The 57671-nt window shown below is 45.4% G+C and carries 54 protein-coding genes (2 of these 54 only partly in view); 37 read left to right on the forward strand and 17 right to left on the reverse strand.

What is annotated here, in order from left to right:
• The 6 genes from secA to IX95_RS20125 all read left to right on the forward strand — a co-directional run.
• Positions 1 to 1809 carry the 3' portion of a preprotein translocase subunit SecA gene (gene secA, locus IX95_RS20100; RefSeq protein ID WP_038163490.1) on the forward strand. It extends 921 nt beyond the left edge of the window, so only the last 1809 of its 2730 coding nucleotides appear in the window; its start codon lies off the left edge, out of view; the stop codon is at positions 1807 to 1809.
• A gap of 63 nt (positions 1810 to 1872) precedes the next feature.
• Positions 1873 to 2271, forward strand: a complete 399-nt coding sequence (mutT, locus tag IX95_RS20105) for an 8-oxo-dGTP diphosphatase MutT (RefSeq protein WP_021457958.1) — start codon at positions 1873 to 1875, stop codon at positions 2269 to 2271.
• Positions 2272 to 2400: 129 nt separating this feature from the next.
• Positions 2401 to 3210: a 4-hydroxy-tetrahydrodipicolinate reductase gene (dapB, locus tag IX95_RS20110; protein WP_038163492.1), complete on the forward strand. Its 810-nt coding sequence runs from the start codon at positions 2401 to 2403 to the stop codon at positions 3208 to 3210.
• 535 nt (positions 3211 to 3745) lie between these two features.
• Positions 3746 to 4885: a glutamine-hydrolyzing carbamoyl-phosphate synthase small subunit gene (gene carA, locus IX95_RS20115; RefSeq protein WP_019274504.1), complete on the forward strand. Its 1140-nt coding sequence runs from the start codon at positions 3746 to 3748 to the stop codon at positions 4883 to 4885.
• A gap of 16 nt (positions 4886 to 4901) precedes the next feature.
• The gene (carB, locus tag IX95_RS20120) at positions 4902 to 8132 is read left to right on the forward strand and encodes a carbamoyl-phosphate synthase large subunit (RefSeq protein WP_038163494.1); all 3231 of its coding nucleotides are present in this window, start codon (positions 4902 to 4904) and stop codon (positions 8130 to 8132) included.
• A 188-nt stretch (positions 8133 to 8320) separates the two neighbouring features.
• Positions 8321 to 9100 carry a TSUP family transporter gene (locus IX95_RS20125; protein WP_038163497.1) on the forward strand — a complete coding sequence of 260 codons (780 nt, stop codon included), beginning with the start codon at positions 8321 to 8323 and terminating at the stop codon, positions 9098 to 9100.
• Here IX95_RS20125 and IX95_RS20130 read toward each other — a convergent pair.
• Complete coding sequence (locus tag IX95_RS20130; RefSeq protein WP_019274507.1) at positions 9051 to 9896, reverse strand: LysR family transcriptional regulator; 846 nt, start codon at positions 9894 to 9896, stop codon at positions 9051 to 9053. The two genes, IX95_RS20125 and IX95_RS20130, sit on opposite strands and share 50 nt — an antisense overlap.
• A 134-nt stretch (positions 9897 to 10030) precedes the next feature.
• Positions 10031 to 10408: an autonomous glycyl radical cofactor GrcA gene (gene grcA / locus IX95_RS20135; protein ID WP_006957983.1), complete on the reverse strand. Its 378-nt coding sequence runs from the start codon at positions 10406 to 10408 to the stop codon at positions 10031 to 10033.
• Between the two features lie 318 nt (positions 10409 to 10726).
• Between grcA and nfo the strand changes: the two genes are divergently transcribed.
• The 3 genes from nfo to IX95_RS20150 all read left to right on the forward strand — a co-directional run bounded on the left by nfo (position 10727) and on the right by IX95_RS20150 (position 13193).
• Positions 10727 to 11611 (forward strand): deoxyribonuclease IV, encoded by an 885-nt coding sequence (gene nfo, locus IX95_RS20140; RefSeq protein WP_038163500.1) that lies wholly within the window; start codon positions 10727 to 10729, stop codon positions 11609 to 11611.
• A gap of 244 nt (positions 11612 to 11855) precedes the next feature.
• On the forward strand, positions 11856 to 12542 hold the full coding sequence (ung, locus tag IX95_RS20145; RefSeq protein WP_038163502.1) for a uracil-DNA glycosylase: 687 nt from the start codon (positions 11856 to 11858) through the stop codon (positions 12540 to 12542).
• Between the two features lie 99 nt (positions 12543 to 12641).
• Entirely contained in the window at positions 12642 to 13193 is a 552-nt protein-coding gene (locus IX95_RS20150; RefSeq protein WP_038163504.1) for a hemerythrin domain-containing protein, read from the forward strand.
• Between the two features lie 52 nt (positions 13194 to 13245).
• On the opposite strand, the gene IX95_RS20155 is transcribed toward IX95_RS20150, so the two are convergent.
• Complete coding sequence (locus tag IX95_RS20155) at positions 13246 to 13428, reverse strand: DUF3545 family protein (protein ID WP_006957979.1); 183 nt, start codon at positions 13426 to 13428, stop codon at positions 13246 to 13248.
• A gap of 704 nt (positions 13429 to 14132) precedes the next feature.
• Between IX95_RS20155 and IX95_RS20160 the strand changes: the two genes are divergently transcribed.
• The 10 genes from IX95_RS20160 to deoD all read left to right on the forward strand — a co-directional run bounded on the left by IX95_RS20160 (position 14133) and on the right by deoD (position 23882).
• On the forward strand, positions 14133 to 15563 hold the full coding sequence (locus IX95_RS20160) for an alanine/glycine:cation symporter family protein (RefSeq protein ID WP_006957978.1): 1431 nt from the start codon (positions 14133 to 14135) through the stop codon (positions 15561 to 15563).
• Between the two features lie 100 nt (positions 15564 to 15663).
• Positions 15664 to 16437 carry a peroxide stress protein YaaA gene (gene yaaA, locus IX95_RS20165; RefSeq protein WP_038163506.1) on the forward strand — a complete coding sequence of 258 codons (774 nt, stop codon included), beginning with the start codon at positions 15664 to 15666 and terminating at the stop codon, positions 16435 to 16437.
• 12 nt (positions 16438 to 16449) lie between these two features.
• Positions 16450 to 16599, forward strand: a complete 150-nt coding sequence (locus IX95_RS26565) for a DUF5363 family protein (protein ID WP_158502590.1) — start codon at positions 16450 to 16452, stop codon at positions 16597 to 16599.
• Positions 16599 to 17372, forward strand: coding sequence for a TatD family hydrolase (locus IX95_RS20170; RefSeq protein WP_038163509.1), 774 nt, complete (start codon positions 16599 to 16601; stop codon positions 17370 to 17372). Before IX95_RS26565 ends, IX95_RS20170 begins: the two co-directional genes overlap by 1 nt.
• A 204-nt stretch (positions 17373 to 17576) precedes the next feature.
• On the forward strand, positions 17577 to 18839 hold the full coding sequence (locus IX95_RS20175) for a NupC/NupG family nucleoside CNT transporter (protein ID WP_021457968.1): 1263 nt from the start codon (positions 17577 to 17579) through the stop codon (positions 18837 to 18839).
• Between the two features lie 352 nt (positions 18840 to 19191).
• Complete coding sequence (locus tag IX95_RS20180) at positions 19192 to 19362, forward strand: XapX domain-containing protein (protein WP_006957973.1); 171 nt, start codon at positions 19192 to 19194, stop codon at positions 19360 to 19362.
• A gap of 265 nt (positions 19363 to 19627) precedes the next feature.
• Entirely contained in the window at positions 19628 to 20404 is a 777-nt protein-coding gene (gene deoC, locus IX95_RS20185) for a deoxyribose-phosphate aldolase (protein ID WP_019274514.1), read from the forward strand.
• Positions 20405 to 20486: 82 nt separating this feature from the next.
• Positions 20487 to 21815 carry a thymidine phosphorylase gene (gene deoA, locus IX95_RS20190; protein ID WP_038163512.1) on the forward strand — a complete coding sequence of 443 codons (1329 nt, stop codon included), beginning with the start codon at positions 20487 to 20489 and terminating at the stop codon, positions 21813 to 21815.
• Positions 21816 to 21876: 61 nt separating this feature from the next.
• Positions 21877 to 23097, forward strand: coding sequence for a phosphopentomutase (locus tag IX95_RS20195; RefSeq protein WP_038163514.1), 1221 nt, complete (start codon positions 21877 to 21879; stop codon positions 23095 to 23097).
• A 65-nt stretch (positions 23098 to 23162) separates the two neighbouring features.
• Positions 23163 to 23882 carry a purine-nucleoside phosphorylase gene (gene deoD, locus IX95_RS20200; protein ID WP_006957968.1) on the forward strand — a complete coding sequence of 240 codons (720 nt, stop codon included), beginning with the start codon at positions 23163 to 23165 and terminating at the stop codon, positions 23880 to 23882.
• A gap of 81 nt (positions 23883 to 23963) precedes the next feature.
• Here deoD and IX95_RS20205 read toward each other — a convergent pair whose 3' ends face one another.
• Positions 23964 to 24566: a YtjB family periplasmic protein gene (locus IX95_RS20205; RefSeq protein WP_006957967.1), complete on the reverse strand. Its 603-nt coding sequence runs from the start codon at positions 24564 to 24566 to the stop codon at positions 23964 to 23966.
• A 103-nt stretch (positions 24567 to 24669) separates the two neighbouring features.
• Between IX95_RS20205 and serB the strand changes: the two genes are divergently transcribed.
• Complete coding sequence (gene serB / locus IX95_RS20210; RefSeq protein WP_038163517.1) at positions 24670 to 25650, forward strand: phosphoserine phosphatase; 981 nt, start codon at positions 24670 to 24672, stop codon at positions 25648 to 25650.
• A 34-nt stretch (positions 25651 to 25684) separates the two neighbouring features.
• Here the strand turns inward: serB and IX95_RS20215 are convergent, their stop codons facing one another.
• Positions 25685 to 28030: a PilZ domain-containing protein gene (locus IX95_RS20215; RefSeq protein WP_038163520.1), complete on the reverse strand. Its 2346-nt coding sequence runs from the start codon at positions 28028 to 28030 to the stop codon at positions 25685 to 25687.
• A gap of 134 nt (positions 28031 to 28164) precedes the next feature.
• On the opposite strand from IX95_RS20215, the gene radA reads away from it, so the two are divergent.
• Complete coding sequence (gene radA, locus IX95_RS20220; protein WP_038163566.1) at positions 28165 to 29544, forward strand: DNA repair protein RadA; 1380 nt, start codon at positions 28165 to 28167, stop codon at positions 29542 to 29544.
• 65 nt (positions 29545 to 29609) lie between these two features.
• Here radA and csdA read toward each other — a convergent pair whose 3' ends face one another.
• The 4 genes from csdA to IX95_RS20240 all read right to left on the reverse strand — a co-directional run bounded on the left by csdA (position 29610) and on the right by IX95_RS20240 (position 33234).
• Positions 29610 to 30821: a cysteine desulfurase CsdA gene (gene csdA / locus IX95_RS20225; RefSeq protein ID WP_038163522.1), complete on the reverse strand. Its 1212-nt coding sequence runs from the start codon at positions 30819 to 30821 to the stop codon at positions 29610 to 29612.
• Positions 30815 to 31423: a DJ-1 family glyoxalase III gene (locus tag IX95_RS20230; RefSeq protein WP_038163524.1), complete on the reverse strand. Its 609-nt coding sequence runs from the start codon at positions 31421 to 31423 to the stop codon at positions 30815 to 30817. Before IX95_RS20230 ends, csdA begins: the two co-directional genes overlap by 7 nt.
• On the reverse strand, positions 31420 to 32310 hold the full coding sequence (gene panE, locus IX95_RS20235) for a 2-dehydropantoate 2-reductase (protein ID WP_038163527.1): 891 nt from the start codon (positions 32308 to 32310) through the stop codon (positions 31420 to 31422). Before panE ends, IX95_RS20230 begins: the two co-directional genes overlap by 4 nt.
• Before the next feature lie 114 nt (positions 32311 to 32424).
• A complete protein-coding gene (locus IX95_RS20240; protein ID WP_019274524.1) occupies positions 32425 to 33234 on the reverse strand; it encodes a nucleoside-specific channel-forming Tsx family protein in 810 nt (269 codons plus the stop codon).
• Between the two features lie 344 nt (positions 33235 to 33578).
• On the opposite strand from IX95_RS20240, the gene IX95_RS20245 reads away from it, so the two are divergent.
• The 3 genes from IX95_RS20245 (at position 33579) to IX95_RS20255 (ending at position 35459) form a co-directional block, all read left to right on the forward strand.
• Positions 33579 to 34148, forward strand: a complete 570-nt coding sequence (locus IX95_RS20245) for an LON peptidase substrate-binding domain-containing protein (protein ID WP_038163529.1) — start codon at positions 33579 to 33581, stop codon at positions 34146 to 34148.
• 67 nt (positions 34149 to 34215) lie between these two features.
• Positions 34216 to 34800: an RNA polymerase sigma factor gene (locus IX95_RS20250; RefSeq protein WP_006957958.1), complete on the forward strand. Its 585-nt coding sequence runs from the start codon at positions 34216 to 34218 to the stop codon at positions 34798 to 34800.
• Complete coding sequence (locus IX95_RS20255) at positions 34797 to 35459, forward strand: ChrR family anti-sigma-E factor (protein WP_038163532.1); 663 nt, start codon at positions 34797 to 34799, stop codon at positions 35457 to 35459. The genes IX95_RS20250 and IX95_RS20255 overlap by 4 nt, the downstream gene beginning before the upstream one ends.
• 48 nt (positions 35460 to 35507) lie before the next feature.
• Here the strand turns inward: IX95_RS20255 and IX95_RS20260 are convergent, their stop codons facing one another.
• From IX95_RS20260 to IX95_RS20275, 4 genes are all read right to left on the reverse strand, one after another.
• The gene (locus tag IX95_RS20260) at positions 35508 to 36893 is read right to left on the reverse strand and encodes an AmpG family muropeptide MFS transporter (RefSeq protein WP_038163535.1); all 1386 of its coding nucleotides are present in this window, start codon (positions 36891 to 36893) and stop codon (positions 35508 to 35510) included.
• A 95-nt stretch (positions 36894 to 36988) separates the two neighbouring features.
• Complete coding sequence (locus tag IX95_RS20265; protein WP_006957955.1) at positions 36989 to 37534, reverse strand: peptidylprolyl isomerase; 546 nt, start codon at positions 37532 to 37534, stop codon at positions 36989 to 36991.
• Positions 37534 to 38103 (reverse strand): YajG family lipoprotein, encoded by a 570-nt coding sequence (locus tag IX95_RS20270; protein WP_006957954.1) that lies wholly within the window; start codon positions 38101 to 38103, stop codon positions 37534 to 37536. Before IX95_RS20270 ends, IX95_RS20265 begins: the two co-directional genes overlap by 1 nt.
• A 51-nt stretch (positions 38104 to 38154) precedes the next feature.
• The gene (locus tag IX95_RS20275) at positions 38155 to 39282 is read right to left on the reverse strand and encodes a methyltransferase (protein ID WP_038163537.1); all 1128 of its coding nucleotides are present in this window, start codon (positions 39280 to 39282) and stop codon (positions 38155 to 38157) included.
• Between the two features lie 138 nt (positions 39283 to 39420).
• Between IX95_RS20275 and bolA the strand changes: the two genes are divergently transcribed.
• The 9 genes from bolA (at position 39421) to nqrM (ending at position 47447) form a co-directional block, all read left to right on the forward strand.
• Entirely contained in the window at positions 39421 to 39729 is a 309-nt protein-coding gene (bolA, locus tag IX95_RS20280) for a transcriptional regulator BolA (RefSeq protein WP_019277459.1), read from the forward strand.
• A 434-nt stretch (positions 39730 to 40163) separates the two neighbouring features.
• Positions 40164 to 41504 (forward strand): Na(+)-translocating NADH-quinone reductase subunit A, encoded by a 1341-nt coding sequence (locus tag IX95_RS20285; RefSeq protein ID WP_038163539.1) that lies wholly within the window; start codon positions 40164 to 40166, stop codon positions 41502 to 41504.
• 5 nt (positions 41505 to 41509) lie between these two features.
• Positions 41510 to 42754, forward strand: coding sequence for an NADH:ubiquinone reductase (Na(+)-transporting) subunit B (locus IX95_RS20290; RefSeq protein ID WP_006957947.1), 1245 nt, complete (start codon positions 41510 to 41512; stop codon positions 42752 to 42754).
• Positions 42744 to 43529 (forward strand): Na(+)-translocating NADH-quinone reductase subunit C, encoded by a 786-nt coding sequence (locus tag IX95_RS20295; RefSeq protein ID WP_006957946.1) that lies wholly within the window; start codon positions 42744 to 42746, stop codon positions 43527 to 43529. The genes IX95_RS20290 and IX95_RS20295 overlap by 11 nt, the downstream gene beginning before the upstream one ends.
• Positions 43529 to 44161, forward strand: coding sequence for an NADH:ubiquinone reductase (Na(+)-transporting) subunit D (locus IX95_RS20300; RefSeq protein WP_019277461.1), 633 nt, complete (start codon positions 43529 to 43531; stop codon positions 44159 to 44161). The genes IX95_RS20295 and IX95_RS20300 overlap by 1 nt, the downstream gene beginning before the upstream one ends.
• A gap of 7 nt (positions 44162 to 44168) precedes the next feature.
• Positions 44169 to 44765: an NADH:ubiquinone reductase (Na(+)-transporting) subunit E gene (gene nqrE / locus IX95_RS20305; protein WP_006957944.1), complete on the forward strand. Its 597-nt coding sequence runs from the start codon at positions 44169 to 44171 to the stop codon at positions 44763 to 44765.
• Positions 44766 to 44798: 33 nt separating this feature from the next.
• Positions 44799 to 46022, forward strand: a complete 1224-nt coding sequence (nqrF, locus tag IX95_RS20310) for an NADH:ubiquinone reductase (Na(+)-transporting) subunit F (protein WP_006957943.1) — start codon at positions 44799 to 44801, stop codon at positions 46020 to 46022.
• A gap of 145 nt (positions 46023 to 46167) precedes the next feature.
• A complete protein-coding gene (locus tag IX95_RS20315) occupies positions 46168 to 47172 on the forward strand; it encodes an FAD:protein FMN transferase (RefSeq protein ID WP_038163543.1) in 1005 nt (334 codons plus the stop codon).
• A 20-nt stretch (positions 47173 to 47192) separates the two neighbouring features.
• A complete protein-coding gene (nqrM, locus tag IX95_RS20320) occupies positions 47193 to 47447 on the forward strand; it encodes a (Na+)-NQR maturation NqrM (RefSeq protein WP_006957941.1) in 255 nt (84 codons plus the stop codon).
• Between the two features lie 36 nt (positions 47448 to 47483).
• Here the strand turns inward: nqrM and IX95_RS20325 are convergent, their stop codons facing one another.
• A complete protein-coding gene (locus IX95_RS20325) occupies positions 47484 to 48701 on the reverse strand; it encodes a GGDEF domain-containing response regulator (protein WP_021458325.1) in 1218 nt (405 codons plus the stop codon).
• A gap of 157 nt (positions 48702 to 48858) precedes the next feature.
• On the opposite strand from IX95_RS20325, the gene dinB reads away from it, so the two are divergent.
• Positions 48859 to 49926: a DNA polymerase IV gene (gene dinB, locus IX95_RS20330; protein ID WP_019277465.1), complete on the forward strand. Its 1068-nt coding sequence runs from the start codon at positions 48859 to 48861 to the stop codon at positions 49924 to 49926.
• 6 nt (positions 49927 to 49932) lie between these two features.
• On the opposite strand, the gene IX95_RS20335 is transcribed toward dinB, so the two are convergent.
• Positions 49933 to 51864, reverse strand: coding sequence for a RecQ family ATP-dependent DNA helicase (locus IX95_RS20335; protein ID WP_038163545.1), 1932 nt, complete (start codon positions 51862 to 51864; stop codon positions 49933 to 49935).
• Between the two features lie 77 nt (positions 51865 to 51941).
• On the opposite strand from IX95_RS20335, the gene IX95_RS20340 reads away from it, so the two are divergent.
• Together IX95_RS20340 and IX95_RS20345 are read left to right on the forward strand one after the other, a co-directional pair.
• The gene (locus tag IX95_RS20340; protein ID WP_021458328.1) at positions 51942 to 52418 is read left to right on the forward strand and encodes a GreA/GreB family elongation factor; all 477 of its coding nucleotides are present in this window, start codon (positions 51942 to 51944) and stop codon (positions 52416 to 52418) included.
• A gap of 56 nt (positions 52419 to 52474) precedes the next feature.
• Positions 52475 to 53218: a YggN family protein gene (locus tag IX95_RS20345; protein ID WP_038163547.1), complete on the forward strand. Its 744-nt coding sequence runs from the start codon at positions 52475 to 52477 to the stop codon at positions 53216 to 53218.
• Positions 53219 to 53257: 39 nt separating this feature from the next.
• On the opposite strand, the gene IX95_RS20350 is transcribed toward IX95_RS20345, so the two are convergent.
• Entirely contained in the window at positions 53258 to 55801 is a 2544-nt protein-coding gene (locus IX95_RS20350) for an Ig-like domain-containing protein (protein ID WP_038163549.1), read from the reverse strand.
• 332 nt (positions 55802 to 56133) lie between these two features.
• Here IX95_RS20350 and IX95_RS20355 point away from each other — a divergent pair, with 332 nt between their 5' ends.
• Positions 56134 to 57498, forward strand: coding sequence for a sodium-dependent transporter (locus IX95_RS20355; RefSeq protein ID WP_038163550.1), 1365 nt, complete (start codon positions 56134 to 56136; stop codon positions 57496 to 57498).
• A 68-nt stretch (positions 57499 to 57566) separates the two neighbouring features.
• On the opposite strand, the gene IX95_RS20360 is transcribed toward IX95_RS20355, so the two are convergent.
• Positions 57567 to 57671, reverse strand: the final stretch of a protein-coding gene (locus tag IX95_RS20360; RefSeq protein WP_038163552.1) for a succinylglutamate desuccinylase/aspartoacylase family protein. Its footprint extends 987 nt past the window's final position; 105 of the gene's 1092 nt are visible here — the last part of the coding sequence; its start codon lies beyond the right edge, outside the window — the gene reads right to left on this strand; the stop codon is at positions 57567 to 57569.

Raw genomic sequence — 57671 nt, forward strand, 5'->3', positions numbered from 1 at the left:
CATCACGTAAATGCAGCTCTACGTGCGCATGTTCTGTTTGAAAAGAACGTTGACTATATCGTCAATGAAGATGGCGAAGTGGTGATCGTTGACGAACATACTGGTCGTACTATGCCTGGTCGTCGTTGGTCAGAAGGTCTTCATCAAGCTGTTGAAGCTAAAGAAGGCGTGAAGATTCAGAACGAAAACCAAACGCTCGCATCTATTACCTTCCAGAATTTCTTCCGTTTGTATGAAAAATTATCTGGTATGACGGGTACTGCAGATACGGAAGCGTTTGAATTCCAATCTATTTATGGTCTTGAAACGGTTGTTATCCCAACCAACAAACCAATGATTCGTAACGATATGCCAGATGTGGTTTATCGTACTGAAGCAGATAAATTCAATGCGATCATTGAAGATATCAAAGAGCGTGTAGCCAAAGGTCAACCTTCTCTAGTGGGTACGGTTTCGATCGAAAAGTCTGAATTGCTATCCAACGCACTGAAAAAAGCGAAGATCAAACACAACGTCTTGAACGCGAAATTCCACGAACGTGAAGCGGAAATTGTTGCTGAAGCGGGTACACCGGGTGCGGTGACAATCGCTACGAACATGGCAGGTCGTGGTACTGATATTGTGCTAGGCGGAAGCTGGCAGGCGAAAGTGGATTCAATGCAGAATCCAACGCAAGAGCAGATCGAAGCTATCAAAGCAGATTGGAAAGAAGTACACGACAAAGTTCTTGAGGCCGGTGGTCTGCACATCATAGGTACTGAACGTCACGAATCTCGCCGTATTGATAACCAGTTACGAGGCCGTTCTGGTCGTCAGGGTGATGCAGGTTCTTCGCGTTTCTATCTATCAATGGAAGATTCACTATTGCGCATCTTTACGTCTGATCGCATGGCTAGCCTTATCCAGAGTGGTATGGAAGAAGGGGAAGCGATTGAATCTAAGATGCTATCTCGCTCCATCGAAAAAGCACAACGTAAGGTGGAAGGCCGTAACTTCGATATCCGTAAACAACTGCTTGAATACGATGATGTAGCGAACGATCAACGTAAAGTCGTGTATGAGCTTCGCGATGAGCTGATGAATGTAGAAGACATCAGCGAAATGATTGAGCAAAACCGTGCTGATGTAATCAGCGCTGTGATTGATGAGTACATTCCGCCACAATCTCTGGAAGATATGTGGGATGTAGAAGGCCTTCAAGAGCGTCTGAAAAACGACTTCGATTTGGATGCGCCAGTTAAACAGTGGCTCGAAGAAGACGACAAGCTGTACGAAGAAGCACTGCGTGAGAAGATCCTTGATACGTCTGTTGCTGTTTACAAAGAGAAAGAAGCAGTGGTGGGTGAGCAGGTACTGCGTAACTTTGAAAAATCCGTCATGCTACAAACGCTGGATACGCTTTGGAAAGAGCACTTGGCAGCAATGGACCATTTACGTCAAGGCATCCACCTACGCGGCTACGCGCAGAAGAACCCGAAACAAGAGTACAAGCGTGAGTCGTTTGAGTTGTTTGAAGGTCTTCTAGATGCGCTTAAATCAGACGTCATTACTGTTCTGTCGAAAGTGCGAGTTCAGCAACAAGAAGAAGTTGAACGTATGGAAGCACAGCGCCGTGCCCAAGCGGAAGAAGCGGCTCGTCGTGCTCAAGCTCAACATGCATCAGCTGAGAATCAACTTTCTGATGAAGAGGGCAATGAAAGTACACATCAGCCAATGGTTCGTGAAGAACGCAAAGTTGGCCGAAACGAGCCATGCCCTTGTGGTAGCGGTAAGAAATACAAACAGTGTCACGGTCAAATTAATAGCTAATTTGAAATCGTCAATGAAAAGTAAAGAGTCGCTTAGGCGGCTCTTTTTTTAAGGAAAATTACTATGAAACGTATTCATATTGTTGCTGCCATCATTTTTAATTCCGACCAATCGGAAGTGTTCATTACCAAGAGACCAGACGACAAGCATAAAGGAGGCTTTTGGGAGTTTCCTGGTGGCAAAGTGGAGTCGGGCGAAACCATAGAGCAAGCGATTGTTCGTGAGCTGGATGAAGAAGTCGGAATTCAGGTGAGAGAGCAGAGTTTGTTTGAGCACCTTGAGTATGACTACCCGGAAAAATCACTCAAGTTTGATTTCATCAGCGTGACCAGATTTGACAACACTCCTTATGGTAAAGAAGGGCAACAAGGGGTTTGGGTTCCAGTCTGTGAGCTTGCTGACTATGCATTCCCAGAAGCTAACATGCCTATTTTACGTCGCGTGATGAACGAGTTTGCTTAGAGATAGCTAAGGGTTGATCGTTTTGAGAAAAATTTAGTCATGAAAGATCATCCGACCCTAGCCAGCAGTGCTTAATGTTGGTAGTTTTAATCCACTAAGCACAAGTAATGATAATAATGGAGAGATGCAATGGTACGTATTGCAATTGCAGGAGCTGCGGGCCGTATGGGCCGAAACTTAGTTAAAGCCACTTATTTGAACCAGCAGGCTCAGGTAGGTGCAGGCTCCGAGAGACCAGAGTCATCTTTAGTCGGTGTGGATATTGGTGAACTGTGTGGTGAAGGGAAGTTTGACATCGTACTTACTGATGATCTAACAAAAGACATCGATAACTTTGATGTGATCGTCGACTTTACTGCACCTTCAAGCACGCTTGCCAACCTTGAGCTCTGCAAGCAACACTCAAAGGGCATCATTATTGGTACGACGGGGTTTACCGAGCAAGAACGTGAACAAATTGACGCGTATGCTCAGTACGTGCCTGTGGTTATGGCACCAAACTACTCTGTGGGTGTAAACCTGGTCTTTAAGCTCCTCGAAAAAGCCGCCAAGGTGATGGGCGATTATTGCGATATTGAAATTGTTGAAGCACACCATCGTCATAAAGTAGATGCACCATCAGGCACTGCAATTGGTATGGGAGAAGCGATTGCTGATGCTATGGGCAACAAGCTAAGTGATGTGGCAGTCTACGCACGTGAAGGCATCACAGGTGAGCGTACTAAAGATGAAATTGGCTTCGCGACCATCCGCGCCGGTGACATCATTGGTGAGCATACAGCAATGTTCGCTGATATTGGCGAACGTGTAGAAGTGACCCATAAAGCCACAGATCGTATGACTTTTGCTAATGGTGCAATTAAGGCAGCGGTTTGGCTTAATGAGAAGCCAGCGGGCTTTTACACTATGACAGATGTATTGGGTCTAAACGAGCTTTAGTTTGTAGGGATTTGTCCGGCTTCTTAGTATTAAAATGAAGCTAGAAACTAAAAATAAATAATTATGCGCTGGGCTTGCCCGGCGCTTTTTGTATCTGGCTTAAATTGGCAATCCAATAAACTAGTTGAAGTACGATATTTGCATCTAAGTTTATTGCTTATTTTGGTTGCTTGTGTGTTAATTTTTGTTTAGTTGCTTAAAAGTGGTGGTAACTATGTGTTGTTCAACGTTTGCGCGAAAATGATAATAAAAACCGTGATCTCGGATATGTTGAAAATACTCCATTTCATAATTTGTTCACCTTATCTCCTTGTTAGCGGGACTAAACTGTATATTTTAGCCATCTAAAAACATTTTTGGTTTTAACTGCTCTAAATATTAAATTTATTTTTGCGTCTCTGTTGACACTTCTTTATCGCCTCATTAGAATACCGCCAATTTGTCTAAATAACCTGAAAGCGCTTTTTTATTGCGTGAAGGAAGGCAAGTTTGCAGTTTAATTTATTATTTTTGCATTTTTATTCTGGAGGTTGTCTTGAGTAAATCAGCACTGTTAGTCCTAGAAGATGGGACAGTGTTCCGCGGAGTTTCCATTGGAGCAGATGGGTCGTCCGTTGGTGAAGTTGTTTTTAATACCTCGATGACGGGGTACCAAGAAATCCTCACTGATCCTTCCTATTCCCAACAAATCGTAACACTTACTTATCCTCACATAGGCAATACCGGAACCAATTCCGAAGACGAAGAATCCTCTTCCATTCATGCACAAGGCCTTGTGATTCGCGATCTCCCTCTAATCGCTTCTAACTTCCGTAACGAACAATCCCTTTCTGATTACCTCAAATCGCAAAACATCGTTGGTATCGCTGATATTGATACGCGCAAGCTGACTCGCATTCTGCGTGAAAAAGGTGCACAAAACGGTTGTATCGTTGCGGGTAACAACTTAGACGAGGCTCTAGCTCTGGCTAAAGCAAAAGAATTCCCTGGCCTAAAAGGTATGGACCTTGCGAAAGAAGTTACAACAAAAGAAGCGTATCAATGGAAACAAGGTTCGTGGACGCTCGAGGGTGGACTTCCTGAGGCGCAAGACGACAGCGAATTGCCATATCACGTTGTTGCCTATGACTTCGGTGCAAAACGAAACATTCTGCGTATGCTCGTTGACCGAGGTTGCCGCTTAACAGTAGTTCCTGCTGAAACCAGTGCAGAAGAAGTTTTGGCGCTTAACCCTGACGGCGTGTTCTTGTCAAACGGCCCTGGTGACCCTGAACCATGTACTTACGCTATCGAAGCGACCAAAGTGTTCTTGGATAAAGGTTTGCCAATCTTTGGTATCTGTTTAGGTCACCAAATCCTTGCGTTAGCGTCTGGTGCGCAAACCGTTAAGATGAAATTTGGCCACCACGGTGCTAACCACCCAGTTAAAGACCTAGATCGTAATGTTGTGATGATTACTTCTCAGAACCACGGTTTTGCTGCTGATGAAGCAACATTGCCTGAGAACCTACGTGCAACTCACGTGTCACTATTTGATGGCTCTCTACAAGGTATCCACCGTACAGATAAGCCAGCATTTAGCTTCCAAGGTCACCCTGAAGCAAGTCCTGGTCCACATGACGCAGCACCACTATTTGACCACTTTATCGAACTAATCAAACAACACAGCGCTTAATTCGGAGTAGTAGAGAATGCCAAAACGTACTGACTTAAAAAGTATTCTAATTCTAGGTGCAGGCCCGATTGTTATTGGTCAGGCATGTGAGTTTGACTACTCTGGTGCTCAAGCATGTAAAGCACTGCGCGAAGAGGGTTATCGAGTTATCCTTGTAAACTCTAACCCTGCAACCATCATGACTGACCCAGACATGGCGGATGCGACTTACATCGAACCAATCCAGTGGGAAGTGGTTCGCAAGATCATTGAGAAAGAACGTCCAGATGCAGTACTGCCTACTATGGGTGGCCAGACGGCTCTTAACTGTGCTCTAGACCTTGAGAAGCACGGCGTACTTGAAGAGTTCGGCGTAGAGATGATCGGTGCAACTGCTGATGCTATCGACAAAGCAGAAGACCGTTCTCGTTTTGATAAAGCGATGAAGTCCATCGGTCTAGAGTGTCCACGTGCGGATACGGCTAAGACGATGGAAGAAGCTTACAAAGTTCTCGATATGGTTGGCTTCCCATGTATCATTCGTCCTTCATTCACTATGGGTGGTACTGGTGGTGGCATCGCTTACAACAAAGAAGAGTTCGAAGAGATCTGTCGTCGTGGTTTGGACCTTTCTCCAACCAACGAGCTTCTAATCGATGAATCACTAATCGGTTGGAAAGAGTATGAGATGGAAGTGGTTCGTGACAAAGCGGACAACTGTATCATCGTATGTTCTATCGAAAACTTCGACCCAATGGGTATTCACACTGGTGACTCAATTACAGTGGCACCAGCCCAAACGTTGACTGACAAAGAGTACCAGTTGATGCGTAATGCATCTCTAGCAGTACTACGCGAAATCGGTGTTGAGACAGGTGGTTCAAACGTACAGTTTGGCATTAATCCGAAAGATGGCCGCATGGTTATCATCGAGATGAACCCACGTGTATCTCGCTCTTCTGCTCTTGCTTCTAAAGCAACAGGTTTCCCAATCGCTAAGATTGCAGCGAAACTGGCTGTTGGATTCACTCTTGATGAGCTACAGAACGACATCACGGGTGGCGCGACTCCTGCGTCATTCGAACCAACAATCGATTACGTAGTAACTAAGATTCCTCGTTTTAACTTCGAGAAATTTGCAGGTGCTAACGACCGCCTGACAACTCAGATGAAGTCCGTTGGTGAGGTTATGGCTATCGGCCGTAACCAACAAGAATCTCTACAAAAAGCGCTTCGTGGCCTTGAAGTTGGTGCCAACGGTTTTGACGAAATGGTTGATCTGGATGCGCCTGATGCACTAACAACCATTCGTCATGAACTAAAAGAAGCTGGCGCTGAGCGTATCTGGTACATCGCAGACGCATTCCGTGCTGGTATGTCAGTAGATGGCGTATTCAATCTAACGGCAATTGACCGTTGGTTCCTAGTTCAGATTGAAGAACTGGTTAACCTGGAAAACCAAGTTAAGGCAGGCGGTTTTGCTGGCTTGACTGAAGATGTGCTACGTAAGATGAAGCGTAAAGGTTTCTCTGATGCTCGTCTCTCTTCAATTCTTGGTGTCTCTGAGAACGAAATTCGTCGCCTGCGTGACCAGTACGATATCCACCCAGTATACAAGCGCGTTGATACTTGTGCGGCTGAGTTCTCTTCTGACACCGCTTACATGTACTCATCTTACGATGAAGAGTGTGAAGCGCAGCCGACAGACAAAGACAAGATCATGGTTCTTGGTGGTGGTCCAAACCGTATCGGCCAAGGTATCGAATTTGATTACTGTTGTGTACACGCTTCACTAGCTCTGCGTGAAGATGGTTATGAAACTATCATGGTTAACTGTAACCCAGAGACAGTTTCTACTGACTACGACACGTCAGACCGTCTGTACTTCGAACCAGTTACGCTTGAAGATGTGCTTTCAATCGTACGTGTAGAGCAGCCAAAAGGGGTTATCGTTCAGTACGGTGGTCAAACTCCACTTAAGCTGGCTCGTGCTCTAGAAGCAGCAGGTGTACCAATCATCGGTACTAGCCCTGATGCCATAGACCGCGCTGAAGACCGTGAGCGTTTCCAAGCTGCCGTTGACCGTCTGGGTCTTCTACAGCCAGAAAACGCAACAGTAACGACAATTGAGCAAGCGGTAGAGAAATCGAAAGAAATTGGCTTCCCACTGGTTGTACGTCCTTCATACGTACTAGGTGGTCGCGCAATGGAAATCGTCTACGACGAGCAAGACTTACGCCGCTACTTCAACGAAGCGGTGAGCGTATCGAACGAGTCACCAGTGCTTCTGGACCGTTTCCTAGACGACGCAACTGAAGTAGATATCGATGCTATCTGTGACGGCGAGCGCGTAGTTATCGGCGGTATCATGGAGCACATCGAGCAAGCGGGGGTTCACTCTGGTGACTCGGCATGTTCACTACCTGCTTACACGCTAAGTCAGGAAATCCAGGATAAGATGCGTGAGCAAGTAGAGAAGCTAGCTTTCGAACTTGGTGTACGCGGTCTGATGAACACTCAGTTTGCTGTTAAAGATAATGAAGTTTACCTAATCGAAGTAAACCCTCGTGCTGCTCGTACAGTACCATTCGTATCTAAAGCAACGGGTGCTCCACTAGCGAAAATCGCTGCACGTGTTATGGCGGGTCAATCTCTAGAGTCTCAGGGCTTTACTAAAGAAATTATCCCACCTTACTACTCAGTGAAAGAAGTGGTACTTCCGTTCAACAAGTTCCCTGGTGTTGACCCACTGTTAGGTCCAGAGATGCGCTCTACTGGTGAGGTAATGGGTGTAGGTGCAACGTTCGCAGAAGCTTACGCGAAAGCAGAACTTGGTTGTGGCGCAGTTTACCCAGAAGGTGGTCGTGCACTGCTGTCAGTTCGTGAAGGCGATAAGCAGCGTGTGGTAGACCTGGCGTCTAAGCTAACTAAGCTTGGTTACCAACTGGATGCAACGCACGGAACAGCAGTTATCCTAGGCGAAGCAGGTATCAACCCACGTCTGGTGAACAAGGTACACGAAGGTCGTCCACATATTCTTGACCGTATCAAGAACAACGAGTACACCTACATCGTCAACACCGCGGCAGGTCGTCAAGCGATTGAGGATTCAAAAGTACTACGTCGTGGCGCATTGGCTGAGAAAGTGAATTACACAACGACACTGAATGCAGCGTTTGCAGTGTGTATGGCACATACGGCTGACGCTAAAACGTCAGTGACTTCAGTTCAAGAGCTGCACGCTAAAGTGGCACAGAACGAAGCGTAATAAAAACCAGTAGGCTCGCAACAGAGCCTATATGACAACCTCATTGCCCGCTCTTTTGAGCGGGCTTTTTTATGCGGTGTATTAGAATGATGAAAAAATGGAATAGGTCAATTTCGATGCTTTCCTTATCCGACTGGAAAGCTCAGTGTTATGGTTATGGCCATTGTTTCGCTGTTTAGACATACGTCATGGAAATCTCCCTCGAAATACTGACCGTACTTTTCTTTGTTGCTACCGCTGCAGGCTTTATCGATGCCATGGCTGGTGGCGGTGGTTTATTAACGCTACCTGCGCTACTAGCGGCGGGTGTTCCCCCGACTCAAGCCTTAGCGACAAACAAGTTGCAAAGCTCATTTGGGAGTTTTTCTGCTAGCTGGTATTTCGTGCGTAACGGTATTGTCAGCATTAAAGAAATGCGCTTAGCCATCCTGTGTACTTTCATCGGCTCGGCGATTGGCGCAGAAGCAGTGCAGTATATTGACGCAAGTACCCTGACCAGTCTTATTCCCATTCTTCTTGTCGCTATCTCGCTTTACTTTTTGCTGATGCCAAAAACGAAACAACACTCGGGGCAAGCCAAGCTGTCAGAAGCGATGTTTGCTTTGTCCGTAGGCGGTGGGGTTGGGTTTTATGATGGTTTCTTCGGCCCGGGAACAGGCTCCATTTTTACTGTGTGTTTTGTTGCCATTGGGCATTTTTCGTTGGTCGATGCGACCGCTCGTACCAAGGTGTTGAACTTTACTTCTAACATCGCTGCATTATTGTTTTTTGTGTTGGCAGGGCTGCCTATTTGGGAGTTAGGATTGGTGATGGCAGTCGGTGGGTTCTTTGGGGCTCGTATGGGAGCGAAAGTGGTCGTGACCAAAGGACAAAAATGGATCCGTCCCCTAGTGATCGTGATGTCGATGGCGATGGCATTTAAACTGCTTTGGGAACAGCATCAACAATGGTTGCTATCAGCTTTTTAACTCGAGGCGACTGATACACACTCTGTCTGACGCAAATATGGATAGGTCGGATTAGGTGTTGTAATTGTTTGAAATGAAAGCAATGTTTATCGGGAATATTGAGCGCTTTAATTATTGAGTGAGGGATCAACGCTGGCGCTGTTCCGCCTAATGCCAGCTGAGCTGCAGCGGTGTAAGCATCCATTTCCATGATTGGCTTGATACCGAGCTTTTCTAGTGTGATGAGTTGGTAGCTGTTGGCGGGATTGGTCAAATCGTTGGTGATGATTTTGTCGGGTAATTGCTTTAAAGGTGCATCGTTTACGACAGCGAAAGGCTCATCAAATAAGTGAAAGGTCATCAAGCCATGGTGGGCTGGCAGTAAACCCGCGCAGAGGCCCAGCGTTGCTTTACCTGATTGAACATGTTCTACAATACGAGGTGTGTGGTTGGTCGTGATAGTAATGTACTGATCGCTTTTAATGTAGTTGCCAATGGTCTTGCCTAGGTACCCTGCAATTAAAGACTTTGAGCTATCGAGTTTGATGAGGGAGGTATCTTCCAACTCTTGTTGTTCATAGATCAGACCTCGCAGCTCGTTAAAAGAAGGACCTATGTTGTCAATCAGAGCCTGCCCATCGGGTGTTAGTTTGATTGAACGGCCAGAAGGTTCGATCAATTTCTTACCGAGTTTTTTTTCCAGGTTGGCGATTCGTTTACTGACTGCTGATTGACTGATATACAGTAAGCTGCCAGTTCGGCTCATGGTTTTCGCTTTACTAAGAACTAATAAAGTTTCGATGCCTTCAAGTAACATAGCTACTGATGAAAACTAGGAATGGGTCAATCAATGTAACGGAAAAAAAGCTCGCTTGCACTGCTTCTTTCTAAAGTCATAAAAAACGACGCCATTAAGGCGCCGTCGTCATGTTCAATGTACCACTCACTGAATTATAGAGACTCAGTAAATGTACGCGCAATTACGTCTCGTTGTTGTTCAGTCGTTAGTGAGTTGAAACGAACAGCGTAGCCAGAAACGCGGATAGTTAGCTGAGGGTATTTCTCAGGGTTTGCAACTGCATCTTCTAGAGTTTCACGCTTAAGAACGTTAACGTTCAGGTGTTGACCACCTTCGATGCGAGGTGCTTTCTCGATCGCAACTTCGCGGCTTTCGTATTCGCCAAGTTCGTTGATTGCTACAACTTGGTCAGTTTCAAAACCTGAGTTTGCAGCCACGCAGCGTGCTTCATTTTTTTCACTATCAAGTAACCAAATAGAGTTCAGTAGTGCATCGTTTGCCGCTTTAGTAATTTGAATGCCTTGAATCATCACAGTCTCCTATCCACATTAGTGGTTTTATTGGTGTTAATTTCCGAATTTCGTCGAGCTGCGTATTATATAACCCGAAATTACTTTGATGGTTTTGATTTAAGTCAAATAACTACCAATGTCATTATTAATTTGGTGGTTAATATGTTGATTTGAATCAATAATATCATATATAGCAATGGGTTGTGGTCTTGGTGATAGATTCGGATTTTTATTTTTGTTGTAATTTTACTATAAAAGCAATGTGGTTGTTGAGGTGAGCCCAATAACTTGCTGTAATTCGTGCCATATATTGAAAGTAAAAAGTGATAAAGCAACATGTTAGAAAAGTCGTACGGTAACAAGTTTATCGGTGCTCATGTTTCCGCAGCAGGTGGTGTTGATCAGGCACCACTGAGGGCAAAAGAGATAGGAGCAAATGCGTTTGCCCTATTTACTAAAAATCAGCGCCAGTGGAGTGCCAAACCGCTTGATGAAACAACCATCGCCGCATTTAAGTCTAATTGTATAAAGCTCGGCTTCACCGCTGATAAGATACTCCCACACGATTCTTATTTGATTAATCTTGGCGCTCCGGAAGAAGAAAAGCTTGAGAAATCTCGCGCTGCATTTATCGATGAAATGCATCGTTGCCATCAACTTGGACTAACCTTGCTCAATTTTCATCCTGGGAGTCATTTAAAGAAAATTTCTGAGAAGGAGTGCTTAGCTCGAATCGCGGAATCGATCAATATTGCCCACCAAGCGGTACCAAACGTGATAGCGGTGATCGAAAATACCGCGGGTCAGGGTACCAACCTAGGTTGGCGATTTGAACATTTAGCTGAAATCATTCAACAAGTTAATGATAAATCCCGAGTTGGTGTGTGCATTGATACCTGCCATACCTTCGCAGCAGGGTATGACTTGAGCAGCTTTGATGCTTGTGAGGCTACTTTTGCTGAATTTGAGCGTGTTGTTGGTATGCCTTACTTAAGGGCAATGCACATTAATGATTCAAAGATCACCCTAGGTGGGAAGGTCGATCGTCACCACGCATTAGGCAAAGGAGAAATTGGTTGGTCATGTTTTGAGTATATCGCCAAAGATCCTCGATTTGACCATATCCCATTGATTCTAGAAACAATAGAACCGGAAAGTTGGCCTGACGAAATTGAGTTTATACGTCAGCATCATGTTACTCAGCTCAAGGAAATGGCCTAACTATTTAAAAGTGGCATTAATTTTTCATAGTGAGTGTAGGTACTCAGACAAATAAGGATGCCATTATGCCTTACACTTCTTTTTATACTACTGCACGTTCGACACGCCTTCCTGTTCCTAATCGTCATGTGACGGGGCAGGGGCATTATCGGATCCCACAAAAAAGCTAGTTCACTTTATCGCTTTGTTCCTTCATGACTTTTTGCGACAATTGCTTGAGCGTAAATAGCAGAAGGAACAAAACATGAACCCGTCACTGACATGGCAAGACGTCATTGGGGCTGAAAAGCAGCAGGACTATTTTCAGCAGACGTTGAATTTTGTTGAATCGGAAAGGGCAGCAGGTAAAGCGATCTTTCCTCCGGCAAAAGATGTGTTTAATGCCTTTCGGGCGACTGAGTTCAATGATGTGAAAGTCGTCATTCTGGGACAGGATCCTTATCACGGCCCTCGACAGGCTCATGGTCTGTGTTTCTCTGTATTACCAGGTATCAAGACTCCTCCCTCTTTAGTCAATATGTATAAAGAGTTAGCACAGGACATTGATGGTTTTCAGATTCCGGCGCATGGTTACCTTCAAAGCTGGGCTGAGCAAGGTGTTCTGTTACTTAACGCTGTTCTTACGGTCGAACAAGGAAAAGCCCATTCGCATTCTAAAACCGGTTGGGAAACCTTTACAGACAAAGTCATTGAAGCGGTTAATCAGCATCAGTCTGGCGTGGTGTTTTTGCTTTGGGGCTCTCATGCGCAAAAGAAGGGGCGTTTCATCGACCGCAATAAGCACCATGTATTAGCTGCGCCACACCCTTCTCCGTTGTCAGCGCATCGTGGATTTTTCGGGTGCCGACACTTTTCACAAGCAAATCAAATTCTTAACGCCCAAGGTAAAGCAACGATCGATTGGCATCTGCCAACTCAGGTTAGTGTTTAGCTCTTGCCAAGGCTAATTGCCCAATTTTCGAGCAACATCAAGACTTGAATGGCACTTCTTTTATACACTTACTAAAAGTAGGTGTTAAGGAGAAGCGCTATGATGATTGAAAGGATAAGGCGAGAGCATGGTTACATGGTTCGTTTGCTGGCAGTATTGAGGCAAAAGATTGTCCTACTAAAGGAAGAACAGACCATCAATTACAGTTTGGTGAGAGAAATCGTGGACTATCTGGCTCACCACTCTGAGCGTGTCCATCACCCTAAAGAGGATATTCTCTACCACTATTACCTAGAGCATTATGGCCATCACACGGATATCGAGAATCTTGAACTAGAGCATGAGACATTATCACAAAGGACTCATGCTTTTCTCGATACTGTTGATATGATCCTCCAAGATGCTGTGGTTCCTCAAGACCTGTTTGTGCAGCAACTCGAAGATTTTATCCTGACGCAAAAACGCCACTTGGATCTTGAAGAGCAGTCTATATTGCCTCTCATTAATAAGAGATTTACCTTGCAAGATTGGCAAGCCGTCGAAAAACGTTGGAGCGTCACTGAAGACGACCCTGTTTTTGGTGACACCATTGCAGAGCAGTATCAGCAATTAGCGCAACGCGTTAGGCAAGTCGATCAAGAGTGTGTCTGACAACCTAGATATCAGTAAACAAAAAGAGGCGCATAAGCGCCTCTTTTTAATGTCAGTAATCTAGGTTGTCGATATCGTCGAATCCGATGTCCATATCTTTTAATTCGCGTTGAAGTCTCTGCCTGTCCTTTATTGCTTCGATTTCACGCCATTTACGCTTTGCAGGTTTTGAGCGTGTTGCCCGAGTTTTTGGAAAATCCATTTCCATGATTTCTTCAAAGTTTAAGCCTTCCATAAGCTACCTCTTTTAATTATTACTCTTTGAAGGGGTACTGTTTAAATACCATTCCGTTTGGAGAGTAACTTTGATTCGTTTCTCATTTGTTACGATTTAATGAAGTTTTCACGCTGTTTTAGACTTTGCTTCACAGAAAAATGGGCGTTGATTGATGTTTTTTTGTTCGAACGACTTACCGAAAACGATTAAATTCTTAAGAAATGAATGTTAACGCAGTGTGTGAAAAAACAGCGGTTCGTTTTGCTATGCAATTAGATTTATTTAGAGCAGTTGAGTAACAGATTTTGTGAATTGATTGTCTGGGCAAACTCTTCTCTCAGTCCTTGGTGATAAAGGAGTGTCAAATATTTGAGGCTATGTGATTTCATATGGAGTTGCCTGTTCTGTATTGTTGTTAAATTTTGATGTTAATGTTCTGTATTTGTGGTTTTTATGTTCTTTTTTGTGTTAACTAATGGTGATTTTATAGTGAAAAATAACAATGTTATTTGTTTGGTTGCATATTGATTTTTGATATTCTTGATTGCATTATCCGCCCGTCAAAAAATACGCTGGTACGTAAAATGGAAGCATGAGGCGCGTTTTACATATCTGAGTTGCACAATAATTACACAATAATACTGAGCAGAATTGACACTTGGTTTGCAACTGGATGGAAGGCTGGGAAGCAGAGATCAGCGAAAACTCACTACGAGGATCTTATGACAGATTTAATTAATTTGATGAATGACCTACTTTGGGGCTCTATTCTTGTTTATCTCCTAGTCGGTGTCGGTGTGTACTTCACATTCAGACTGGGCTTTATCCAGTTCCGCCATTTTGGCCACATGTTTTCGGTACTTAAGAACAGCCGTAAAGCGGATAAAGCGGGTATCTCATCATTCCAAGCTTTGTGTACTAGCCTAGCTGCCCGTGTGGGTACAGGTAACATGGCGGGTGTTGCTGTTGCTCTGACGGCTGGTGGCCCAGGTGCAATTTTCTGGATGTGGCTGATTGCCATGCTGGGTATGGCAACGTCGTTTGCTGAGAGTACATTGGCGCAGTTATACAAAACCAAAGATGATGACGGTAACTACCGTGGTGGTCCTGCGTACTACATGGAGAAAGGTTTGGGTATGCGCTGGATGGGCGTATTGTTCTCTATCTTCCTGATCATCGCTTTTGGTTTGGTATTTAACGCGGTTCAAGCTAACTCTATTGCTGGAGCTATGAATACGGCATTTGGTTGGGATGAAACCTATGTTGGTATTGCCGTTGTTCTGTTATCCGCTGTGGTTATCTTTGGTGGTATCAAGCGTATCGCTCGCGTAGCAGAAATGATTGTTCCTGCCATGGCGCTGCTTTACCTATTATTGGCACTGTTCGTTATGTTTATGAACATCGACAAGTTGCCGGCTGTACTGAGCTTGATCTTCAAGAGTGCCTTTGGCCTACAAGAAGCAGCGGCGGGTGGTTTAGGTTACGCAATTGCACAAGCAATGATTAACGGAATCAAACGTGGTCTGTTCTCAAACGAAGCCGGTATGGGTTCTGCGCCAAACGCAGCGGCATCAGCAACACCTTATCCGCCACACCCTGCGTCTCAGGGCTATGTTCAGATGTTAGGTGTGTTTATGGACACTATCGTGATCTGTTCAGCAACGGTGGCAATTATCCTGATGTCCGGTGAGTACGTACCGCATGGTGAGATCACGGGTATTGAACTGACTCAGGCAGCGTTGAGCTCTCAGGTGGGCTCGTGGGGTGGTATCTTTGTAGCCGTAGCGATTTTCTTCTTCGCCTTTACGTCTATTATTGCTAACTACTCATACGCGGAAACAAACCTTATTTTCCTTGAGCATAACCATAAAGCAGGCCTGGGCGTGTTCCGTCTGGTTGTACTAGCGATGGTGATGTTTGGTGCCGTTGCGTCACTACCTATCGTTTGGGCATTAGCAGATGTTTCTATGGGGATGATGGCGATTGTCAACCTGGTGGCGATTCTGCTTCTTTCTGGCATCGTGATTAAGCTGGCGAAAGATTACAACCGCCAGCTAAAAGAAGGTAAAGTGCCAACATTTGATTCGAACGATTTTCCTGAGCTGAAATCTCAGCTTGAGGATGGTATCTGGGATCAGAGCAAAAAAGATTAATAGCCAATCTCTATTAAAACGATTCAAAAAGCCATGCAGACATTGCATGGCTTTTTTTGTAATCTATAGCCAACAAAAACAGAACGGATAGAGTAAAGCCATGCTAATCGTCGTTTCACCAGCGAAAACCTTAGATTACGAATCACCACTGGCTACAGAGAAATTTACTCAGCCAGAACTGATCGAGTACTCAAAACAACTGATTGATGTCTGTCGTAAGCTGACGCCTGCTGATGTCGCGAGCTTGATGAAAGTCAGTGACAAGATCGCTGACCTGAACGTTGGTCGTTTTCAGGAGTGGAGTGAGACGTTTACGGCGGAGAACTCACGTCAAGCGATTCTAGCTTTTAAAGGCGATGTGTACACGGGCTTAGACGCACAAAGTTTGTCAGACGATGACTTTGATTATGCTCAACAGCACTTACGCATGTTGTCTGGTTTATATGGTCTACTTAAACCGCTTGATTTGATGCAGCCTTACCGTCTGGAAATGGGGACGAAACTTGCCAATGAAAAAGGCAGTAACCTGTATCAGTTCTGGGGTAATGTGATTACTGACAAGATTAATCAAGCCATTGCAGAACAGGGTGATAATGTTCTGATTAACCTTGCTTCAAACGAGTACTTTAAAGCTGTAAAACCAAAATCACTGGATGCTCAGGTGATTACGCCAATTTTCAAAGACTGCAAAAATGGTCAGTACAAAGTGATCAGCTTCTATGCGAAGAAAGCGCGTGGCATGATGGCACGATACATCATTGAGAATCGTATCGAGAGCGTTGCGGACCTGACTAAGTTTGACACAGCAGGCTACTATTTTGTTGAGGATGAGTCTTCACCGACCGAATTGGTTTTTAAACGCGAAGAGCAATAAAGGAATCAATAGATGATAGCTTGGTTTAAACAGTGGGTTGCGCGATACGATGCGTGGTGTCAGTCGATGGGGCTGACTCCGGAGAATAAACGCAGTTGTGTTCCTTATCGCACAGATCCCGTTCACCAAGCTTCTCAATCCAATAAAAAGGCGCAGCGATAATGCGCCTTTTTGATACCCACTGTCATTTCGATTTCGCCCCTTTTTCAGATGATTTTTCGGCTCAACTGCAACTGGCAAAGCGAGCAGGCGTTGAGCGGTTCATGATTCCGGCAATTGGCCCTTCCAATTGGCAGCAATTAATCTCATTGTCTTCTTCATATTCATCTCTTTACATTGCGCTGGGGATGCACCCCTATTTTTTAACGAAAGATAGTCAGCAACAGTTACCTGAGTTACGCACTTTGTTTGAAACAAAGTTTGAACGTTGTAAGGCCATTGGTGAGTGTGGCTTAGATGCGATGGTCGATGTTGACGAAGAAATACAACGACAGGTGTTCATTGCTCAGATTGAACTGGCGAAAACACTCAAGTTGCCGCTGATCCTCCACGCGAGGAAAACCCATAATTTGGTTCTTCAGTTGCTGAAGCGCCATAAATTTCCTTACGGTGGAGTTTTACACGGTTTTTCGGGTAGCTATCAGCAGGCAATGCAATTTGTCGAGTTGGGTTTTTATATTGGTATCGGTGGCGTTATCACTTATCCAAGAGCACGGAAAACGCGCCAAGCGGTGATGAACTTACCCATGGAATGTATCGTACTGGAAACGGACGCACCGGACATGCCTCTTTACGGGCACCAAGGCAAACCTAATCATCCAGAAATGTTAGCTCAAACCTTGTCCTGTCTCGCAAAGCTGAAGGATATTAATGAGCAAACGATTGCTGAAAACGTTTGGAAAAATAGCAATTCGGCGTTCGGTCTTTGTGAATAGTTTCTAAAGAAAATGTTCTTTTTATGATTTACAGAATGGAGAAGGGTGATCTTCTTCACGTAAATGAGTGAACGCATGATGAATCTTATTAGAAACTGTGAAGGCAGCATTACTTTATCATTGGACGGATGAGTATAATTGCCTCCGCTTTAGAGCTCCATTTTGTAACACGCCAACAAATAACATATAAGGAAATCATAAACTATGAGCCTGTTTATGAGCCTAGTCGGTATGGCAGTATTGCTAGGAATTGCATTACTACTGTCTGATAACCGCAAAGCTATCAATCTAAGAACTGTGGGTGGCGCATTTGCTATCCAATTCATCATCGGTGGTTTCGTTCTTTACGTACCATGGGGTCGTGACCTTCTAGCTGGCTTCTCTGCTGGCGTACAGAATGTAATCGACTATGGTAAAGACGGTACTGGTTTTCTATTTGGCAGCCTAGTTAACTTCTCAGTTGACGGTATTGGCTTTATTTTCGCGTTCCAGGTACTTCCAACGCTAATCTTCTTCTCTGCACTTATCTCTGTACTTTACTACGTAGGTGTTATGCAGTGGGTAATCAAGATTCTTGGTGGCGGTCTACAAAAAGCGCTTGGCACTTCACGTGCGGAATCTATGTCTGCAGCAGCGAACATTTTCGTAGGTCAAACTGAAGCACCTCTAGTGGTTCGTCCGTTTGTTCCTAAGATGACGCAATCTGAACTATTCGCTGTAATGTGTGGTGGTCTAGCTTCTGTTGCTGGTGGTGTACTAGCTGGTTACGCTTCTATGGGTGTTCCTCTAGAGTACCTAGTTGCTGCATCATTCATGGCTGCACCTGGTGGTCTACTATTCGCTAAGATCATCAAGCCAGAAACTGACGCTCCAGACGAAGAGTTAGGCGCTGATATCGACGGTGGTGACGACAAGCCTGCTAACGTTATCGACGCAGCGGCTGGTGGTGCTTCTGTAGGTCTACAGCTTGCTCTAAACGTTGGTGCAATGCTACTAGCGTTCATCGGTCTAATCGCACTTATCAACGGTATCCTAGGTGGCGTTGGCGGTTGGTTCGGTATGCCTGAGCTAACACTTGAAATTCTACTAGGTTACATCTTCTCGCCTCTAGCATTCCTAATCGGTGTGCCATGGGAAGAAGCAACGCTTGCTGGCTCGTTCATCGGTCAGAAACTGGTTGTTAACGAATTCGTAGCCTACCTAAACTTCGTACCGTACGTTGGTGAAGCAGCACAAGTTGTTCCAGCAACTGGCGAAGTAATGTCTACTAAGACAGCAGCTATCATCTCGTTCGCTCTATGTGGTTTCGCAAACCTTTCTTCTATTGCGATTCTACTAGGTGGTCTAGGTGGTCTAGCACCAAACCGTCGTCACGACATCGCTCGTATGGGTGTTAAAGCGGTTTGTGCTGGTACGCTATCTAACCTAATGGCGGCGACAATCGCTGGCTTCTTCCTATCTTTCTAATTAAGTAAGCGAAAGATTATATAGACGCCGTTTCAAAAAGCCCCGTAGACACACACTGTGTGCTACGGGGCTTTTTTGTTTTTCTTTCCCTGATTATTGCTTCCTAAGCCTGTTAGTAGGCTCTTGTCAGGGAAAGACTCGAATACAAGCTTGATTGAGTGTTTGGCTTGATTTGAGATAAGTCTGGAGTGGATTCAGACAACTGGATTCATAGCGTTTGTCGGTCATGAAGATTGAACAAACGTTGCACGGAATCTTTTTTGAGATACAAACCGTTTGCGCTCTATGAGCCACTACAGTTCTGCGACGAATATCTATAATGTATGTAAATATAGAGAGTAGGGTAAAACTCATGAATGAAGTTTTCCTCGCAGCCCTTGCGGGCTTTGTCGTTGGAGTCCTGTTTTCTGCCATTAAGTTGCCCATTCCTGCACCGCCTGCACTAGCTGGCGTTATGGGAATCGTTGGGGTTTATCTTGGTGGTGTGACTTATCAATGGATTATTGAAAAGTTTTTTAGCTAGCGCCCGTTAATACAAGGAGTATGATTGGTGCTAGTTGTAGCGATGTCAGAACATTGGGCAATCGGCTACAGATACCGTTAGACACCGCAATCGCAGATTGTTGTGCCATAGACCAAACTGGTACTGTGCGGTGACAAGGATAGCAATTGGGGGCAAATTCGCTGTTTGTTCCTAAGTCTTCAGGGAACCAAGTCCGTTCATTAATGACTGTACAACCTACACTGGGTTGAGCAGATACTTTTATGAATATTGATCGGAGATAGAAATGAGCGATTTAAAAGCAGCAGCACTACGTGCACTTAAACTTATGGATCTTACTACGCTAAATGATGATGACACTGATGCAAAAGTGATCTCACTATGTCATGACGCAAAATCAGCTGTCGGAAACACAGCTGCGATCTGTATTTATCCTCGCTTTATTCCTATTGCTAAGAAGACACTTCGCGAGCAAGGTACACCAGACGTTCGTATTGCGACAGTAACGAACTTCCCACACGGTAATGACGATATTGATATCGCTGTTGCTGAAACGAAAGCGGCCGTTGCTTACGGGGCAGATGAAGTGGACGTTGTATTCCCATACCGTGCTCTAATGGCAGGTAACGAGGAAGTAGGCTTCGAGCTAGTTAAGCAATGTAAAGCAGCGTGTGGTGACATTCTTCTGAAAGTCATCATCGAAACCGGTGAGCTGAAAGAAGAAGCACTAATTAAGAAAGCCTCTGAAATTTCAATCAAAGCAGGCGCTGACTTCATTAAGACTTCAACGGGTAAAGTGCCAGTCAATGCAACACCTGAATATGCACGCATGATGCTAGAAGTTATTCGTGATATGGATGTTGCAGAATCTGTTGGTTTCAAACCAGCAGGTGGTGTGCGCACGGCTGAAGATGCAGCAGCGTATCTAGCAATGGCTGATGAGATTTTGGGCGACAACTGGGTAGATGCTCGTCATTACCGTTTTGGTGCGTCAAGCCTGCTAACTAACCTACTAAATACATTAGAAGTAACAGACGAAACTGCAGACCCTGCAGCGTACTAATTAAAAGTCTGAATGTGGTGAGCGAAAGCTCACCACATTACCTTTTACTCTACTAACCACCTTGCTTGTGTGGGAGGAACTAATGTATTTACCTCAAGAAATCATTCGTAAAAAACGCGACGGCGAAGTCCTAACTGCCGACGAAATCAATTTCTTTATCCAAGGTGTGGCTAAAAACACCGTTTCTGAAGGTCAAATCGCAGCCTTTGCGATGGCTATCTTTTTCAATGAAATGACAATGCCAGAGCGTATTGCACTGACGTGTGCGATGCGTGATTCCGGTATGGTTATCGACTGGAGCCATAAAGAATTTGGCGGCCCAATTGTAGATAAGCATTCAACAGGTGGTGTTGGTGACGTGACGTCATTGATGCTTGGCCCAATGGTCGCGGCATGTGGCGGTTTTGTTCCAATGATTTCTGGCCGAGGTCTTGGGCATACTGGCGGTACGCTAGATAAGTTGGAGTCGATTCCTGGCTACAACATCACGCCAACCAATGAAGTGTTTGGTGATGTCACGAAAGACGCAGGTGTTGCCATCATTGGTCAAACAGGCGACTTAGCGCCAGCCGATAAGCGTGTTTACGCAACCCGCGACATTACCGCGACGGTTGACAACATTTCACTGATCACGGCTTCAATCCTGTCTAAGAAACTCGCTGCTGGCCTTGAGTCTTTGGTTATGGATGTGAAAGTGGGTTCAGGCGCATTCATGCCAACCTATGAAGCATCTGAAGAGCTCGCTAAATCTATCGTAGCAGTAGCAAACGGCGCAGGTACCAAGACAACAGCTATCCTAACTGACATGAACCAAGTTCTGGCTTCTTCCGCGGGTAACGCAGTCGAAGTACGTGAAGCAGTTCAGTTTCTGACGGGTGAATACCGCAACCCTCGTTTACTTGAAGTTACGATGGCGTCATGTGCAGAAATGTTGGTGTTGGCTAAACTGGCTGACGACACAGAAGGTGCACGCGCCAAACTGATGGAAGTTTTGGATAACGGTAAAGCTGCTCAGTGCTTTGGCAAGATGGTCGCAGGCCTAGGTGGCCCGGCCGATTTTGTTGAAAACTACGAAAACTATCTGGAAAAAGCAGAAATCATTAAACCAGTCTTCGCTGATGAGGACGGTGTGGTATCGGCAATGGACACTCGTGCAATCGGTATGGCGGTTGTCTCCATGGGTGGCGGTCGCCGTGTTGCAACAGACGAAATTGACTATGCTGTGGGTTTTGACGGGTTTATCCGCCTTGGTGAAAAAGCATCGAGTGACAAACCACTGGCCGTGATTCATGCACGTAGTGAAGAGCAATGGCTTGAAGCGGCTGAAGCGCTGAAGCAGGCTATTACTATCGGCGGTGAGTATACTCCAACGCCTGAGGTTTATCGTCAGATCCGCGCAGAAGACGTTTAATCAAAAATTACACTAAGGCCCGCCATATAAAAATGATTACCGGTGGGCCTGAGGAAGAGCAATGAAAAGAGCATTTATATTAGTACTGGATTCTTTTGGAATCGGTGAGACAGCAGACGCTGAGAAATTTGGTGATGTTGGTTCAGACACTCTGGGCCATATCGCAGACCAATGTGATAAAGGTCTAGCGGACAACGCTGATCGTAAAGGGCCACTGACGTTGCCTAATCTGTCAAAGCTTGGTTTAGCAATGGCCCACAAAGAATCAACGGGTCGCTTTGCGCCAGGTTTGGATACTGAGGCGGAGATCATTGGTGCTTACGGCCATGCTGCCGAGCTATCTTCAGGTAAAGACACACCGTCAGGCCACTGGGAAATTGCCGGTGTTCCGGTTCTGTTTGACTGGGGCTACTTTACCGACAAAGCCAACAGCTTCCCGAAAGAGCTGACAGATCGCATTCTCGAGCGTGCTGGTCTAGACGATTTCCTTGGTAACTGTCATGCGTCGGGCACTCAGGTACTGGATGATCTTGGTGAAGAGCATATGAAGACAGGGCAACCTATCTTCTATACGTCGGCGGATTCGGTATTCCAGATCGCTTGCCATGAAGAAACCTTCGGCTTAGATCGTTTGCTTGAGCTTTGTCAGATCGCACGTGAAGAGCTTGAAGACTACAACATCGGCCGCGTTATCGCTCGCCCATTCATTGGCCCGGGTAAAGGCCAGTTTGAGCGTACTGGTAATCGCCGCGATCTATCTGTTGAGCCACCTTCAGCGACGATTCTACAGAAGCTTGTTGAGGAGAAGGGCGGTGAAGTTCACTCGATCGGTAAGATCTCTGACATTTACGCTGGCTGTGGTATCACCAAGAAGACTAAAGCAACAGGTATTCCAGCGCTCTTTGAAGCTACAAAAGAGGCAATAAAAGAAGCGGGCGACAATACTATCGTCTTCACAAACTTTGTTGATTTTGATTCTGCCTATGGTCACCGCCGTGACGTAGCTGGCTATGCTGCTGCGCTTGAGTACTTCGATGGTCGTATCCATGAAGTGATGGAGCTGATGGAGGAGGACGATGTTCTAATCCTGACGGCCGACCACGGTTGTGACCCAACTTGGCCAGGTACTGACCACACACGTGAACACATCCCTGTGATCGTTTATGGTCAGAAAGTGCCAGCTGGTTCTCTAGGTCTGCGTGAGTCTTTTGCGGATATTGGTCAATCATTGGCGACGTACTTTGGTACTTCACCAATGGATTACGGTAAAAACTTTTTGTAATGAGAGAGTTAGAGAGGTAAACCACCTCTCTGACAACATTTAACTTAGTTAAGGAATTAACAGACATGGCAACTCCACATATTAATGCTGAAACGGGTGCATTCGCAGATGTCGTTCTTATGCCAGGTGACCCGCTACGCGCGAAGTACATTGCAGAAACCTTCCTAGAAGATGTCGTTCAGGTCTGTGATGTACGTAATATGTTCGGTTTCACAGGCACTTACAAAGGTCGTAAAGTGTCTGTGATGGGCCACGGTATGGGTATCCCATCTTGTTCAATCTATGCTACTGAGCTGATTAAAGACTACGGTGTGAAGAAAATCATCCGTGTAGGTAGCTGTGGTGCAGTTAGCGAAGACATCAAAGTACGTGATGTTGTGATTGGTATGGGCGCTTGTACTGACTCTAAAGTAAATCGCATTCGCTTTAAAGGCCATGACTTTGCTGCTATTGCTGACTACAAGATGGTTCGAGCAGCAGAAGAGGCGGCTAAAGCACGTGGTATCGAAGTGAAAGTCGGTAACCTGTTTTCCGCGGAACTGTTCTATACGCCAGATCCAGAAATGTTCGATGTAATGGACAAGTACGGTATTGTTGGTGTTGAAATGGAAGCGGCTGGTATCTACGGCGTTTGTGCTGAGTACGGTGCGAAAGCTCTGACTATCTGTACTGTATCTGATCACATCAAAACGGGCGAGCAGACTACGTCGGACGAGCGTCAGACGACTTTCAATGACATGATGATCGTTGCCCTAGACTCGGTTCTACTTGGTGATGAAGCGTAAGATGCTGTTGGCTATCTGAGCTAGCGCAACCGTACGAACAAGAAAGGGTTGACCTAATGGGTCAACCCTTTCTTTATTGCTCTACATATCTTTTAACAGCAGATTTTCGCCTTTTTTCTTTGGCTTTCGACGAATGACGACCGCAAGCAATAAACCCGCAATAAAACTCATCCCAACCATGGTATACATATAGCGATCACTCTTGCGGTAATAATGATCGGAAAACGCGGTTACTTTACCTGTTTCAAAAGTAATGCGAACAAACCCAAGAACTGAGTTATCGTGCATAATTGGCTCGACAAGTTGCTGTTTACCGATCCGAGCGGTTTCAAGCGGTGTATCTAAACCAAGAATTTCGCGCACACTTTTGCCTTTATCGCTGGATGCTAAACGAATACCTTCCGCATCGTAAATGGTGGCATCAAACACCAAATTATCCTGAGCCAACTGGTTCGTCAGCTTCAATAATCGCTCTTGGTCTTGATTGACGATCATATCGCCTGCAGACAATGAGGCTTGCGATACCAGAACTTTAATCAGCGTTTCCAGCTGATTTTTCTGAATCTGCTCATTACCTTTTGTAATTTTAACGCTGTTGACACCGATAACTGCCACCATGGCAATCAGGGAAAGAATGGCGAGTGCTCTTACGGCCATACGAAATGAAAACAGAGAGGATTCCATACACACCCAAACCGAGGTTAATTTTGCTATAGAGCATATTGATACTTGCGCTGCTAAATTGCAATAGGTTAACGTGTGAGGAGATTTTTTAGGAATGATTTACATGGAAACGTTTAAGACTCTTTCTATTCAAAGGCATACATCACTTTATAACCGACTGCCAGAAACGCGCTTAGCGAACAATTTCAACAAAGCCAAAGCAAATTGGATTGTGTTTGCGAAATATTTGTCGCCAAAGCTGTTTGAAGATATCGACTTTTTTACAGGCTACTATAACGCAGTCGTTGATGTGTGGAAGGTTGGTCAGTATGAAGTAGCTCTGATGCAAGGTGAGTTGACAGCGGAACACGAGAAAATCCTTCAAGGTATTGAGCTTGATTATGCGCCGCTGAACGATCTGCCAGATCTATCGAAACCTGGCTTGATTGTCATGGATATGGACTCGACCGCCATTCAGATTGAATGCATTGACGAAATCGCCAAACTGGCGGGAGTTGGTGAAGAAGTCTCCGAAGTGACCGAACGAGCCATGCAAGGGGAGCTCGATTTTGAACAAAGCCTGCGCCAGCGAGTTGCGGCGCTGACTGGAGCGGATGAAAGCATTTTATCCAGCGTCCGAGATGAGCTTCCTCTGATGCCGGATTTGCCAGAGCTTGTGCATACCTTGCATCAATTTGGCTGGAAGACGGCGATAGCTTCTGGCGGCTTTACTTATTTCTCTGATTACCTCAAGGAAACGTTGAAACTCGACCATGCTCAATCTAATCAGCTGGAAATTACTGACGGCAAGCTGACTGGTAAGGTGTTAGGTGATGTTGTTTCTGCGCAAACCAAAGCGGATATTCTTGAAGAGCTGGCGGAGAAGTATGAGATTGAACCACACAATACCATAGCAGTTGGAGATGGCGCGAACGATCTAGTTATGATGTCAGCTGCTGGTTTGGGCATTGCTTATCACGCTAAACCTAAGGTAGAGCAGCAGGCACAAACCGCGGTGCGATATGCTGGACTGGGTGGCGTCTTGTGTATCCTTTCAGCGGCATTGGTGAAACAGAAGAAGATAAGCTTCAAGCCTGCACCATAACAAACATAAAAAAGCGAGGTTTACCCTCGCTTTTCTATTTTGTCAGCTCGAGGCGAATCAACACTTCTTCTGTAATATCGGTAATTTCGCCGTAGCCCATTATGCCGTTGATCTCTTTTTCCAAACTTCTCGCCTGATGCATACTGATTGGCGCCAGTTCTTTAAGATCTTCTTGCAGTAGGGCACTCATAGGATCGAATACTGGGGCACTGCATACCCGCAGGGCATAAAACTCACCCATAGACTGCGCATTCTTAATAAAGGCCACACGCTCTTTGAGAGAGTCAAACTCACTCACCAATTTAGACTCGTATGACTGAATCCGTGTGCCAAATTGAGAGATCGACAAATAGACTTCCTGAAATTTTGGCTGAGCACCGTCTATGCGACGCATCGGTTGTGCCAGTAATGTATTAGTGTGACCTTTATAAATAGGTTCCAGAGAAAAATTTTCTTCCTGTCCAAGCTTTGCCAATACGACCAAGTGTGGAGCTAGAGGGAAATTGACTCCAATAACTCGAGGCTTGAGGTTTTTGCCGCGTTTTTCGACGAAAATTGGAGAACTGACAATTTTATCCAAAAGTATGTCATGCAGCCCTTCGAGCAAAAGGTTACTTGGCAGTAGCTCTTTCTTAGCAATAAGCTTGTCTTGGTTATGCTCGATAAGTTTGCCGAAAAAGGCGATGGTACGCATTGTGTTGCTGTCTTCTTGCATCACCAACTGAAGACGTTTTCCTCCAGGGGAAATTCTAACTACCGTGTAAGGCACACTATCGAGAGGGAGCTTTTTGTCATAAAGGCTGAGTTCTTTAAAGTTGACCGAACACATTTCCCCTGCTTTTAGTGAACTCGGAGAAGTCAGCGCAACACTAATACCACGCTTAGATATATCGAGTGTCACACCAGCATGGGCAATATTTTGATTGCAAGTCATCTCTATTGGTGAGCGGAATTGAAAGCGAGGTTCTTTGCGGCGAGACTTAGCATCGAAATAGAGGCAAACCGGATTGCTTTCCGGGTTACGTGCATGACGGAAGCGATTTAGCTCGCTGCTCGGTAAGCGAGGCTTTTCCGTTAATAAATAATCTCGATTAGTGGCCTCTGTGGAAAGCTCCTGCAAAATGCCGCAATGAGTCAAGGACTTAGTTTCAAAATCCAACTCAGTAGAATGATTAGCTAATTCACTTCGTTCAATGTTTGATAATTCAAAAACATGCAGACGAAATGCTCGCCAGCTTTCTTTTTTCGCCCCCACATGCCAGAAAAGTTGGCGCACCTGACGGGTAGCTTCTGGCATCATCATCGAGAAGAACAAGGTTTTTCCCTGATGTTCATGAGTGAATGAATAAAACACGTTGTTGCTGCCGCGCATGCCCGGCTTGGTTAGGTGCTCTATTCTTTCCTTGTTAAATAAGGTCGTCAGGGCTTGTTGATTACGTTCATCCTGCCAGTACTGCCAGATAGGTTGGTTGTTTTCAGTCATCAACGCCAACTTGAGTTCACTACCGCTGAAGAATACAGGTAAATTACAGGTGTGTTTCAGGAAGGTATGCTCGTATCCCCTAGAACGTGCTCGGATGACCTTGTCTTGATTGTCGTGACGGGAACGTTGGGTGTCATTTTTTAGTTGGTCTTCGATGACCTCTTCGACCACGGTTGTTTCATCTAGCTTGAGCAGACGTAGGTATTTTACTGCATCGTTTTCATAGGACTCATCGATACCGACAATTCGGTAGTTGATGGGAGTGTTCAATCCTTCTACTTCACTGTTTTTCGCGAGCTCAACAAAGCGAACAGCAATGATTTCTCCCAGTTTGTAGTTGAAGGCAGAAGGTACTTTAAATTTGGCGCCAGAGGGAGATATATCCACGGTTGTGGCGTGGACTAATTGGTCTTTATTGACCTGAAATTCAATTTGGGAGGAAAGTTTTAGACGGTTTTCACGTCGCTTAAGGTCGTAACCCAAGTTAATCGCTTCAACATCGTAGGCTGTGCTTTTTTCTGAAAACTCAATGCCTTGTGGTTTGCCACGTTTTTGCATGACGCGAAAGTTATTATGGGTGTTGCACAGTGCTTCCCAAACGCCTTCGGTATAGCCACCAAACTTACGGGTATTTTTGTGGTAAGCATTAAAAGCTACGTCGTCTAGCCAATGTTTGACACCATCGAGTTCATACTCACGGCATTCGCCCTTTACGCGTCCGCGCAGGTCAACACTTTTAGTACAGGGAGCCATCACACGGTTAAGTTCCATCTTAACCAGAATTTTGACCGATGGAGCCTCTCCTTCGGTCATTTGGGCGAGAAGGTATTCAAAATCATCGGAGTTGTAAGCAGGAATCAGTCGTTCTGCTAAAGATAAAATCTCTGGCTGCTGCATATATTTTTGTTAGCTTGTCCCTTACTCTGAATATCGGCCTTGATATAAAGATCTTTAATGATATGTTACACCGAATCAAGGTGAATAGGTGACGAATGATAACGGCATTGTCACAAATACAGGTCCGAGGTGATATGGCAAAGGCAAAAAGAGCATACGTATGTAATGACTGTGGCGCGGATTTTCCACGTTGGCAGGGACAATGTAATGCTTGTGGCGCATGGAATACGATTAGTGAGGTCAGGTTAGCTGCATCCCCTGCGGCAGCAAGAAACGAGCGACTGACTGGCTACGCAGGAAATTCTGGTGAAACTCAGGTTCAGACGTTATCTGACATCGATCTGCAGGAAGTTCCGCGCTTTACCAGTGGTTTTAAGGAACTTGACCGAGTACTTGGTGGTGGCGTTGTTCCTGGAGCTGCGATTTTGATCGGTGGTAATCCTGGTGCAGGTAAATCGACGCTGTTGTTACAGACCATGTGCTATTTAGCATCTCAGATGCCGACTTTGTATGTCACCGGTGAAGAGTCGCTTCAACAGGTTGCGATGAGAGCTTCCCGTCTGGGGTTGCCTAAAGACAATCTAAAAATGCTTTCAGAAACCAACGTTGATCGTATTTGCCAGATTGCAGAAAAAGAACAACCAAAGATTTTGGTGATTGACTCGATTCAGGTGATGCATGTGGCAGATGTTCAATCTTCGCCGGGCAGTGTGGCGCAAGTAAGGGAGTCAGCGACTGCGTTAACCCGTTATGCTAAACAAAATAATGTCGCAGTGTTCATTGTTGGCCACGTGACTAAAGATGGCACCTTGGCTGGGCCTAAAGTGCTTGAGCACATCATCGACTGTTCTGTGCTGCTTGATGGTGGCACAGATAGCAGGTTCAGAACTCTTCGCAGTCACAAGAACCGTTTTGGTGCAGTGAATGAGTTGGGCGTGTTCGCCATGACAGGGCAGGGGCTGAAAGAAGTCAGTAACCCTTCGGCTATTTTTCTTTCTCGTGGTGAAGAAGAGACCTCAGGCAGCTCCGTTATGGTGGTATGGGAAGGCACTCGTCCACTGCTGGTGGAGATTCAGGCACTGGTGGATTACTCCCAGTTAGCCAACCCACGACGTGTTGCCGTTGGCCTTGAACAAAATAGATTGTCGCTGTTGTTGGCCGTTTTACATAAACATGGTGGTCTGCAGATGGCCGATCAGGATGTGTTTGTGAATGTGGTTGGTGGGGTTAAAGTAACGGAAACCAGTGCTGATTTGGCTTTGGTGATGGCACTTCTTTCTAGCTTCAGAGATAGAGCACTACCAAAAGATGTGGTGATTTTTGGTGAAGTGGGTCTTGCTGGAGAGATTCGTCCGGTGCCTAGTGGGCAGGAAAGGCTGAACGAGGCGTTCAAACATGGTTTTAAAAAGGCCATAGTTCCGGCTGCAAATATGCCTAAAGGTGGTATTCCGGGGATGCAAATTCACGGTGTGAAGAAGTTGTCAGAAGCTATCGAGGCCTTTGACGAACTTTAAGCTCGTACTGCTTTTTCCGCTTTTTAAAGGGTTGTCGTTTTGCGTCAACCCTTTTTTATTTCTTGCTAAAGCATACCTGCGGCTTTCTCTACAGCGGCGACCAGTTTGTCAACATCTTGCTGTGTATTGTAAATAGCAAAGGAAGCTCGCACGGTACCCTTAACACCAAGTGCGTCCATTAGGGGGTGAGCACAGTGATGGCCAGCACGAACGGCGATGCCCTGTTGATCAAGTAATGTTGCGAGGTCTTGGTGGTGCACACCATCAATGACAAACGACAATACAGAAGCATTAGCTTGGTAGCCTAACACCCTAATGTCGTCGATTTGAGATAGCCTTTGATAAGCGTTCTGAACCAGGCTACGAATGTGATTTTCTATATCAGTATGCTCAAAACTCTGATACCAGTTTATCGCTGTGGCTAACGCAATCGCACCTGCCACATTGGGGGTACCAGCTTCGAATTTGCCTGGCAGTTCGCTGAAAGTGGTTCCAGAAAACGACACTTTTTCGACCATTTTCCCCCCGCCGTGCCACGGAGGCATAGCATCAAGCAGCGACAGTTTGCCATACAAGACACCTATACCTGCAGGTGCATAGAGCTTGTGCCCAGAGAAAACATAAAAGTCCGCATCTAACGTTTTTACATCAATAGTTTCATGAACAATACCTTGAGCTCCATCGACAACAACTTTCGCACCCACTTGATGCGCTTGAGTTATCACCGACTCAATCGGTAGACGTGTTCCCGTTACGTTGGTGATATGAGCCAGCGCCACCAGTTTGGTTTTATCGGATAGCAAAGATGAAAACGCCGCCATATCCCATTGGCAATCTTCAGTCATTGGCACCTTGATGACTCTTGCTCCAGTCTGCTCTGCAACGATTTGCCAAGGCACGATATTGGCGTGGTGTTCCATTTCGCTAACCAGAATTTCATCACCGGGCAGTAAGGTGTTACGTGCATAGGTTTGTGCGATTAGGTTAAGCGCCTCTGTCGCGCCGCGTGTCCAGATTATTTCTTTGCTGCTCTCCGCACCGATGAAGGTTGCGATGGTTTGACGAGCTGCTTCGAAGTGGCTAGTAGCTTGTGCAGTCAGGCTGTGGCTACCACGGTGAACATTGGCATTTTGAGAGCGATAGTAGTCTGAAATTGCATTGATAACACAATCAGGTTTTTGTGTCGTCGCTGCACTATCGAGATACACCAGTTGTTCCCCATTAACGTTTTGAGTTAATGCAGGAAATTGTGAACGGATGGCATGAACGTCTAGCATGACTCAAGGCCACCTAGCTTGTGATATTGCAGAGTTGGAATCGTCACCATAGGTTCGGCAACCGTCCAAGCGTGTTCTTTTCCTGAAAGGTTAATGATGATTTCCATCGCAAATTCTAGTGCAGTACCGGGGCCTTGGCTGGTCAACAAGTTGTGATTAATATCGTAAGTGACGCGTTTAACTCGCCAATTTTCCTTACTGATATGAGATTCAAAACTAGGATGGCAGGTCATTAAAGAGTCAGGGTAAAGCTTATGGTGAGCCAGTACTAACGCTGGTGCGGCGCATATTGCGGCGACCAGCTTTCCTTCGTACATTTGTTGGCGAACTATCTCAACTAATACTGTACTGTCGCGAAACGTTTCTGCTCCTTCAACACCACCAGGCAAGATCACCGCATCGAATTCGTCATCGGCGATATCGACGAGTTTACAATCAGCAGTGAGCGTAACGCCTCTGGAAGCTTTCATTGTAAGCTGGCCTGCAAAATCAGCACTGGCCACAGTAACGTCGTAGCCAGCTCGTACCATCATGTCGATGATGGTGACGGCTTCCATTTCTTCTGTGCCCGGTGCAATCGGGACCAGTACTTTTTTATTCATTGTTGTTTCCAGCTTTGTTCGATGTGATGGATCTGAGTGTATAGAGCTTGATTTTCAGGGACTTGAATATTATGAATTTTAGCCTGCTTCAGTAAGTAACCGGTAATAAAATCAATTTCAGATTTGCGTTGATAGTAAATATCTTGCTTCATAGAAGAGAAGTTTTCTGCAGTGGCACGGATCACTTGGTGAACCGTCGATTCCAACATAGACTTCTCGATAGGGATGGAGCAGGCGTTCATTACTTGAAAGACTTCTTCGATGACATTGGTAAGTTGGTTTTTATATTGCTCGGAAGCCAACTCACCGTTCTTAACTTGGAAAATAGCCGTTAACGGGTTGATTGCGCAGTTGACGGCCAGCTTAGACCACAAAGCATGCTCAATATTGTCACACCAAGTGACTTCTGGAAGCGCATGCTGCAAAACTGGTTGGAGAAAGTGGCATTGTTTCCCCGAACGATTGACACCACCTATTTGGGTTAAGCCTAAGCCAGTGTGCATGACTTGGTGTTTGGTGGGCTTATAGGCGCCATGAGTGGTTGTCGCAAGGAGCAAAGGGTTGCCAGGAAAAGTATCGTAAACCCAGTCTGCGGTCCCCATGCCATTGTGCATCAGAGTAATTATAGTTTCTGGAGCAATATGCGCTTTTAATGGCTCAAGTGCGCTCTCAACTTGCCATGCTTTTACTGTGACTAGTAATAAGTCAGCTTGCTTAATAGAAACGATATCTCGGTTATCAAATTGAATCGCCGGTAATTCATCAAGCTGTAGACTCAGTTGGTGATTTGTTGAGGTTGACCACACAGCAACATTGTGACCTGAAAGTGAGAGTTTAGTTGCCCATAGCGTACCAATAGCACCGGGGCCAAGAATGACGATATTCACACTGATTTGCCGAACAGATAATTTCCCACAAGGATAATCACCGTTTGAGCGAAAGCAAATAAAAAATGGTACCCGAAGGTACCATTTTGAAGGCAATGAAGTTCTTTTAGTGGCTTAGAACTTGTAAGTTACCGCTACGTAGTGGCCTACACCTGAAGAATCCGCAACAGGACCCCATGGTAGAGTTTGGCCATCAGTGAAGCCGTATACATCTTTAAATAGTTTCATACCGTAACCTACTGCAAAGCGATCTGAGTGCCAGTAGATACCGTTAAACATCGCACCGCCATTGCTAGAACGGTAAGCTGTATCGTCATCCATACCAAATTGGTAATCGATGTAACCTTGGTAAGAAATGAATGAGCCATTTTCAAAGAAGTAGAAAGGCTTAAACCAGTTGGTTGAAATTTGGTAGCCATTCCAATCTTTTGCGTTGCCGTCGTAGTAACCGTATAGGTTTACACCTACTTTACCGAACCATGGCACTTCTACATCTGAGCCAATACCAATTTTCTGGTTGTTTACACCATTGTTTCCGCCCCATTCAAATAGAGACGCAACATAAAGTTCTTGTACTGGACCGAAAGATAGGTCTTTGCCAGTAAGTGCATCTAGAGATACGCGCGGAGCGAACTTCATAAAGATTTTTTCTGCACCGTCTTTGTCGCTGCTTGGATCGTTAGTTAGATCGAAAACATCAACGTAACCATACAGATCAAAGATACCTGAACGACCACCAAATTCCATTTCTAGGTAATCATGAGTTGATTCAGTGCCAGCACCTTTCTCATCGAATGCACCCATTAGGTTAAATTGAACCCATTTGTAGTCATTCTTGTGGATATCGCCGTCGGAGTAATCAGCTGCCATTGCAGGTGCAGACATTGCTGCTACAACACCAAGAGCTAAAAGTGATTTGCGCATAGTGGGACTCTCTATGTTTATTCAATACCAAAACTTATTCATATAGCCGTTGTTGCACAATCTGCGTTGTGCTTTTACTGGAGCGCATAATAACGATAAAAATCTCAATTAATAGTGATACGGAGTGTAAAAATACATAAAACTAGTGACTGAGATCTCATTAACGATCATTTTTCGGGAATGTAACGGAACTATAATTTTTTTGCACAGAAAGTGATATGGGTATCGTTTACGCAAGCGCTTGCGCTGATTTTTATGCTTGTCAAATAATCAACACGTTTGGTGATTGATCGAACTCTCACTTTTCACGTAATTAATTTTAAACTGATTAAGGGTGATTAATAGTGTCTGAGATTATGCTGTTTCCTCTAGGTTCAATTCTTCTCCCTGAAGGGAAAATGAAGCTCCGAATTTTTGAACCTAGGTACAAAAGACTAATAAAAGAAGCGAGTCAGTCCGATGGTACGTTCGGTATTTGCTTAGTTGAGCAGGATGAGTTGTCTTCCATTCCTCGACTGTCGTCGGTTGGATCTCTAGCGAAGATAGTCGACTTTGAATTGCTGGATGACGGGCTTTTAGGGGTGACAGTTGTTGGACTTAAATGCTTTGAAATAAAGAGAGTTAGAACGGAATTCGATGGGTTGAGAAAAGCGCGTGTCGAATGGCGTACAAGCTGGAAATTTTCTCAGTTGTCTGAGCAGCACAAATACTTGAGCGATCAATTGCGCACCGTGTACAAGCAGTTCCCTCAACTCGGAGAATTGTACGATCAACGATTCTTTGACGATGCAAGCTGGGTGAGCCAGCGTTGGCTTGAGCTACTTCCCGTTCCCCAGCATCAATTTGATTTTCTTCTGAGGCAAAAAGATTGCAATGAAGCGATAGAATTTCTCTCCCGATCGATTGAAAGCTAAACTTACAGAGTGATCCATTCACTTCTTTGGTACGTAAAACCCCAAAAGTGCTGACAAGGACCTGAACATGGCTTCTACGGACACGGAATCTTTTGCAAAACAAGACTGGCTCCTCTGTATGGAGAAAGTTAAAGATAAAGACAAAGCATCTTACGCGTTGGTCTTCAGGCATTTTGCACCACGTTTAAAACAGTTTACCTACAAGCACATGGGTAATGAGCAAGTGGCGTTAGAGCTAGTGCAAGAAACAATGACGACGGTATGGCAAAAAAGTCATTTGTTTGATGGGTCGAAAAGTTCGCTGTCTACTTGGATCTATACAATTGCTCGCAACCTATGTTTCGATACTCTTCGAAAGCAGCGTGGTAAAGATTTACACATCCATTCTGAAGACATATGGCCAAATGATTACTGCCCGCCAGACTTAGTTGAGCACTATGCGCCTGAACAAGAAATGCTTAAGGAGCAGGTCGTAAAATTTTTAGATGTCCTTCCTGACGCCCAGAAAAAAGTTGTTCAAGCAGTATATCTGGAGGAACTTCCACATCAGCAGGTAGCTGATATGTACGATATTCCAGTCGGAACAGTGAAATCTAGGCTGAGACTTGCAGTGGAGAAGCTGCGTCATTCAATAGAGGTAGAAAGATTATGAGCTATCATCCAAACCAGCATATGTTGCAGGCTTATGTTGAAGGCAGTCTGGATGCGGTCGATGGTTTTACTGTTGCCACTCATTTGGAGAGCTGCCCTACTTGTAAAAAACAGGTCCAAGAGCTGGAGAGTCGTTATGGTGAAGCGTTAATGTCGCTTGATGCTTTCGATGATAACAACTTCGACGATATGTTGAACGATATCTTGCAGACTGAACCTGCTCCAGAAAGCGCCCGACCAATCAGAAAACCAACAAGCATTGAAGTCAATGGTAAAACATTTCAGCTGCCACTTTCTCTATCTCGATTCCGAGATAAGTTAGGAGAATGGAAAAGCTATGGTGGCAAGGTATATAGTGCACCAATCGACATTGGCGATAGCGTTAGAGTGAATCTAATGTACATTTCGGAAGATGTGAAGATACCTCAACATACGCACAAGGGAATCGAATCTACTTTGATACTGCATGGTGGGTTTAGTGATGAAGATGGTCATTATGAAGCAGGGGATTACCTCGTTAAAGATGCTTCAATTAAACACAGTCCTTATACGCAAAAAGGAGAGGACTGTTTGTGTCTTACCGTGTTGACGGAACCAATGATTTTCACCCAAGGGGTTGCGCGTATCTTTAACCTATTTGGTAAAGGCATGTACCCTTAGAAATAACTTTAAAGCAAAAAGGCTTGGCATTTGCCAAGCCTTTCTTTTTTATGAAGATGTTACTTCTTTAGCTTCTTCTTCATCTCGCTCTTTGGCTTTATTCAAAAGGTCGGTGAAGTAATGACGTAGTGAATAGAGCATAATTAAGCTCGGAATGACCATTAGTGAAGTGATGATAAAGAACAGTGACCAATCATCAAGGAAGTCAACCAACTCTCCACTGAATGAAGCTAATGTTGTTCGTCCAAAGTTCCCTAAGGAGGCCAACAACGCATATTGCGTCGCGGAGAATGCCTGGCCCGTGAGTACAGTGAGGAAAGAAACAAACGCAACAGTTGAGAATGCCGTTGTAAAGTTATCGACGATAATTGTGGCTAGGAACAAGTGCTCATTTGGTCCAACAGAGGCAATCCAAGCAAACATTAAGTTGCTGCCTGCCATGGCGATACCGCCAATCATCAAGCCGCGTATGATGCCAAAACGAACGTTGAACATGCTGCCCACTAAGGTGAAGAGTATGGTTGCTCCCCAACCAATCAACTTAGAGTAATAGCCGATTTGTTCGTTGCTAAAGCCCACTTCTTTATAGAAGGCGATGGACATTCGGCCCAAGAAGGCTTCGCCGATCTTAAACAGGAATACAAACAGCAATAGAGTTATTGCGACTTTGACACCATTGCGTTTAAAGAAATCGAGGAAAGGCTCAACCACGGTAACGCTTATCCAAGATGCAGTTTTAGAACCGACGATTTTGTTATGGCGAGCTTCCGCTTGTTGTTGGAGGGCTTCACGATTGGTTGTTGGTTCACCAACTAGCAGAGTAAACAGCATCAAGATGCCGACGATAGCTGCCATGCCATAGTACACACCATTCCAACCGATTGAGTCAGCATTGATGAAGGCTACGTAACCTGGTAGTGAATAGCCGGTCCACCAACCAATCACCGCCATCGCTGAGGCTTGAGGCAGCTTGGATGAATCGGATTTAGGGAAAGTATCGATACGGAATGCATCGATGGCGATATCCTGAGTTGCAGACGCAATTGCGATACCCAGCGCCAGCATAGATGTGAACATCAAGTTTTGTGAAGGGTCGACACCTGCAATAAACAAAGTGCTTACTAACACCAATGACTGACAGAAAAAAATCCAGCTACGGCGTTGGCCTAGTACTGCATGTAGAACCGGAAGCTTGACCCGATCCACGAGCGGAGCCCACAGAAAGTTAATCGCGTAAACCGCGAACACACTGCCGAAGTAGCCAATCGCTGTACGTGTTAAGCCAGCGTCTTTTAACCAACCCGACATGTTAGAGCCGATCAAAACCCATGGAAAGCCACTTGAGCAACCGAGCATAAACACCCATAGCAGGCGTTTATCATAATAACTACGAATCGTTTCTAGCCAAGACATTGAGGGAGAGTTGGCAGACATAAAGTCTTCCTTGTTCGTTTTATAGTGAGTGTTAAGTTAGGGAAAATAGGGTGAATTGAAAAGGCTCCAACTGGATAAGTAGGAGCCTTTTTAGATTATGGGAGTAAAGTCACTTTCGTTACGACAATAGGTGTTGCTGGAACATCACGGTAGCGGCCGACCGTTTTGGTGCGCTTTTTCGCCATTTGCTGTACTACGTCGAAACCCTTGGTTACTTTACCGAACACTGCGTAACCCGGCGGGCGCTGGTCGTAATCAAGAAAGTTGTTATCAACATAGTTGATAAAGAATTGACGCGTTGCAGAATTAGGGTTGTTAGTTCTTGCCATAGCAACGGTGGCTGTTTCATTCTTTAGGCCATTAGACGCTTCATTTTTAATAGGCGCGTAAGTTGGTTTTTGCTTCATGTCTTGATCAAAACCACCACCTTGTGCCATAAAGCCCGGAATCACTCGGTGAAACTGGGTGCCGACATAGCTGCCGTCTTTGACATACTTAAGGAAGTTTTCCACTGTAACAGGGGCTTTTTCCTGATTGAGCTCAATCGTAAAAGCACCTAATGTGGTTTCAAATTCAACTTTAGGACCTGCAAACACCAGATTGCTGACTAACGCCAGTGAGGCAATAGCAACTTTCCACATTAGAAGCGCTCCTGCATGTAATTCTTCAACTCACGGTCGCTAGCGACTTCTTTCAGAACCAGATTAATTACATCGTTAAGTACAATTTCTATTTCTTCGTTTGAAGCACTTAAAGCGCCTGTGCGTTTCGCTGTGCCTGTGTAAGTCTTAACTAGCTTGCCTTGAGGCGTCTCTGCTGTGACTTCAAGAACGACTTTTCCATCCATCTCGTTTTCCATCACTGAGTGTTTGACGGAAACCAATGCTTCTTGCACTTCAATCTTTACTGAGTTTTCACTATTAACAGTGCTGCGGAAACCTTGAGATTGGAACTGTTCCAGTAACGCGTTTTCAATCGCGATACGCACATTTTGCTTAGAATGAATTGGCTCAATGTTTGAGCGGCCACTATCTATTAGGGCTACATATTGAGCTGAACGTACGTCTTTACTTGTCAGAGTGAAACTTGCGTCTTTTACGATGTCGCTATTGCTCAGAACTGGCTGAGGCATAAAGTTGATCTGTTCTTGTTGCGGTGCGGCACACGCAGTAAGTAAGGCCATTGACGCGGCTAGAACCAATTTTCTCATTGTAATTTCCTTTAATCGTAACTCTATACGTATAAGAGACATGATAGTGAACTATTTAGTTGCTTGTAAAATAACAAATTTCTTATTTGAAGCGACAAGTTTTACGTTCGATTTTCCAAATAGCTTAGATAACTTCACATCGTAGCCGAGGTGACGGTTACCGATAACTAATAATTGCCCACCATTGCTGAGAACATGCTTTGCATCACAGAACATCTGCCATGCGATATGATCGGTAATGGCTTGCTGCTGATGGAAGGGGGGATTACAGACCACAACATTAGCGCTGGCGTTTTCAAATCCGTCCAAGCAGTTGTTGGGAAGGCATTCTATTTTTCTGTCTTCGCCAAGTGTGCGGGTTAAGTTTTTCTTGGCTGATTCGACGGCCATAAAACTTTCATCGACGCAAGTGAGCTGTATATTTGGGTTCAACATTCCCATCTTTACGGACAACACACCGTTGCCACATCCAAGGTCCACCACCTTTTCATCGCTGAGATTTTTAGGTAAGTGATCAAGCATAAATCGCGCACCCTGATCCAGCTTTTCACCCGAATAGACATTAGGTAAGTTGTCGAGCGTGAAATGATGCTCGTCGATATTCCAGCGAGTGATAGGGTCTACAGAAACACTCGTCGAGCTATCGGCTTGAGCGAAAACCAGACGATGTTTTTTCCATGCTAGAGATGTGGTTGTCGTACCTAGGTACTTTTCAAACAGATTTAATGTAGAAGTATGAATCTCTTTAGCTTTGTTTACCGCGATCACTGGTACCGAAGCATCGAGCCTTTGTCTTAGCTGACTCAATTGCCATATTAAGTGGCGGTTGTTTCGTGGGATTTGTATCAAAACGAAATCCACACCTTGAGGAATCTCTTCCATGGTGTGAAGCAAGGTGATATCACGGCAGTGGTTACGCTTGAGGTTGGAGAGTGTTCCTTGATGAGCAATGTAGGAATCGCTCATCATGGTGATCTGATGTTTCTCCGACAACCAACAGCTCAGCGCACCAAAACTGTCATTCAGAATCAAAATGTGTTTGCCAGCGAGGCCAAGTTCTTCTATATGATTGATAAGGTATTCATCGCCAGCATCCCAGGCCTGAAGAGTTTCATTGTTGCGTTGAGGGAATCGATGCAAAGTTAAGGTGCGCTCATGGAGCACAAGTTCAGTTTTCATATTTGGAACGCTTGGGCAAATTCATGAGGTAAATTGTCGCAGAAGGTAGGGCGTGTGAAAACTAAAACCTTTTGCTTTGCGTACAAGACGATTATTATCTGTTCTTTCATGCTGTTCATATTTAGATGGTGACACACAATGCTACAAGAAGTGATTGAAACTAAACTCCAAGAGCACTTCGAACCTGAATTTCTTAACGTGCTAAACGAAAGTTACATGCACAATGTTCCAGCGGGTTCGGAAAGTCATTTTAAAGTGGTGGTGGTCAGTGACAAATTTGAAGGTCAACGTCTGATTGGGCGCCATCGCCAGGTTAATCAAGTGCTGGCTGATGAACTCGCTAACCATATTCATGCTTTGTCGATGCACACATACACGCCATCGGAGTGGAAAGAGCAGAACGAGTTGGCTCCAGATAGCCCTATGTGTTTAGGCGGCTCTAAATAGTTGAAAGAAAAGAGGTGGCGTTTGCTGCCTTTTTTATTGGCTGTGATTTAAGTAAGCGTTAACAATGTAGAAACAAATAAACAGCTGAATTAGTTTTAACCAGAAATGTTTCACAATGTGAATGATTAAAAACAGCAAAGCCCGTGTGGTTATTGGCGATTGTGCGATGGTTCAAACTTATGACCAATACTTAGCCTTTTAAACTCAAATCCTTCGAAATATCTATCTGATTCCCTTCATTGGTCATGGCATAGACTTCTAAAAAGATGATAGACTATCGCACCTGATAAATCTCGACTAAATTTGTAGCGAGGTTTTTAATAGGATGTTGCGATTTTGGTGTTTTAAACTGCGCCAAAACCGGACACTAGTGTCGTGTCTAAAAGTTACGCAATCAAAGAATCTTTTTCCCGATAAAAGTAGTGCAAGTGCGTATGATTACAATAAAGAAGGGTCTGGACCTTCCTATCGCAGGAACTCCTACCCAGGTGATTAATGATGGTAAGACCATCAAGAAAGTCGCCTTGCTTGGCGAAGAGTACGTTGGCATGCGTCCTACTATGCATGTTCGCGTAGGCGATGAAGTAAAGAAAGCCCAAGTTCTTTTTGAAGACAAAAAGAACCCGGGTGTGAAATTTACTTCACCAGCAAGCGGTAAAGTGATCGAGGTTAACCGTGGCGCTAAACGTGTCCTTCAATCTGTAGTGATTGAAGTGGCAGGTGAAGAGCAGGTAACGTTCGATAAGTTTGAAGCCGGCCAACTAGCAGGTCTTGACCGTACCGCGGTTAAAACTCAGCTTGTTGATGCAGGTCTTTGGACAGCTTTACGTACTCGTCCGTTTAGCAAGGTTCCAGCAATTGAGTCTTCTACACAGGCTATTTTTGTAACTGCAATGGATACTAATCCGTTGGCAGCTCAGCCTGAGTTGGTCATCAATGAACAGCAAGATGCGTTCGTTGCTGGTTTGGATGTGCTTTCAACTCTGACAGACGGTAAGGTTTACGTGTGTAAATCTGGTACCAGTCTACCTCGTTCTTCTCAGTCAAATGTTGAAGAGCATGTTTTTGATGGCCCTCACCCAGCAGGTCTAGCTGGCACCCACATGCATTTCCTATACCCAGTAAATGCAGAAAACGTGGCGTGGAGCATCAACTACCAAGACGTTATTGCGTTCGGTAAGTTGTTCCTAACTGGTGAACTTTACACGGATCGTGTTGTATCTCTGGCTGGCCCAGTAGTGAACAACCCTCGTCTAGTCCGTACAACTCAAGGTGCAAACCTAGAAGATTTGACTGACAGCGAGTTAATGCCAGGTGAAGTTCGTGTGATTTCTGGTTCAGTACTGACAGGTACTCATGCAACTGGTCCTCACGCTTACCTAGGTCGTTACCACGTACAGGTTTCTGTATTACGTGAAGGTCGTGACAAAGAACTGTTTGGCTGGGCTATGCCTGGTAAGAACAAGTTCTCGGTAACCCGTGCTTTCCTTGGTCATATCTTCAAAGGTCAGTTGTTCAACATGACAACAACCACGAATGGTAGTGATCGTTCAATGGTGCCAATTGGCAACTATGAACGTGTATTGCCATTGGATATGGAACCAACTCTGCTACTTCGTGATCTATGTGCAGGCGACGTTGACAGTGCTCAAGCACTGGGTGCGCTAGAACTGGATGAAGAAGACCTAGCATTGTGTACCTTTGTATGTCCGGGCAAATACGAGTACGGTGCGTTACTTCGTGAATGTCTAGATAAGATCGAGAAGGAAGGGTAATTTTCATGGCTCTTAAAAAGTTTCTTGAAGACATCGAGCATCATTTTGAGCCTGGCGGTAAACATGAAAAATGGTTTGCCCTGTACGAAGCTGTAGCAACAGTTTTCTACACGCCAGGTCTTATTACAAAGAAAAGCTCGCACGTTCGTGATAGCGTTGACTTAAAACGTATCATGATCATGGTTTGGTTTGCGGTATTCCCAGCAATGTTCTGGGGTATGTACAACGCAGGTGGCCAAGCTATTGCAGCACTTAACCACATGTATGCTGGCGAGCAGCTAGCAGCAGTTATCGCAGGTAACTGGCATTACTGGCTAACCGAAATGCTTGGCGGCACTATTGCGGCTGATGCTGGGGTTGGCACTAAGATGCTACTGGGTGCGACCTACTTCCTACCGATTTACGCCACAGTGTTTATTGTTGGTGGCTTCTGGGAAGTGTTGTTCTGTATGGTGCGTAAGCACGAAGTTAACGAAGGCTTCTTTGTTACTTCTATCTTGTTCGCGCTAATCGTTCCGCCAACGCTGCCTCTATGGCAAGCGGCTCTAGGTATCACATTCGGTGTGGTGGTAGCTAAAGAGATCTTTGGTGGTACAGGTCGTAACTTCCTAAACCCTGCACTGGCTGGTCGTGCTTTCCTATTCTTTGCTTACCCAGCTCAAATCTCGGGTGACGTAGTCTGGACTGCTGCTGACGGTTTCTCAGGTGCTACTGCGCTTAGCCAATGGGCTCAAGGTGGTAACGGTGCTCTTGTTAACACAGTAACAGGTGCTCCTATCACTTGGATGGATGCGTTTATCGGTAACATCCCAGGTTCAATCGGTGAAGTATCGACTCTTGCCCTGATGATTGGTGCAGCGATGATCGTTTATATGCGAATCGCTTCGTGGCGAATCATTGCTGGTGTGATGATCGGTATGATTGCAACCGCAACGCTGTTCAACGTTATTGGTTCTGATACCAACCCAATGTTCAACATGCCATGGCATTGGCACCTAGTTCTAGGTGGTTTTGCATTCGGTATGTTCTTTATGGCGACAGACCCTGTATCCGCTTCATTTACCAATGGTGGTAAATGGTGGTACGGCGCGCTAATCGGCGTGATGTGTGTACTTATTCGTGTAGTTAACCCAGCTTACCCAGAGGGTATGATGCTGGCGATTCTGTTCGCGAACCTGTTTGCACCTCTGTTCGACCATGTAGTTATCGAGAAGAACATCAAGCGGAGACAAGCACGCTATGGCAAGTAATAACGACAGCATTAAAAAGACGCTGGGTGTTGTTATCGGGTTGAGCCTTGTTTGTTCAATCATCGTATCAACAGCCGCTGTTGGTCTGCGCGATCAGCAAAAAGCTAACGCTGTACTAGACAAGCAAACTAAGATTATCGAAGTTGCTGGAATTGAAACAGCGGGCAAGAAAGTACCTGAGCTATTCGCTGAGTACATTGAACCTCGCCTGGTTGACTTCAACACTGGTGACTTTGTTGAAGAAGCTGCAGATGGTTCTACCGCTGCAAACTATGATCAGCGCAAAGCAGCAAAAGACCCTTCAGAGTCAGTTAAACTAACTGGCGAAGAAGACAAGGCGAAAATCATCCGTCGTGCTAACACAGGTGTTGTATACCTAGTGAAAGACGGCAATGACGTGTCTAAAGTTATCCTGCCAGTTCATGGTAACGGTCTATGGTCTATGATGTACGCATTTGTTGCTGTTGAAACTGACGGTAACACTGTGTCTGGTATCACTTACTACGAGCAGGGTGAAACTCCTGGACTTGGTGGTGAAGTTGAGAACCCATCATGGCGTGCTCAGTGGGTCGGTAAAAAATTATTTGACGACAACCACAAGCCAGCAATCAAGATTGTTAAAGGTGGCGCTCCAGAAGGTTCAGAGCATGGTATCGACGGCCTTTCAGGTGCAACACTAACTGGTAACGGTGTTCAAGGTACATTCGACTTCTGGTTAGGCGATATGGGCTTTGGTCCGTTCCTAGCAAAAGTTCGTGACGGAGGTCTGAACTAATGTCTAGCGCACAAAACATTAAAAAGAGCATTATGGCGCCGGTGTTGGATAACAACCCAATCGCGCTACAGGTTCTTGGTGTATGTTCTGCTCTTGCAGTAACAACTAAACTAGAGACAGCATTTGTAATGACACTAGCGGTAACGTTTGTAACTGCGTTGTCAAACTTCTCTGTATCTCTAATCCGTAACCACATTCCTAACAGCGTGCGTATCATCGTTCAGATGGCGATCATCGCATCTTTAGTAATCGTGGTAGACCAAGTGCTAAAAGCATACCTGTACGATATCTCTAAGCAGCTGTCGGTATTCGTAGGTTTGATCATTACGAACTGTATCGTAATGGGTCGTGCAGAAGCATTCGCTATGAAATCTGCACCTGTGCCGTCACTTATTGATGGTATTGGTAACGGTCTTGGTTACGGCTTCGTTCTTATCACTGTAGGCTTCTTCCGTGAGTTGTTTGGCTCTGGCAAACTATTTGGCATGGAAGTTCTACCTCTAGTGAGCAATGGTGGTTGGTACCAGCCAAACGGTCTGATGCTTCTAGCACCATCTGCATTCTTCCTAATCGGCTTCCTTATCTGGGCAATCCGTATTCTGAAACCAGAACAAGTAGAAGCGAAGGAGTAAGGGCGTCATGGAACATTACATTAGTCTATTAGTTAAATCGATTTTCATCGAAAACATGGCTCTGTCTTTCTTCTTGGGTATGTGTACATTCCTTGCTGTATCTAAGAAAGTTAAGACGTCTTTCGGTCTTGGTGTTGCTGTTGTTGTGGTACTGACTATCGCAGTTCCGGTTAACAACCTAGTTTACAACCTTGTACTGAAAGAAAACGCTTTAGTGGAAGGTGTGGATCTTAGCTTCCTAAACTTCATCACCTTTATCGGTGTAATTGCAGCACTTGTACAGATTCTAGAGATGGTTCTTGACCGTTTCTTCCCACCTCTGTACAACGCGCTAGGCATCTTCCTACCGCTGATCACAGTAAACTGTGCGATCTTCGGTGGTGTATCTTTCATGGTACAACGTGACTACAACTTTGCTGAATCTGTTGTTTATGGCTTCGGTTCAGGTGTGGGTTGGATGCTAGCTATCGTTGCTCTTGCAGGTATCCGTGAGAAGATGAAGTACTCTGACGTGCCCCCTGGTCTGCGTGGTCTTGGCATCACTTTTATCAGTGTAGGTCTTATGGCGTTAGGCTTTATGTCTTTCTCTGGTGTTCAACTGTAAGTCGGGTAAACCGCAACAATTAAGGAATAGTCAATGGACATTATTCTTGGTGTAGTGATGTTTACTCTGATCGTACTTGCGCTAGTACTAGTGATTCTTTTCGCTAAGTCTAAGCTTGTGCCAACAGGTGACATTACAATTTCTGTAAACGATGACCCTTCACTGGCGATCGTTACACAGCCAGGCAGTAAGCTTCTGGGTGCTCTAGCTGGTGCTGGTGTATTCGTATCTTCTGCTTGTGGTGGCGGTGGCTCATGTGGTCAGTGTCGCGTAAAAGTTAAATCAGGTGGTGGCGATATCCTACCTACCGAGCTTGACCATATTACTAAAGGTGAAGCACGTGAAGGTGAGCGTCTAGCGTGTCAGGTTGCAATGAAAACTGACATGGACATCGAACTCCCTGAAGAAATCTTCGGTGTTAAGAAGTGGGAATGTTCTGTTATCTCTAACGATAACAAAGCAACATTCATCAAAGAACTTAAGCTACAAATTCCGGATGGCGAATCAGTACCTTTCCGTGCTGGTGGTTACATCCAGATTGAAGCGCCAGTTCACCACGTGAAATACGCTGACTACGATATCCCTGAGGAATACCGTGAAGACTGGGACAAGTTCAACCTGTTCCGTTACGAGTCTAAGGTAAACGAAGAGACTATCCGTGCTTACTCAATGGCGAACTATCCGGAAGAAGAAGGCATCATCATGCTGAACGTCCGTATCGCTACACCGCCGCCAAACAACCCAGACGTACCACCAGGCATCATGTCTTCGTACATCTGGTCTCTGAAAGAAGGCGATAAGTGTACGATTTCTGGTCCATTTGGTGAGTTCTTCGCGAAAGACACTGACAACGAAATGGTATTCGTTGGTGGTGGTGCAGGTATGGCGCCGATGCGTTCACATATCTTTGACCAGCTTAAGCGTCTGAAGTCTTCACGTAAGATGTCATTCTGGTACGGTGCTCGTTCTAAGCGCGAAATGTTCTACGTAGAAGATTTCGACGGCCTGCAAGCAGAAAACGACAACTTCGTATGGCACTGTGCTCTATCTGATCCAATGCCTGAAGATAACTGGGATGGCTACACTGGCTTCATCCACAACGTACTGTACGAAAACTACCTGAAGGACCACGAAGCGCCTGAAGATTGTGAGTACTACATGTGTGGTCCACCAATGATGAACGCAGCTGTTATCGGCATGCTAAAAGATCTTGGTGTTGAGGATGAAAACATCCTACTCGATGACTTTGGTGGTTAATTCCTATAAGTGATTGAAATATATGGCTGACTCGTAAGAGTCAGCCATTGTTTTTTCCTGCTATTAATTTTTAAATGGCCATAGTCGATGTGCTCTTAAACAGAGTCATGTGCTATTTCCGTTTCTCTTATAAGGAGTCTAACAAGTGAAAAAGTGGCTTGTTGCATTTGCTTCTCTATTGGTTCTTGCCGGCTGTGAAAAGCCCGTAGAACAGATTCACCTAAGTGGCCCGACAATGGGTACCACTTACAACATCAAATACATAGAGTCTGAGGGTATCCCATCGCCTGAGGCCCTACAAAAAGAAGTTGACCGCTTGCTGGAAGAAGTGAATGACCAGATGTCGACTTACCGCAAAGATTCCGAATTGAGCCGCTTCAATCAAAACCAGACATCAACGCCATTCGAAGTGTCACCACAAACTGCCACCGTTGTGAAAGAAGCCATTCGTTTGAACGGTCTTACTTTAGGTGCCTTAGATGTTACTGTCGGCCCACTAGTTAATTTATGGGGCTTTGGACCTGAAGCACGTCCTGAAGTGGTGCCAACGGATGAAGAGCTGGCAGCACGTAAGGCCAATACAGGTATTCAGCATTTGACGGTCGAAGGTAATCTGCTGACTAAGGACATCCCAAACCTGTATGTTGATCTTTCAACAATTGCAAAAGGTTGGGGGGTAGACGTTGTTGCGGACTATATTCAATCACAAGGTATCCAAAACTACATGGTAGAAGTCGGTGGTGAGATGCGCCTTAAAGGTGTCAATCGTGAAGGCGTTAAATGGCGTATCGCGATTGAAAAACCGTCTGCTGACGAACGTACTGTGCAGGAGATTATCGAGCCGGGCGATATGGCAGTTGCCACTTCTGGTGATTATCGTATCTATTTTGAGCGTGATGGTGTACGTTACTCGCACATCATTAATCCTCAGACTGGGAAACCAATCCGTCATAAAGTTGTTTCTGTGACGGTACTAGACAAGTCGTCGATGACTGCTGACGGTCTAGCAACAGGGTTGATGGTGCTTGGCGAAGAGCAGGGAATGAAGATAGCCAACGAGAATAATATCCCTGTGTTTATGATCGTTAAGACCGAAGATGGATTTAAAGAAATGGCATCGGAAGCGTATAAGCCATTTATGAATAAATAATACCAAGTGAGCATGTCATTATGAGTACATTTCTGATTACTTTCGGCATTTTTATTGCCGTTATCGCAGCCATGTCTGTCGGCTACATTTTCCAGAAAAAAGTGGTGAAAGGCAGTTGTGGTGGTCTTGGTGCTGTGGGCGTTGACAAGGTGTGTAATTGCCCTGAACCGTGTGATGCTCGTAAAAAGCGAGAAGCTCGCGAAGCTTTAAGAGCAGAAAAGCTTGCTGCTCGTGAAGAAAAGCTGGCAGCGTGGGAAAAAGACCGTATTGCTTAATCGAACACAAAGCCCGGAGTTCAATCCGGGCTTTGTTTATTCTGTCGCGATAATTTGATTGCGGCCGTGTTCTTTGGCGACATAAAGACAATCGTCTGCCAATTTAATTTGCTGTTCCAAGGTACCTTCTAAACTGCATACACCGATACTGATCGTTAGCGTGATGTCTTGACCATTATGTTTAATGATCGAATTCTCTATTCTCTGGCGCATTTTCTCTAGGCGAGTGATAAATTCATCCAGTGTTGAGTAAGACTGCACGCAAAACTCCTCCCCTCCAAAGCGCACAACCACATCTTCCGGAAAGTAGATTTTCAATATATTGGCGATGGTTTTTAGTGCAGCGTCTCCGCCATCATGGCCGAAAGTATCATTGACGGATTTAAAGTGGTCGATATCCAGCATAGCGATGTATCTGGCACTGCCTTCGGTACAAGATTGATTGAAGAGAAAACGACGGTTCCAAAGACCAGTCAGGGTATCCTGATTAGCAAGTTTGTACAGCTCGTCGGTAGCTTCTTTCATATCAAGGAGTTGATTGACTCGGCAAAAAAATTCTTCTTGGTTAAACGGTTTGTGCAAAAAGTCATTGGCGCCAGCTTTAAGAAACCTAGCGGTTAGCGTTCTGTCGCCACTACCCGATAGCCCTAATATAGCGAGGCTATTCTTATCGTACATTTGCCTAATCTCTCGCGTCATTACAATACCGTCTTTGCTGGGCATATCATGGTCGGTAATGATGAAGGTAATATCTGGAGTTTCCGCGAGTTTATGTAGTGCGTCCGAGCCGTTTTGCGCTTGAGTCGTTCGAATGTACTGATGTTCAAGCAATTGCGCAACATGCTTTCGAACAGTTGGAGAGTCATCAACTACCAGAGCATGATGATTAACATTGTTCATCAATCTAGTTGCCAAAGGCAGTAAGTACGACACGGAAGCCATACTGTCTTTAAGTAGATAATCCATCACGCCTTTGGCAATAAAACGTTCACGAATCTGATCGCTAAAGGTCGCAGTGAGTACGATAACTTTTTGTTTATTATCTAAAACAAGATCAATGACCTCACCATCCTGTGCGTCAGGCAAGCAGTAATCCAGCACAGCAAAATGGAAGTTGTGATGCTCATCTAGCGCTTTTTGAGTCTCTGCGTATGATTCACACCCAACGACGTCACAGCCAATAGTCGTCAACTGCTGTGTCAAATAGTTGCGATAGGCACGGCTGTCTTCGACCACCAACACTTTATGGTTCACCTGAGTCCTCCTTATCGCAACTTATAAATTAATAATAACTGCATATTTTGATACTTCTATTAGAAATGCGGAAAAAGTTTCGCTCTTCTTACGACTGTTGGCGAGTAGAGAGAGAAAAGTTATACTGTATTTATGTACAGTTTTTTTATGTGTGGTTATGTCCGACGAAAAAGTAAGAAAGATCATTCACGTTGATATGGACTGCTTTTATGCTGCGGTGGAGATGCGTGATAACCCGAGCTATCGCGGAAGGCCATTAGCCGTTGGTGGGCATGAAAAACAACGTGGCGTTCTGAGTACTTGCAACTATGAAGCGAGAAAGTTTGGCATCCGAAGTGCGATGCCTACTGGGCAGGCGTTAAAATTGTGTCCTCACCTTCTGGTTGTTCCAGGGCGTATGCAAGTGTACAAACAAGCTTCTCAGCATATTCGTGAGATTTTCTCCCGCTACACGACATTGATTGAGCCTTTGTCCTTGGATGAAGCCTTTTTGGACGTGACGGATTCTGAGCAGTGTCAGGGCTCAGCAACGTTAATTGCAGAAGCAATCCGGCGAGATATTTTTAATGAACTTCAGCTAACGGCGTCGGCTGGTGTTGCTCCGGTAAAGTTTCTAGCAAAGGTCGCTTCGGATATGAATAAGCCCAATGGGCAGTACGTGATACCGCCGGAAAAAGTCCAGCAGGTTGTTGATAAACTACCACTAGAAAAAATTCCCGGTGTGGGAAAGGTGAGCTTAGAAAAGTTGCATCAGGCAGGTTTTTATCTCTGTGAGGATGTAAAAAACAGTGATTACCGTGAGCTGTTATTACGCTTTGGTCGATTAGGTGCCTCTCTGTGGAAAAAGAGCCATGGTATTGACCGGCGAGAGGTAGTGGTAGAACGTGAACGAAAATCGGTCGGTGTTGAGCGCACTTTCAGCGAAAATATCAGTACTTATGACGAGTGTTGGCAGGTGATTGAACATAAGCTCTTTCCTGAGTTGGAAACACGACTGATCAAAGCCTCTCCTGAGAAAGCCATTATCAAGCAGGGCATCAAACTCAAGTTTGCGGATTTTCAGCTCACCACGATTGAACACATACACCCTGAACTTGAGCTGGATTACTTCAAAGATTTATTGCGTGATATTCTTAAACGCCAGCAAGGGCGCGAGATTCGGCTATTAGGCTTAAACGTGATGCTTAAGCCTGAAGAGCAAACCAAACAGCTGAGCTTTTTCTGACGCCAACTAAAGTGACTCAATTTCGCTCAGCACTTGCTGATATGGATGTTCACTGAGTTTGCCAAACCCAGCTAAGCTGCGCGCTTTAACTTTGGTAAACCAAGGGGTAGCTATGCCGCACAGGAACTTCGTTTTAAGATTGTTGGATAATGGCGAGGCGGATTTACCTTGAAGAGGAGCCAACCAGTCAGCAATCTGTTCGCGTTCTAATTGTGGGTTTAGCGCATCTGGCCAAGCATGTTGTTCTCCACGACATACGCTACAGTGGCCACACTGCTCAGGGGCTTGGCTGTCTGAAAAGTAGTTTGCTAACGCCTTACTCAAACAGTGCTTGGATTTGAACAGCGCTAACAGATTGTGAATACGTTCGACGTCACTGCGTTCTTTATTCTTAAACAGTTGCCATAGCTGGTCACTGAGGTCTTCGATGGACTGTTGAGGTGGACTGACCCGATACACTTCGGTCATTAACTTACTTTCCAGTTCAATCCATCCGTTTTGATGAAAATAATCCAGTGCGGCGACAGCACGCGAACGTTCACCCTGATAGCTTTGCCACAGAGCATCAAAATCAACCTGACACCAGAGCCTTGCTTGCGGCGAACAGTGAAACAGCGCTTCACTAAATTGGCGCCTCTCGCCATCGAAGTGTTCAATAATATCCTGTTTAGGCCTGATGAACTTGAAGCGATAATCGGCGAAGTAACTGTATTGGGCGGTGATGACCTTGGCCATCTCCATGTACACGAGCAATGTTTTCAGTGGTAGCTGACGAATATTACTGTCAGAGGAAAGACGAGAGATCACCACCTCCCAGTTTTGCTCTGACGAAACGGCTTGCTGAATGACGTTATGGATTTCATCGTATTCAGGAGTGTCGCCGTAGACAAAGTTTTCCAACGTACACACACCATCCTCGTTGGCGAGCAAAATGCATTGTGAGGTTTGTCCGTCTCGACCTGCTCGGCCAATTTCTTGTGCGTAGTTTTCAATTGATTTAGGTAAATCAAAATGAATCACTCGGCGGATATCCGATTTATCCACTCCCATACCAAAAGCGATCGTAGCGGCAATGCAATCTGTCTGACCAGACATAAAGTCCTGCTGAATTCGTTCTCGGGTTTCACTGTCTAGTCCCGCGTGATAAGCCGTTGCGTTAACGCCTTGTTCGGCAAGTAACTTGGCAATACGCTCGGCACTGTTCTGTTGAGTTACGTAAACAATGGTAGGTAACTTTGGATCTTGGCTGATGACCGATAACAAGGCGTTATCTTTTTCTGCTTGCGAACAGGGCATGACTGAAATGTCCAGATTAGGTCGATAAAACCCAGTGACCGTAATGTCACGCGGCGCTATGTTGAATTTCTTACTCATGTCGTCCAATACCGCTTGCGTTGCCGTTGCGGTCAAAAGGAGAACTTGAGGAATCGCGAGTTCTTGTTGAAACTGAGGAAGCTTAAGGTAGTCAGGGCGAAAATTGTGCCCCCATTCTGAGATACAGTGTGCTTCATCGACAACCAATTGTGAGATACTGAGCTGAGATAAAAAGTGACGAAAACGCTCGTTTTTCAGTCGTTCGACAGACACCATTAGGATCTTCACATCGCCATTACGCACTTGCGCCATGATCTGTTGGGCTTCTTCCTTGCTTTGGCTGGAGTTGAGAGAGGCTGCTGCGATCTCTTTGCTGTGCAGGAATTCGAGCTGATCTTTCATTAAGGCTAGTAGAGGAGAAATGACTAAGGTCAGGTGTGGTAAACATAAAGCAGATAGCTGATAACAAAGAGATTTTCCTGAACCCGTCGGAAAAATAGCCGCACAGGACTTGCCGTCCAAAACCTTATCTATTACTTGATATTGCCCGTCTCTGAGTTGCTCAAAGCCGAAAGCGGTACGTAATGTAGCGTGGATTTTATCTTGGTTGCCTGATGTTTGCATTTGCCTGTTACCAGTATGACGAGAGTGCCTGACGTAGTATTCTAGAGGGATTAGACGGGAAGGAACATGATTTTAGTATGAATAAATCGGAGTTACTGCAAACCATATTGACTGCGATGCAACACTCTCTTGAAGTGGCCAACAGTGCTACTCAACGTGCGATTGAATCTGCCACTGATGAAGAAACTGTTCCAGAGCACAAATATGATACTTTGGCGCTGGAGGCATCCTACCTTGCTCATGGACAGGCCATGCGTGTACAGGAATGCGAACGAGATCTGGATGTCATGGCTCATCTTCAACTACCACAGCAATCAGAGCGAATCACTCTTGGTAGTCTGGTTTCTTTAATTGATCTTGAGGATAACCGTCGATGGTTTTTTGTTGCGCCTTGCACGGGTGGTTTGAAAGTCCAGCATCAGCAACAAGAAGTCATGTTAGTCACGTTCGATTCACCACTTGGCTTTGCTATGAAGGGTAAGTCTATGGGGGATGAAGTAGAGTATCAGGTCGCGACAACCACCTTTAGCTATGAGGTAGATACAATAATTTGACGCAAGTGCGTTGAGTTTTTGTTAGGGTAGCGAAGAGTCAATACGGTGAGATTAAAATGAAACGAGTACTAATGACCATCCCGTTGCTGATGGCGAGTCAGGTATACGCAGCTCAATGTCAGGTCGATTTGAAAAATGATATCCGCATTAATGGTGAGACGTTAGAGATCCATCAAGTCAGTGGTGACAGTGCGATTGTGAATGCCGATAACACCTTGACTATTCATGGAGAGGTCATCCCTTTAGATGCGTCACAGCAGCAAGCGATCGCTGACTATCGCAGCAATTTAAATGATTACTTGCCACGAGCAAAGCAGATTGCTCAGGATGGTCTGGCTTTGGCGAACGACATTATTGATGATGTTGGCCAAAGTTTCGATGCACCGGAAGCTTTCGACAGTGTGAAAGCCTCCATGCAGCAGTTTTACGCCGATATCGAAGCTCGTTATTACCAAAATGGCGATTTGGTTTTACCAGCGGACAGCTTTGGCTCACTGCGCGAAACGTGGGCGGAAGATTTTGAAAGCGCGAAGAAGTTGTTCAATGAAGAGTTCATCACCAGTGCATTCAATGCGATGTCGGAAAAAATGAAAGCGGAAGGTGGTCTGAATCTGACAGAGATGGCGGATACTATGAGTGAGCTGAAAGAGCGAATTGCAAAAAGACTTGAAGAACACTCCGTTGACGTGGAGAAACAGAGTCAGGAATTTTGTGACTCACTTGACAATATGGCTGAGCAAGAGCAGGAATTACATAAGAAAATTCCACAGCTAAAAGATTATCAGATTTTCACTATTTAACTCCCGATAAGAGAAGAGCGCCAAACGGCGCTCTTCTTTTTATTGGCTGTTATTCATCTGGGTCAGCTTGTCGCCGACAGGACCTGAGAAGATGAAGCCATCGTGCTCATCCCAGTTAATCGACCAGGTCATCACACCCGCATAGTTAGGATAGTTAAAGGCAGGAGTGACTGAGCCACAGCTGGTGCCTTTAGTCAGACAATCCAATGCATCAAGAATGTTCTGGGTCGGTGCTTGTCCTGAGTTCGCTGAGCTAGGACCTGATGGCAAGCCGATAGCGACTTGATCATCTCTAAGCGGCGCAAACTGAGAGCCATCGGCCAGCTCAAAGCCTTCAATCAGCATCTTAGATTGGGCAACCATCATATCGACTGAACCTTCAGCAGCACTACCTTGCGTGTAAGGGTTCGGCAGGCCACCATTGTTGTATAGCTGTACGTGGAGAAGATCTAGTGTACTGCGTGTGTCATTAATGACCGGAATGTACGCCCCCCAAATGCCACTGTAAGCCACGAATCCGCCTTGAACATAAGGGTGTTCTGGCGCCATAGTCAGGTACATATCCCCACCCATGTTTTGCTCGATTTGCAGTAGTGCTCGGCCTAAGCGTGCCTGAATTTGCGAGCCATGAACCAGATTAGAACCACTCTCTAAGTCGACATCGAGACCATCGAAACCCCACTCCTTGATGATTTCAGTCAAGCTTGAGACAAAGTTGGCTTCATCCTGATCAGTATTGAGTGTAATCGTACCTTCTGCACCACCAAGAGAAAGGACAAACTTTTTACCTTTAGCTTGTAGCGCTGCCATGTCTTGTTTGAACTGAGCTGGGTCAAGTGCAGCACAACTGCTATGGATATCACCAGAGTAAAGATTAAAGTGGACGGTACCATCGCTGTTGCGATCATTCTCGGCAAATGCAATGTCGATAACATCCCAAGCGTCCGACATATCCGCCAATCGCATTGGGCACCCTGCACCGTTGACGAAGTTATGCCAGTATCCGATCAACTTGTGCGTTTTTTCTGTCTGCTCCACGACAGAAATTGTCGCAGCATCGGACGTCACTTCACTGTTGGCTGAGTTTGTGGCTTTGGCCGCAACGGTATAGCTACCTACCGCACCTGCGGTCCAGTTATAGCTGTATGGTGCAGTGGTATCTGTACCGACAATCGCTCCGTTCACTAAGAAATCGACCTGCGATACGCTGGCAGACAGCGATGTTGCATCGGCGGAAAACTGGACCGATTTACCTAACCCGACGGTTTGGCCCGGTACTGGCGATATCAATGCAACCACTAAGTCTTGGTCACTGACTGTTACCGAAACCGTCGCTTCGCCCGTGTTGTTTTCATTGTCTGTCGCGACGGCTTTGAGGCTATTTAGGCCAACCTGAGTCGCTGTCCAACTTACTGCGTAAGGTGGCTGTGTCACCACACCGAGGCTGTTACTGCCTACGAAGAATTCGACTTGGCTTACTGTCCCATCAGAATCTGAAGCGTCAGCAGAGAAACTGACGGTGTTTCCAGCAAGCAATATTTGATTGTCACTAGGGCTAGTGATGGTTACCACAGGTGGAGAGGCACAAGCGCCTAACCCTGTCCAGGCTTCATCCCAATAGTCTCCTTGTCCTGGCTCATATGCCCAAGCTGAGGCTGAAGAACACCAACCAGCAATGTCACAACGGTATTTTTGATTATGGTTCTGTACTAGCTGACCTGCACTGTAGCTGGTACCTGCGGTATAAGTCGGTAGTCCTGCACAGCCACCTGATGCGTTGCTGGCGACAACCAGCGATACTTCTTGTGTTGAAGTTGTCTGGTTGTCGTTGTCTGTGGCTTTAGCCTTGAAGTTATGAGTGCCACTGACGGAGGTCCACGTGGTTTCGTAAGGTGCAGACGTATCGCTGGCAATCAATTGTCCATCGACAAAAAATTCAACCTTATCAACGCTGCCATCTGTGTCGGAGGCATTCGCGCTTAATGTGAGAAGGTCGCCTTCGGTCAATTGCTCGCTGCCTGAAGGGCTGGTTAAAGTGACAGAAGGAGGAATCGGTTCGCCAGCTAAGGTGACGCTGATTGCAATCTGCGTTTCTGATGTGGCGTTTTCATTGTCAGTGGCAATAACGGAAATGGTGGTTGCACCTGCGACCGCCGTCCAATCTGCTTGATAAGGTGCTTGTGTGACCGTCGCGATGTTCTGGCCGTCAACCAGGAAGGTTACTTGATCGATGTCGCCATCGCTATCACTTGCGGAAGCCTGTATCGTGGTGGCTGTGCCTTCGGAGATCTCAGCGTTATTGACAGGAGAAGATATGGATACCTCTGGAGCTGCGTTACCACCGCCAGTGTCACATTGTCCAAGGTTTTTCCATGCTTGCCAATCACCGGAGTTGCTGACGGGGTCATTGCCTTGTGTCCAATGACTGGCTTGATAAGCATGGTTGGATGTCTGAACTAGATCTCCGGATGTGTAGACCGCAGTGCTATCCCAAACCGCCAAGCCAGCACAATCATAGGCGTGCGCTTGGTAGCTTAGCCCTAACGCCGCGATGATGGCGCCTCTGAGCAGATTTGAACCCATTTTTCTCTCCTTCATGGATTTAGTAAACCAACTCATAACCAATAGCGAAAATGCTGAACTTTGCTCGCTAACTTAATGATTATTTAGATTTTATTCGTCGGATATCACGGTGAAAATTTGTAGGATTCTTTCATTACATTGGTTGTTCGGCGCACTTCACGCTTCAATTTTTGCTTACTGGTTGGTTAAAAATTCTTTGTATGAATTAATTTACAGCTTAATTTCCTATTTATTTGCCTTATTCTGGTTGCTTAATAACCTCATAGCTGGAGTGAATAAGAGCTTTGTAATATCGTACTAGTCAACTAGTTTATGGGTGCAAGTTAAGCGGTATGGCACAAGCAGACAATTTTCAAACACGTGAGCACTTTGGCTCTCGTTTAGGCTTTATTCTGGCGGCAGCTGGTGCTGCGGTTGGTTTAGGTAACATTTGGGGCTTCCCAACTCAAGCTGCCAGTAATGGTGGCGGGGCATTTTTGCTGGTTTATCTGGTGATGATTTTGGTGGTGGCGTTTCCAATGCTGGTGGTCGAAATGGCGATAGGTCGTCATGGTCAGGCTAACCCCGTGGATAGCATGCGCTCTCTCACCGCCAATCCTCTGGCGAAAAAAGTCGGTGGGCTTGTAGGATGGATAGGTTTAAGTGTGCCCAGCGCTGTGTTGGCGTTTTACAGCATTGTAGGCGGCTGGCTGATCTGCTTTTTGCTTGGTGCTGTGGCTGATGTGATAGGTATGCAAGCCGCAAGTGCCTGGTTTAAGGGGTTCAGTGTTGAGCGCAACCTGTTTGGTACTGTTGTTTTCTACGTGCTGACGATTCTCATCGTGCAGGGCGGGGTGAAACAAGGCATCGAAAAATGGTCAACGCGCCTTATGCCTGCTTTGTTTGTTCTATTTGGTTTGTTGTTCATCTATATCATGACTCAATCCGGTGCGATGGAAGGACTTAAGCATTATCTTGTCCCTGATTTTGACAAGGTGATGGATCGCAAATTGATTCTCGCTGCTATGGGGCAGGGCTTCTTTTCTCTGACCATTGGTGGCTGTTCTATGCTGATCTACGGTTCTTACCTCAGCAAGAAAGAGAATTTACCGAAAATGGCGATGAACGTCACTCTGGTCGATACCGCGGTTGCGTTTATCGCAGGTTTGGTGGTTATGCCAGCGATGTTTGTAGCGATGCAGAAAGGCGTGCAGATCTATGCTGAGGATGGTTCTCTGCTCAGCTCAGATACCTTGGTTTTCACCGTATTGCCTTTGATGTTTGATAGCCTTGGTTTATTAGGCCAGCTATTTGCAATTGTGTTCTTCCTACTGCTGACGATTGCAGCACTGACTTCTTCCATCTCTATGTTGGAGTGTCCGGTCGCGCTGGTGGGGGAGCGCTTTAACACTAAACGCAGTACCACAAGCTGGGTGCTTGGTGGTTTAATTGCCCTTTTGAGTATCGTGATCGTGTTTAATTTTGGTGCTTTATTTAGCTTGGTTGCAACCGTCGCAACCCAGTACCTTCAACCTGCTGCAGCGTTACTCTTCTGTTTGTTTGGTGGTTGGGTGTGGAATCGTCACTCGAAAATCAAAGAACTTGAGCATGGCTACCCAGAATTTACGCAAGGCTGGTTTGGAAAGCTCTGGCCTGCTTACGTGAAATTTGTCTGCCCTGTATTGGTTGCCACGGTGATTTGGGCGTCTTTCGGTTAAGCAACTTAACAGGCGATATTTAAAGAGAAAACCGCTTACATCATAAAAGGTGTAAGTGGTTTTCTTGCTTAGGTTGAAGATTGAATTTGACCTGTTGTTAGCGGTTCCAGATCGGAGTCGATCACCTCTTCAATAAACTCTTCTACAACCTGTTCCACTTGTTGGTCATCTTC

This window comes from Vibrio sp. B183 (assembly GCF_000740665.1).
GTDB lineage: Bacteria > Pseudomonadota > Gammaproteobacteria > Enterobacterales > Vibrionaceae > Vibrio > Vibrio coralliilyticus.

What these genes read in the sequence shown, in the direction of transcription:
- IX95_RS20345 (WP_038163547.1), top strand. Translation starts at nt 52,475, where the DNA reads ATGAAACGAGTACTAATGACCATCCCGTTGCTGATGGCGAGTCAGGTA.
- mutT (WP_021457958.1), top strand. Translation starts at nt 1,873, where the DNA reads ATGAAACGTATTCATATTGTTGCTGCCATCATTTTTAATTCCGACCAA.
- IX95_RS20175 (WP_021457968.1), top strand. Translation starts at nt 17,577, where the DNA reads ATGAGCCTGTTTATGAGCCTAGTCGGTATGGCAGTATTGCTAGGAATT.
- IX95_RS20340 (WP_021458328.1), top strand. Translation starts at nt 51,942, where the DNA reads ATGAATAAATCGGAGTTACTGCAAACCATATTGACTGCGATGCAACAC.
- grcA (WP_006957983.1), bottom strand. Translation starts at nt 10,408, where the DNA reads ATGATTCAAGGCATTCAAATTACTAAAGCGGCAAACGATGCACTACTG.
- IX95_RS20250 (WP_006957958.1), top strand. Translation starts at nt 34,216, where the DNA reads ATGGCTTCTACGGACACGGAATCTTTTGCAAAACAAGACTGGCTCCTC.
- IX95_RS20355 (WP_038163550.1), top strand. Translation starts at nt 56,134, where the DNA reads ATGGCACAAGCAGACAATTTTCAAACACGTGAGCACTTTGGCTCTCGT.
- IX95_RS20295 (WP_006957946.1), top strand. Translation starts at nt 42,744, where the DNA reads ATGGCAAGTAATAACGACAGCATTAAAAAGACGCTGGGTGTTGTTATC.
- IX95_RS20300 (WP_019277461.1), top strand. Translation starts at nt 43,529, where the DNA reads ATGTCTAGCGCACAAAACATTAAAAAGAGCATTATGGCGCCGGTGTTG.
- IX95_RS20230 (WP_038163524.1), bottom strand. Translation starts at nt 31,423, where the DNA reads ATGAATAAAAAAGTACTGGTCCCGATTGCACCGGGCACAGAAGAAATG.
- ung (WP_038163502.1), top strand. Translation starts at nt 11,856, where the DNA reads ATGAACCCGTCACTGACATGGCAAGACGTCATTGGGGCTGAAAAGCAG.
- IX95_RS20195 (WP_038163514.1), top strand. Translation starts at nt 21,877, where the DNA reads ATGAAAAGAGCATTTATATTAGTACTGGATTCTTTTGGAATCGGTGAG.
- IX95_RS20290 (WP_006957947.1), top strand. Translation starts at nt 41,510, where the DNA reads ATGGCTCTTAAAAAGTTTCTTGAAGACATCGAGCATCATTTTGAGCCT.
- IX95_RS20350 (WP_038163549.1), bottom strand. Translation starts at nt 55,801, where the DNA reads ATGGGTTCAAATCTGCTCAGAGGCGCCATCATCGCGGCGTTAGGGCTA.
- IX95_RS20240 (WP_019274524.1), bottom strand. Translation starts at nt 33,234, where the DNA reads ATGCGCAAATCACTTTTAGCTCTTGGTGTTGTAGCAGCAATGTCTGCA.
- IX95_RS20215 (WP_038163520.1), bottom strand. Translation starts at nt 28,030, where the DNA reads ATGCAGCAGCCAGAGATTTTATCTTTAGCAGAACGACTGATTCCTGCT.
- csdA (WP_038163522.1), bottom strand. Translation starts at nt 30,821, where the DNA reads ATGCTAGACGTTCATGCCATCCGTTCACAATTTCCTGCATTAACTCAA.
- radA (WP_038163566.1), top strand. Translation starts at nt 28,165, where the DNA reads ATGGCAAAGGCAAAAAGAGCATACGTATGTAATGACTGTGGCGCGGAT.
- IX95_RS20150 (WP_038163504.1), top strand. Translation starts at nt 12,642, where the DNA reads ATGATGATTGAAAGGATAAGGCGAGAGCATGGTTACATGGTTCGTTTG.
- dapB (WP_038163492.1), top strand. Translation starts at nt 2,401, where the DNA reads ATGGTACGTATTGCAATTGCAGGAGCTGCGGGCCGTATGGGCCGAAAC.
- IX95_RS20255 (WP_038163532.1), top strand. Translation starts at nt 34,797, where the DNA reads ATGAGCTATCATCCAAACCAGCATATGTTGCAGGCTTATGTTGAAGGC.
- IX95_RS20335 (WP_038163545.1), bottom strand. Translation starts at nt 51,864, where the DNA reads ATGCAAACATCAGGCAACCAAGATAAAATCCACGCTACATTACGTACC.
- IX95_RS20275 (WP_038163537.1), bottom strand. Translation starts at nt 39,282, where the DNA reads ATGAAAACTGAACTTGTGCTCCATGAGCGCACCTTAACTTTGCATCGA.
- IX95_RS20170 (WP_038163509.1), top strand. Translation starts at nt 16,599, where the DNA reads ATGCGCCTTTTTGATACCCACTGTCATTTCGATTTCGCCCCTTTTTCA.
- IX95_RS20285 (WP_038163539.1), top strand. Translation starts at nt 40,164, where the DNA reads ATGATTACAATAAAGAAGGGTCTGGACCTTCCTATCGCAGGAACTCCT.
- deoD (WP_006957968.1), top strand. Translation starts at nt 23,163, where the DNA reads ATGGCAACTCCACATATTAATGCTGAAACGGGTGCATTCGCAGATGTC.
- nqrF (WP_006957943.1), top strand. Translation starts at nt 44,799, where the DNA reads ATGGACATTATTCTTGGTGTAGTGATGTTTACTCTGATCGTACTTGCG.
- nqrM (WP_006957941.1), top strand. Translation starts at nt 47,193, where the DNA reads ATGAGTACATTTCTGATTACTTTCGGCATTTTTATTGCCGTTATCGCA.
- deoA (WP_038163512.1), top strand. Translation starts at nt 20,487, where the DNA reads ATGTATTTACCTCAAGAAATCATTCGTAAAAAACGCGACGGCGAAGTC.
- nfo (WP_038163500.1), top strand. Translation starts at nt 10,727, where the DNA reads ATGTTAGAAAAGTCGTACGGTAACAAGTTTATCGGTGCTCATGTTTCC.
- serB (WP_038163517.1), top strand. Translation starts at nt 24,670, where the DNA reads ATGGAAACGTTTAAGACTCTTTCTATTCAAAGGCATACATCACTTTAT.
- yaaA (WP_038163506.1), top strand. Translation starts at nt 15,664, where the DNA reads ATGCTAATCGTCGTTTCACCAGCGAAAACCTTAGATTACGAATCACCA.
- IX95_RS26565 (WP_158502590.1), top strand. Translation starts at nt 16,450, where the DNA reads ATGATAGCTTGGTTTAAACAGTGGGTTGCGCGATACGATGCGTGGTGT.
- nqrE (WP_006957944.1), top strand. Translation starts at nt 44,169, where the DNA reads ATGGAACATTACATTAGTCTATTAGTTAAATCGATTTTCATCGAAAAC.
- IX95_RS20265 (WP_006957955.1), bottom strand. Translation starts at nt 37,534, where the DNA reads ATGTGGAAAGTTGCTATTGCCTCACTGGCGTTAGTCAGCAATCTGGTG.
- dinB (WP_019277465.1), top strand. Translation starts at nt 48,859, where the DNA reads ATGTCCGACGAAAAAGTAAGAAAGATCATTCACGTTGATATGGACTGC.
- carB (WP_038163494.1), top strand. Translation starts at nt 4,902, where the DNA reads ATGCCAAAACGTACTGACTTAAAAAGTATTCTAATTCTAGGTGCAGGC.
- IX95_RS20125 (WP_038163497.1), top strand. Translation starts at nt 8,321, where the DNA reads ATGGAAATCTCCCTCGAAATACTGACCGTACTTTTCTTTGTTGCTACC.
- IX95_RS20260 (WP_038163535.1), bottom strand. Translation starts at nt 36,893, where the DNA reads ATGTCTGCCAACTCTCCCTCAATGTCTTGGCTAGAAACGATTCGTAGT.
- bolA (WP_019277459.1), top strand. Translation starts at nt 39,421, where the DNA reads ATGCTACAAGAAGTGATTGAAACTAAACTCCAAGAGCACTTCGAACCT.
- IX95_RS20155 (WP_006957979.1), bottom strand. Translation starts at nt 13,428, where the DNA reads ATGGAAGGCTTAAACTTTGAAGAAATCATGGAAATGGATTTTCCAAAA.
- IX95_RS20205 (WP_006957967.1), bottom strand. Translation starts at nt 24,566, where the DNA reads ATGGAATCCTCTCTGTTTTCATTTCGTATGGCCGTAAGAGCACTCGCC.
- deoC (WP_019274514.1), top strand. Translation starts at nt 19,628, where the DNA reads ATGAGCGATTTAAAAGCAGCAGCACTACGTGCACTTAAACTTATGGAT.
- IX95_RS20180 (WP_006957973.1), top strand. Translation starts at nt 19,192, where the DNA reads ATGAATGAAGTTTTCCTCGCAGCCCTTGCGGGCTTTGTCGTTGGAGTC.
- IX95_RS20130 (WP_019274507.1), bottom strand. Translation starts at nt 9,896, where the DNA reads ATGTTACTTGAAGGCATCGAAACTTTATTAGTTCTTAGTAAAGCGAAA.
- IX95_RS20160 (WP_006957978.1), top strand. Translation starts at nt 14,133, where the DNA reads ATGACAGATTTAATTAATTTGATGAATGACCTACTTTGGGGCTCTATT.
- IX95_RS20270 (WP_006957954.1), bottom strand. Translation starts at nt 38,103, where the DNA reads ATGAGAAAATTGGTTCTAGCCGCGTCAATGGCCTTACTTACTGCGTGT.